This window comes from Bowmanella denitrificans (assembly GCF_002887595.1).
Taxonomy (GTDB): domain Bacteria; phylum Pseudomonadota; class Gammaproteobacteria; order Enterobacterales; family Alteromonadaceae; genus Bowmanella; species Bowmanella denitrificans.
The window spans coordinates 57,672-115,342 of the sequence record NZ_PEBU01000002.1 but is presented as its reverse complement, the minus strand read 5'-3'; the positions used below and the strand labels follow the sequence as shown (position 1 = coordinate 115,342).

Genomic DNA, 57,671 nt, shown 5'->3' with positions numbered 1-57,671 from the left:
CGTCTACCGTCATGCCAATTCGCATTGCATCGGCAATATAGAACAAACGCTCAGCACCGGCTTCACGCAGCTCGCGAACGATCTTGGTTTTGGCTTCGGGGTCCTGAATATCCACCACAGGATCAAAGCCATGGAAACCAATTTCCAAACCGCGAATGGCCTTTTGCAAGGATTCCTGCTGGTTACGACCAATGGCCATCACCTCGCCAACCGACTTCATCTGGGTGGTCAGGCGGTCATTGGCGCCAGGGAATTTTTCGAAGTTAAAACGTGGGATCTTGGTCACAACATAGTCGATAGCCGGTTCAAACGATGCCGGGGTTAAACCACCGGTAATGTCGTTGGCCAGCTCATCCAAGGTATAACCAATCGCCAGCTTGGCCGCCACCTTAGCGATGGGGAAGCCGGTCGCTTTGGAGGCCAGCGCAGATGAACGGGACACCCTGGGGTTCATCTCGATAATCACCATGCGGCCGGTTTGTGGGTCTACACCGAACTGTACGTTAGAACCACCTGTTTCCACACCGATTTCACGCAGAACCGCCATGGCGGCATTACGCATAATCTGGAATTCTTTGTCGGTCAGGGTCTGCGCTGGTGCCACCGTGATAGAGTCACCGGTGTGAATCCCCATAGGATCGAAGTTTTCAATGGTACACACGATAATGCAGTTATCGTTTTTATCCCGCACCACTTCCATTTCGTATTCTTTCCAACCGATCAGCGATTCATCAATCAGCAGTTCGTTGGTGGGTGACAAATCCAGTCCGCGGCGACAAATTTCTTCAAACTCGTCAATGTTGTAAGCAATCCCGCCACCGGTGCCGCCCATGGTGAAAGACGGACGGATAATACAAGGGAAGCCGATACGCGACAGCACATCGTGGGCTTGTTCCATGGTGTGGGCAATTTCCGCGCGAGGACATTCCAGACCGATGCTCTTCATGGCCTGGTCAAAACGCTCACGGTCTTCGGCCTTGTCAATGGCATCGGCAGTGGCACCAATCATCTCCACACCAAACTCGGCCAGTACGCCATGCTTATCCAGCTCCAACGCACAGTTCAGGGCAGTCTGGCCCCCCATGGTTGGCAGAATTGCATCGGGGCGTTCTTTTTCGATGATTTTTTTCACCACTTCCCAGTGAATCGGCTCGATATAGGTGGCATCGGCCATTTCCGGGTCAGTCATGATGGTAGCCGGGTTGGAATTCACCAGAATCACCCGGAAACCTTCCTCACGCAGGGCCTTACAGGCCTGGGCGCCGGAATAGTCAAATTCACAGGCCTGACCAATAACAATAGGGCCGGCACCGAGAATCAAAATACTTTGTAGGTCGTTACGTTTTGGCATGCTTCCCCCTATTACTTCTTGCTGGCCGCAATCAATTCGATGAAATGGTCAAACAGCGGTGCGGCATCGTGCGGCCCTGGACTCGCTTCCGGGTGCCCCTGGAAACTGAAGGCCGGTTTATCGGTACGATGAATGCCCTGGATGGTCTTGTCGAACAGGGAAATATGCGTCACTTGCAGATTATCTGTCAGGCTGTCTTCGTCCACCGCAAAACCATGATTCTGGCTGGTGATCATCACGCGATTGTTGGGAATGTCTTTCACCGGGTGGTTAGCACCGTGATGGCCATGTTTCATCTTCATGGTCTTGGCACCACTGGCCAGCGCCAACAACTGGTGGCCAAGGCAGATACCGAATACCGGAATATTTTTCGCCAGAATGGTTTGAATCGCCTCAATAGCATAAGTACAAGGCTCTGGGTCACCAGGGCCGTTAGACAGGAACACGCCATCAGGATTCATGGCCAGTACCTCTTCGGCACTGGTTTGAGCTGGCACCACAGTCAATTTGCAACCGCGGTCGACCAACATACGCAGAATGTTGAGCTTGGCACCAAAATCATAGGCCACCACGTGAAAAGGCAGATCTTCACGATTTTCATCGTGGCCCTTGCCTAAGCGCCATGAACCGTGATTCCACACAAAGGCCTCATCAGTGGACACCACTTTGGCCAGATCCATGCCTTTCAACCCAGGAAATGCCTTGGCGGCCGCTAATGCTTTGGCTTCATCCAGGTTGTCACCAGCGACGATACAACCGTTCTGTGCACCGGTTGAACGTAGCACGCGGGTCAGACGACGGGTGTCGATGTCTGCGATACCAAGAATGTTATGTTGTTTGAGATAATCAGAAAGGCTTTGCTGGTTGCGGAAATTACTGGCGATCAGGGGGAGGTCTCGGATAATCAGGCCTTTTGCCCAAATTCGGTTGGACTCCTGGTCCTCATCATTGGTGCCGGTATTACCAATGTGGGGGTATGTGAGGGTCACTATCTGTTCGGCATAGGACGGGTCGGTGAGGATCTCCTGATATCCTGTCATGGCGGTATTAAACACCACCTCTCCTACAGCAATACCTTCGGCTCCGATGGCGGTCCCTTTGAAAACTGTGCCGTCTTCAAGGACCAAAAGGGCGGATTTAGTCAAGTCAACCTCCTATTCGCTATCCATACCCATTTACTGAGCGATATGGATCTTTTGGCAACCTAAAAAAAACGGGCGTAAATTGTTAATTTACATCCCGTTTACTTGTTTTGCTGGCTCTGCAAGCCGGTTTCTCCCGGTAAATAGCAAAATTTTGGCAAATTCGTAGTAGTCTACATTAACTTGACAAATCCGTCCATTCTGAATTGGAAATTTTATATAAATAGACCTTTAACCTCAAAAATAAGGCAAAACACACAAAAGCATAAGTATCCTTCATACAGTCCTTGTTCTAAGCGCGCATGCAGCCTTGTATGGCGCTCCTAATCCAGGTCGACGCCGCTCATCAGCGCCCCAACTGTATAATTCTCTGACAGCCCAAGCCTGTCCGTTGGCATGCTGACAGGGCCGCTTTCCTACCCGCCTGGAAATCGGCAGCAGTGTTCTTGCCATACACCAGCCCATCAAGGCAAAAAAACTACTAGCCGTCTATTCTCACCAAGCCATTTGTTAAAAAATCCGACAGCCTGACAACTGCATACGTATTCAGCGGATTTACCAGCCTGAAGCCCTTGCCTGACGAGTTTTCATTCATCTAATGTCAGGCAGTTGTAAATATTCCGTTAACACTTCTGGAGAAACCAGTGAAACCTTATTTATCTCTGCTGTTGCCTTTCTACCTGTTCTGCGCCGGGTCAGCCCAGGCGGCCATGATTTCTAACGGCGATTTCCAAAGCTGCACCCTCAGCGGTTGGAGTCTGGATACGGATGGCAGCGGCGACCCCGGTCCGACCGGTGACTTTGCCATAGACAATAACGCCGGCGACTGCCGCGCGGTGTTAAGCGTAGATGACGGTCAAAGTGCCAGCGCGTTTTTTGCCAACACCTTGTATCAGGAATTGGATCTGAGCATGGCCGCCGGTCAGTCTCTGTGGCTAAGTTTCGACTGGGCGTTTTTCGGCACCGATGGCGATCCGCAAATAGGCGATTTCTTCAATATTGCTCTAAATGACGGGTTGGGCAATCTGTATGGGGCTGATGGACAACTTGGTGCTCTGTTGCAGTCTGCTATGAACGGGCTGAGCAGCTATGGCTCGGGCACATTCTCTGTGCAACTCGACAGCAGCTTTTATAATCAATCGGGCTGGTTCCTGGACTTTAGTCTGCAGGAAGGGCTGGCCATAGGGGATGGTTTATTTTCCAGTTTAGCCATTGATAATGTCCGCCTGGATGCTGTTTCTACCCAAGTGCCAGAGCCGCCCCTGCCCGCTTTATTATTGCTGGGCCTGCTGTTGATGCGCAGGAGAACCATCTGATGACACGTTATCTGTTAGGCCTACTGCTATGCGTCTTGTGCCTGCCAGCGTCCGCCGACTGGCAGGATCAGCAGGAAGTGACTTTTGACTATGCCTCACGACCGGTATTTGACCGTGTCAATCAACAATATCGCAGCCTGGTCACTCTGACCCACCATGGCAGTACCCCCCTGTCGGGTACGATGCGCGTGATGGTGGATGCCAGCAGCCACAGCATCCTGAATGCCGATGGCGAACTGGACGGTAAACCTTATCTCCTGCTGGATACCAACACGCTGACCCAGGGACAATCGCTGCAATTTAATTTGATGCTGAGTCTGGAGCGCATCCCCCTGTCTTTATCACTGCGTTTGCAATCGCAAAGCAGCACATCTGACACCGGCCTGGTGCTGGCTGAAAACCAAATTGCCTTGTTCTACCAGCGCGAGGATCAGGACTACAGCGGTTGGGGTCTGCATTTGTGGCAAGGCGAAGGCTGTGGCAACTATGCTTCGCCAACCAGCGACAGCCCGCATTTTGCCAACTGGGCCAATCCCTATCCGGCAGATGGCGTGCATGCCCAATACGGTGCCTACTACATTCTGAGCATTGAACCTGGTGCCGCTTGCTACAACTTTATTATTCACAAGGGCGATGCTAAAGCACTGGGACCGGACAACAGCCGTTTTGTGCCCGGGCAGGGACAACAAGGTTTCACTTTTGATGGTTACCCGGAAATCTGGTACCAACCTATTACCACGCGTCCTTTATTTCTGGACGGTGCGCGAGCGCATTGGCTGGCTACCGACACACTCCTTTGGCAAACCGGCCAGGCCGATGAGTACCGCCTTTATCATAGCGCGTCAGCGGGCCTGTCTCCCCTTGATTTAAATACCCTGCAAAACACCAGTTTTGTGGCATTGCTGCCACAGCAAGCTGACGACGGTTTTTATCAGCGCGATCCTCAACTGCAAGGTTTCAGCGGCTTTAATTTGAGCTTAACCGACGACGATGCCAAGCAACTGGCCCGCGCTCAACTTATTGCCGTGGCACTGGACAGTGACGGCAATCTGTTAGACGCCACCCGGGTGCAGTCAGCAAGGCTGTTGGACTATCTTTACACCAGAGCAAATGACGATGCCGATGAGACGGTACTGGGGGTCCAATATCTGGGTGAACAGATCCGCGTCTCGGTCTGGGCGCCCACCGCCACAAGCTTGTCTATCGCACTGTATGACAAGCAAAAGAACCCCATCGCCAGCCACCCAATGCAGCGTGACAATGACACTGGCATCTGGACGTTTACAGGCCCAAAAGCTGAATTAGACAGGCAATTCTACCGGTTCCAGCTGGATGTTTATCACCCACTCACCGAACAGTTTGAAACTCTGAGTACCACAGACCCTTATTCGCTGAGTTTGTCTACCAATGGGCGTTTCAGCCAGTTGGTTAATCTGGATGATGCTGACCTTAAACCTGCCGGTTGGGACAACCATCCGGTACCTACTGTTGCTGCGCCGGAAGACAGTATTATCTATGAAACCCATATTCGTGATTTCAGTATCTGGGATGAAACGGTCAGCAGCGCCAACCGCGGTAAGTACCTGGCCTTTACCGAAGCCGGTAGTCAGTCGGTACAGCATATTCGGGCACTGCAACAGGCGGGTCTTACCCATATTCACCTGTTACCGGCCAATGATATTGCTTCTGTCGAAGAAGATACCAGCAAACGGGTCGAGCTGACCGATACCGTAGCGCGCCTGTGTCAGTTCAACGCCGCGGCGCCGGTGTGTGGCGTGGAAAATCCCAGCACCACCATACAACAAGTGCTGGAAGGCTATACCCCAGGTACAGCAGACGCCCAGGCATTGGTTGAATCTATGCGCAGTCTGGACGGATTTAACTGGGGTTACGACCCACAGCATTTCGCCGCGCCAGAGGGCAGCTATGCCACCGATCCGGATGGTGAAGCGCGAATTGTGGAAATGCGTGCCATGAATCTGGCCTTGCATGAGATGGGGCTGCGCATAGTACTGGATGTGGTGTACAACCATACGGCTTCTTCAGGCCTGTACGACAATTCGGTGCTGGACAAGCTGGTCCCTGGCTATTACCAGCGTCTTAATGAGGTCAGTGGCCGTATCGAGAACTCCACCTGTTGCGAAAACACCGCAACGGAAATGCGTATGATGAGCAAGCTGATGGACGACTCTTTGGTAATATTCGCCCAGCAGTTTGGCTTTGACGGCTTTCGCTTTGATCTGATGGGCCATATTCCCCGTGAAGCAGTATTGGCGGCCAGAGAAGCCGTCAGGGCAGTAGATCCAGACACCTATTTCTATGGCGAAGGCTGGAACTTCGGCGAGGTGGTGAATAACCGGCGCTTTGAACAGGCTTCTCAGTTAGCCATGGCGGGCACCGAGGTCGGCACCTTCTCTGACAGACAGCGTGAAGCGCTGCGCAGCGGTGCCCTGTTCAGCGCCGGTGGCAGTTTGCACGAGCAGGATACCACCCGCATCGGTCTGGCAGGGAATATCGGCAGCTTTGAATTTGTGGCTGCCAGCGGTAACTACCTGTCTGCCTATGACTATCAGTGGAACGGCCAACCCGCGGGCTATGCACAAGACCCGGCTGACACGGTCAACTATGTATCCAAGCACGACAATGAAACATTGTGGGACAAGCTGCAACTAGTTCTGCCTTCGGATCTTGATGCTGCCGAGCGAGTACGTATTCAGAATCAGGCCCTGAGTTATCCATTGCTGAGTCAGGGAATTCCATTCCTGCATCTGGGCTCAGATTTGCTGCGCTCAAAATCCATGGATCGCAATACCTATGATTCAGGCGACTGGTTTAACCGTGTCGATTTCAGTATGAGCACAAATAACTGGAATGTGGGTCTGCCCCGCGCAGCCGACAATCAGAATAACTGGCAGGCCATCGGTGCCGCCAGCGCTAACCCCAACAGTCAGGTTGGCCCATCTGACATCGCCTTCAGCGCAGTCATATTCAGAGAATTTGTGCAGATTCGCGCCGGCAGTCCACTGCTGAGACTGCGCCAGGTAGAGCAAGTCCGTCAGCGTCTTAAATTCCATAACACCGGTGCTGAACAGGTGCAGGGACTTATTGCAATGAGTCTGGATGACGGTCTGGGTTTAACAGACCTGGATCCGACCCTGGATGCCTTGTTGGTTGTTTTTAACAGCAGCGCTGTCACGCAAAGCATCCGGATTAACAATGCCAGTGGCTTTGTACTGCATCCGGTGCAGCAACATTCGCTGGATAGTCGCTTACAGCAGGTCAGTATCAGTGACAACCTGTTCACTGTGCCGCCTCGTACCTCTGCGGTATTTGTTAAACCGCAAAACGGCGAGCAGGGCTACGGCTTAAGTGCCCTACCCCCTTATGGTGAGAAGGTTATCTTTCTGCGCGGCGGTCTGAACGGCTGGGATACCTCCATGCCTTTTCACTATCAGGGTAACGACAGATATACCCTGGATGTGCAACTGCAGCCAGGCACCTTTGAGTTTAAAATTGCCGATGCAGATTTTGCCAGCGCCAATCTGGGCGGCGGTTTCCAAGTCGCGATTGGACAGGCACAAACGATTTACCAGCAAGGAAATAATCTGAGTCTCGACATTATTCAGGCCGGTGAGTATCGCTTTGCACTGGATGCCAGTAATAGTGCCAGCCCGAGCCTGACCGTTATCCCTGACGATCCTTCTGCCATTCCCCCTCCCTATGGCAGTCATACGCTTTATCTGCGTGGCAGTCTGAATGGTTGGGGCACCACTATGCCGTTGCCATTTGCTGGTAACGGACGCTATCGGGCGATACTGACTCTGCCAGCCGGCAATCATGCTTTTAAGATTGCCGATGCTGACTGGGGCGGTACGGGAGGTGCCAACCTGGGTGGCAACAGCACTGTGACACCGGGTGATACAGTGAATCTGGTACCAGGCAGCAACGACAACCTGACCTTATCTCTGTCTGAAGGTGGTGAGTATCAGGTGACAGTGGATGCCAGCAATCTGGCCAGTCCTGTCCTGACAGTTGAGCTTCCGTAAACTGTTAATTCGCCATAAAAAACGGGGCTTACCAGCCCCGTTTTTGTTAGCTCTGCAGGCCTAGCACCTGCTGCATATCGTATAATCCTTCGGGCTTGTCTTTAAGCCAGATTGCCGCTCTGACCGCGCCGTTAGCGAAGGTCAGACGACTGCTGGCCTTATGCGTCAGCTCAAGCCGTTCACCAATATCGGCAAACAAGGCGGTATGCTCGCCTACCACGTCGCCGGCGCGAATGGTGGCAAAACCGATCTGCTGCTGTGGCCTGGCGCCGGTATGCCCTTGCCTGCCGTACACCGCACATTGGTCAAGATCACGACCTAATGCATCGGCAATTGCCTCACCCATGGCAACGGCCGTGCCGGATGGCGCATCCACTTTATGCCGGTGGTGGGCTTCCCAGATCTCAATATCGCAACTCTCGCCCATTACCCTGGCGGTTTGCCTCAGTAAATTAAGCAGCAGGTTCACCCCAACGCTGTAATTGGCGGCAAAAACCACCGGAATCTTGGTGGCGGCCTGTTGCAGCAAAGCTTTTTGTGCCGCATTCAGCCCCGTTGTCCCCACGACCACGGGCTTACCGTGCGCAATACACCAATTTAAATTGCTTTCCAGCGCTTCTGGCAAGGTGAAATCAATCATCACCTCGACGCTATCGGCTTGCTCATCGGGACGGTCACTGACCGTCAGACCTTGCCGACCAATGCCGGCCAGTTCCCCCACATCCATACCCAGCCAATCTGAACCGCTACGCACTAACGCCGCCGTTAACTGTGCTTGGTCATTGTGCTGCAGCGCCTCAATCAGTACTCTGCCCATCCGTCCATTGGCACCAAAGATCCCGACATTTATCATCTTGTTATCCAATTCACCTGTTTGGCTGGCATTGTGCCTGAATTCCCAGCCATCGTCAGCCATCTAAACGGCTAGTTAAACAGAAACAATATATCAACCCTTGCTATGGTCTGGGTTTTGCCATAATGCGGTTCCATGCTTCACTGCCCTTTAGGGTCTGCAGCCCTTGATTAAACACACTGACCAGTTGCGGATCCCAGGCTGCTGCAGGATAGGCTTGCTTGTCGAACAGCGAATGGATGCGTATCTTGCCTTTGCCCAGGCGTTTTTGGGCAAAATACTTCAACACCAGCTTGTCGCCGATAACCAAATCCACTTTATGGTTGGTCAGCAGTTCAAACTGCCGCTGTCTGTCAACTATTTCCAGATAGGCATCCGGGTTCAAGGCATCCACAAAGCCCTTTCCCAATACGTCAGCCGCTTTTTGATAAGCGACGATACGCATATCGGCCAGGTCCTCAAGCACCAGATTATTTAAACCTGCGGTGTCCAGACTGACGGCCACATCTTCAATTTCCATATAGGCTAAAGTTCGATGCGCGCCGGGAATATCAAAGGCCACCGGGCTGACAAAATCCAGCTCTTTGTGTCTGAACTTCTGCAGCATGCGTTCATGGGAAAACAGCTCGACCCGCAGTTCATAGCCGGCCTGGGAAAAAATCTGCTTAACCACGTCATAGTCAATCCCTACAACTTGCCCGCTTGCATCCGCGTAGGCCCAAGGCGCGGCATAATGCAGACCCACATCAATGATGTTATCCTCTGCCAGCCCCTTGCCTGCGATACAACAAAAACACAGCATCAAGCCTAGCCGCATAGAACTGCTCCTTATCAGTGAAAATGGCGTGTTTCTCACCACCTGCTTTGTGTTACGGCAATTGATGGGAAAACAACCAGGGCAGCAGCGTTGGCTCGGCAAAAGTCGCCGTCCAACTGTCATGTCCCACGCCGGGATACAGGGTTAATTTGGCCTGACCATCCGCAGCGACTATGGCACTGTGCATCTGACGTGATAACTCAGGGTCCACGACCTGATCTTCCTCACCATGGAACAGCCACACTGGCATGCCCTTGCGATAATGTGTCGCCATTTGTTCTTTCCCCCCACCACAGATAGCAATCGCAGCAGCAAACATATCAGGACGATGATAAAGCATCTCCAGTGTGCCCATGCCCCCCATGGATAAACCACCGATGTACACACGCCTGTCATCCACATAAGGTTTGGCAACCAGTTCATCCATCAATGCCAGGGTTAATGCCATCACCTGTGTGGGGACAGGTGCCGCAGAGAACTGCAGTTGAACAGGTTGAGTGTCGCGGTTAACTGACACATTTGCCCAATATTGGTCTTTGGGTACCTGAGGGAATACCACAATGGCGGGATAGTCGTCCCGGACTGCGTTGTCGGCAAAGAGTGCCCCCCCATGTGTCAGTTGCAGGGTATTGTCACTGCCACGCTCACCGGCGCCATGTAAAAACAGGACCAGCGGGTAACGTTTGTGCTTGTCAAAGCCTTGCGGGTAAAGAATGCGGTATTGCAGCGTCTGTTCGCCTTGTTTGTAGATCATGCTTTGGTACAGGCTATTGTTATCGGCATATGCAAAAACGCTGATCAATAACAGGATCCACCCGCTTAGTGCTTTCATGTCATTCTCTTTGTGGTGTTGTTATGCCATTCAAGCATGTTGCTATGGATAAAAAAAGTCCGGCATATCAGAGCGTGTTGACCTTTTGAGTATAGAATTTGTCCAAATCCAGTCTCTTCTTGTCACGAGGTCGGGCTGCAGGACTAGTGAACCAAAGTCAGAGCCCGGCAACACCGAACAGGAGAGGCTGGGTTGAACCCTTCGGGCAGCGCTTGTGGGCCCTTTCTACGGCGTTATTACTCACTCATGTAGAATCACTACACCACGTTCGCGCTGCCTTGTATAAAGGGCCCACAAACTGCTGCAAAATCATACTCAAAAGGTCAACACGCTCTACCGGACCTGTACTTTATAGGATTGATTGAGCGCCTATCGGATGATCTTGATATCTTCTATCAGATCAATCCGCTGTTCATTGGTAAGATCCCAGACTTTGAGCAACTTGGTGGTACCAGCCGGGTTCGTGCACTCCACTGACTGCAGTAGCACTGGCTGGTTATTGGCGACCACCTTATGGGTAACAAACACATCAGCGTGGAAGTGACTTTTACCCGACTGGCCATTGAATAAACCTAGCGCCACACCACGGTCTTGTGTGACCTGGCAATGGCCCTGCCGGGTGCGGTTATCCACCGATAAGCTGCCGTCGTATTCAATGGCACTGTGGTAACTGTAACCTTGATTAACCTGAACAAACTCTCCGGCTGGTACGACCTCGGCCAGCCAGTCTATCTTTGGCACAGAAGCGATTTTGTGCTGAACCAGGTAGGCCTGCCCGGCTTCATCCGTGCAACTGACCTGCAATACCTTATCCACTTCCAGCGCGGTGTCAGGAAAGCGCCCCTGCGCTATATCCACAGCAGGCGCAATAGTCACCAATCGCGCTGATGCCAGGTAAGTACCGTCATCGGCAGCATAGAAAGCAGCACTGCTGCAGGAAGACCGGGCATGCCGGCGATACAGATAAACCTGTGCATCTCTGGCATTGTCATTGTGGGTGGCCGCCGCTTCCAGCGGCCCATCTGCGTAATCTGTATGGCGGGCTAAACCGTCTATGTCATAGACCATTTGCGCAGCTAAAGCGGTGCCGGACAAAGTTGCACAGGCAACGCCTATCGTCATTGCGAAAGTTTTCATATAAACATCCTTTTAGTTGATCACATTAATAAATGAATCGGTGAGCCCACCTTGGCTTAAGCACTATTCAAGCTAGAACTGCGCATCAAATAAGTCAAACAAAATGACAAATAAATCCTTAAATAACAAAAGGTTAATCAATCTTTTCAGAATTGATCCTGTCGATCAGTTTATTTACATTACAGACACAAAAAAAAGCCCTGCTTTGGCAGGGCTTTACATTCAGATATTATCAGTTGGTCAAGTCGTCAAAGAACTTCTTGACGCCATCAAAGAAGCCTTTTTCTTTAGGACGATACTTTGCCGCTTCATCACCTATACCCATCGACTTATCCAGCTCTTCAAGTAACTCTTTCTGTCTGGAGGTCAGGTTTACCGGTGTTTCCACTACCACTTTGCACATCAGGTCCCCAACGGAGCCGCTGCGTACCGACTTCACACCTTTGCCGCGTAAGCGGAACATCCGGCCGGTTTGGGTTTCAGGTGCCACTTTAAGTTTCACCTTGCCATCCAATGTTGGCACTTCGATTTCACCGCCCAAAGCCGCCCGGGTAAAGCTGATGGGCACTTCGCAATACAAGTTGTTGCCATCCCGCACAAAGATAGGATGGTCCTTGATATGTACCTGTACGTATAGATCACCAGCCGGGCCACCCATTTCTCCGGCTTCACCTTCGCCACTTAAGCGAATCCGATCCCCGGTGTCGACGCCAGCCGGCACTTTAACCGACAGAGTCTTGGTTTTTTCCATACGGCCATGGCCATGGCATTTACGACATGGGTCGGCAATTATCTTGCCCCGTCCTGAACAGGTAGGACAGGTTTGCTGCACGGCAAAAAAACCCTGACGCATCTGCACCTGGCCTTGCCCGTGACAGGTAGGACAAGTGGTAGGACTGGTGCCCTTCTTGGCACCAGAGCCGTCACATTCGTCGCAGCCAACCAAAGTCGGCACTTTAATCTCGACATTTTTGCCACGAACAGCATCTTCCAGGCTCATTTCCAGGTTGTAGCGCAGGTCTGAGCCCTGACGTGCTCTTGACTGGCGACGCCCGCCGCCAAAAATATCGCCAAACACATCGCCGAAAATATCACCAAAATCAGCGTGACCACCATGCCCGCCACCACGGTTCGGATCCACGCCAGCGTGACCAAACCTGTCGTAGGCAGCACGTTTTTGCTCGTCGGTCAGGATTTCATAGGCTTCCTGGATTTCCTTGAACTTCTCTTCCAGTGCTTTATCGCCCTGTGTCCGGTCAGGGTGATATTTCATGGCCAGGCGCTTGTAGGCTTTCTTAATATCGCGCTCGGCGGCGTCTTTGGCCACCCCCAGCACTTCGTAATAGTCTCGTTTGGACATATGACTTATCTGCTCCCGAATACAGCTAAATGGGGTCAGAGTAAAATTAACTGGTTGCCAGTGTCTGACAAGTAATTCTACTCTGACCCCACTTAAGCGTGACCGCCAAAGCGGTCACGTTAATGGTGACGCAAGATTATTTCTTGTCGTCTTTTACTTCCTCAAACTCGGCATCAACCACATCGTCGTCACCGGATTTTGCTGAGCCCTGCTGGCTCTGCGCACCTTCGCCGCCCTGAGCTTGCTGTGCTTTGGCTTGCGCCACTTCCATCAGCTTGCCGGAGGCTTCGATCAGTGCCTGAGTTTTAGCTTCGATTTCAGCCTTGTCGCTGCCTTTAATGGCGCTTTCCAGTGCTGACAATGCTTCTTCGATCTTGGCCTTGTCATCCGCGCCCAGCGCATCGCCAGCTTCTTCTACCTGTTTACGGGTAGCGTGAACCATGCCGTCGGCCTGGTTGCGGGCCTGCACCAACTCTTCAAACTTCTTATCCGCTTCGGCGTTGGCTTCAGCATCCTGCACCATGCTGTTGATTTCATCTTCCGACAAACCACTGGACGCCTGAATCGTGATCTTCTGCTCTTTACCTGTATCTTTGTCCTTGGCAGAAACATGCAGAATACCGTCGGCATCGATATCAAAGGTCACTTCGATTTGTGGCTGACCACGCATGGCGGCGCGGATACCCTCCAGGTTGAACTGACCCAGAGATTTGTTACCGGAAGCCTGCTTACGCTCACCTTGCAGTACATGCACTGTTACCGCAGACTGATTGTCTTCAGCGGTAGAAAACACCTGTGACTTCTTCGTCGGAATTGTGGTGTTTTTCTCAATCAGCTTGGTCATCACACCGCCCATGGTTTCAATCCCCAGAGACAATGGTGTCACGTCAAGCAGCAGTACGTCTTTCACATCACCGGCCAGTACACCACCCTGAATAGCAGCGCCCACGGCAACGGCTTCGTCAGGGTTAACGTCTTTACGTGGCTCTTTACCAAAGAACTCGGTGACATATTTCTGCACCAGTGGCATACGGGTCTGACCGCCAACCAGAATGATATCGTGGATATCATTGACCGACAGATCGGCATCGGCCAGCGCCTGTTTCACCGGCTCCAGTGAGTTCTTCACCATATCTTCAACCAAAGACTCCAGCTTGGCGCGGGTGACTTTGATGGTCAGGTGCTTAGGACCGGAGCTGTCGGCCGTGATATAAGGCAGATTCACTTCGGTCTGCTGGGCAGACGACAGTTCAATCTTGGCTTTTTCACCAGCTTCTTTCAGACGCTGCATGGCCAAAGGATCTTTACGCAGGTCGATACCCTGGTCTTTCTTGAATTCATCCACCAGATAAGTGATCAGACGGTTATCAAAGTCTTCACCACCCAAGTGAGTGTCACCATTGGTGGCCAGTACTTCAAAGGTATGCTCGCCTTCCACTTCGTCGATTTCGATGATGGAAATATCGAAGGTACCACCACCTAAATCGTAAACCGCAACCACGTTGTCGCCTTTCTTACGATCCATACCATAGGCCAGTGCTGCGGCCGTTGGTTCGTTGATAATACGCTTCACTTCCAAACCAGCGATACGACCAGCATCTTTAGTTGCCTGGCGCTGAGAATCGTTGAAGTAAGCCGGTACGGTAATCACCGCTGCGGTCACTTCTTCGCCCAGGTAGTCCTCGGCGGTCTTTTTCATTTTCTTCAGCACTTCGGCAGAAATCTGCGGTGGAGCCATCTTTTTGTCATTCACATCAACCCAGGCATCACCATTATCGGCCTTGATAATGGAATACGGCATGATGTCAATGTCACGCTGCACTTCTTTATCTTCCCAGCGACGACCAATCAAACGCTTAATCGCGAACAGGGTGTTCTTGGGGTTGGTAACCGCCTGACGCTTGGCTGGTTGACCTACCAGGGTTTCACCGTCTTTAGTAAAGGCGATGATGGAGGGGGTGGTGCGATCCCCTTCGGCGTTTTCGATAACACGAGGCTTATCACCGTCTAAAACGGCTACACATGAGTTGGTTGTACCCAAGTCAATACCAATGATTCTACCCATTAGCTTACTCCAGAAATTCGTTTAAAAACTGATGCTTTCTTTGTGGGGACCCACTTTGTTATTTTCAACAAGGCGGTAAAAAAATTTCCCCAAAAAAGTTGTGTTTATTTGCCTGAGATCAGGCTTCAACATCCACGCCGCCTTCAGGGGCACGGGATACCATTACCATAGCCGGACGCAATAGCCGGCCATTAAGTTCATAACCTTTCTGCATAACGGCCATCACCGAATTGGGTTCCAACTCGGCACTTTCCTGCATACCCATAGCCTGGTGTAATTCGGGGTTAAAAGGTTGTCCTTGTGGATCGATGATCTTCAGACCAAATTTTTCCACGGTGTTAATAAAGGACTTGTAGGTCAGCTCTACACCTTCCACCAGCGATTTAACCGCATCGTTGGACGCATCTGCCACTTGCAGGGCGCGTTCCAGATTGTCAATAACGGTCAGCAGTTCACCGGCAAAGCGCTCCAGGGCAAACTTACGAGCCTTGTCCACTTCTGCATCTGCACGTCTGCGGGTATTTTCCATATCCGCACGGGCCCGCAATACGGAATCCTTCTGCTCGGCCAGATTGGATTCTGCCTCGGCCAGGGCCTTTTCCAGCTCACTGATACGCTGCTGCTCAGGACTCACCTCGGTCTGTTCAACCTGATCCTGTGGCTGATTCACGTCGTTTTGTGGCTGCTGTTCTTGCTGTGGCTGCTGCTCGGTGCTCATTCGCCTCTCCGTAAAACCTATTAGAATGCCAAAATCGTTTGGGTAAATGGGGATAGTGACGGGCGATTCAAGGGGTAAAAGCAGATTTCCATGTAATTTATCTGGTCAATTCCGATTATCAGCGACTTTTTGTTAGCTAACCCTTATTATTTTCAAATAGATAGACAAGTTCAGCGATAGTTACCGTTATGCAAACCCCTTTTGACAATATTGGCTTGATTGGAAAACCTCAGCATCAGGGTGCCAATGAAAGCCTCAAAGCGCTTTACCGTTTCCTCAAAGCAAAAGGTAAGCGCATTCTGGTTGAAGAGCGGGTCGCTAAAGAGCTGGATCTGGACGATCTGGAGGTTATGGATCTGGTGGCCATCGGTCAGCATGCCGACCTGGCTATTGTGGTGGGCGGCGACGGCAATATGCTGGGCGCGGCTCGGGTGTTGTCACGTTTTAATGTCGGCGTGGTCGGTGTCAACAGGGGCAATCTGGGGTTTTTGACCGATATCCACCCGGATGACGTGGAACGTCAGTTGGAGGGAATCTTCAGCGGTGATTATGCCACCGAGCAGCGTTTTTTGCTGGAAGTGGAGGTCTATCGTCACAATCAACTGAAAAGCAGTAACGCCGCGGTGAATGAAGCCGTACTTCACCACGGTAAAGTGGCACATATGATGGAGTTTGAAGTCCATATCGATGACCAGTTTGTTTTCAGTCAGCGCTCCGATGGCCTGATTGTGGCAACGCCCACCGGCTCAACCGCCTACTCGCTTTCCGGTGGCGGCCCCATTTTAACCCCGAACCTGGATGCCCTGACCCTGGTGCCCATGTTCCCGCACACCCTCAGCAGCCGCCCCATCGTAGTGGATGCTAATAGCGTGGTACGTTTAGTGGTATCTCATGATAATACTGAAGCCCTGCAGGTCAGCTGTGATGGCCATGTGGTGCTCAGCGTTCTGCCCGGTGATGAAATACAGATCCGCAAAAATCCATACACACTGCGTCTGATCCATCCGCGCAGTTACAATTACTTTAATGTATTGCGCACCAAGCTGGGTTGGGGAAGTAAACTTTACTAAGCTATAAAAAAAGCGCCTACTGGCGCTTTTCTGGTTTAAGGTCGCATATATTGATGCGGGGTATCGCTGTTCAGATTCAGATACCTGTCTCTGAGTTTCGTCTGACGCGATTCCATTTTTATTGGTTCTCCATCAATTAATACCTGTTCAGGAGCCTGCATGGCTTCCAGCGGATCACCGGACCAAATCACCACATCAGCCACTTTGCCCTTTTCCAGGCTGCCAAAATCTTTATCAATGCCGAATAACTTAGCGGTATTAATGGTCAGGGCAGCCAGTCCGTCCTGCCAGGGTAAACCATTAGCCACTGCATTGCCTGCGTGTTGTGTGGCCAGACGCAGATTATGGGTTTCCACCCCGATAGAAAGCGCTACGCCAGCCTCTGCCAGGCGTCCGGCATTGGCCATAGTCGAGCCCAGCATATCAAAGGCATAAGGCAGGTTTGGTTCAGGGTCGAGGATCACAGGCACACCAGCCGCCGCAATCTCGTCGGCCAGCCGCCAGCCTTCGGTGGCTCGCAACAGCGCCAGTTTGATTTTCGCGTGACGTGCCTTAAAGGCCAATACCTGGCGAATATCAGATGCCCTTCTGGCATCCACCACCAACAGCATCTGACCATTTACTACGGGTATCAACGCGTTGACATCGGCCTTGCTCAATTGCCCATGCCACTCGTCTTTGGGTCCAAGCACCTTGCCATTTAAGGACTGAGCTTCGGCAAAGGCATTTTCAATCTGCGGCCACAATGCAGCCCGGCTGCCGCCGACATCATCGGCACCGTGATTGTCCACCGCCAGGCTCATAAAGGCGCGGGGTTTCACCAGGTTGTCCCGGTCACCTAAACTGATGATAGCGCCCTGGCCACCAAACAAACTATGCGTGTTGGACATCCCGGTGGCAGCCAGGGTAAAACCTTCAATACGGCTGACATCCACCACCGAGTTATCCGGGTTAATGGCATAAGACACATCCAGCGCCGCACCGGCTTTGGAAAAATCCTGCGGCGCATAACTGGCATCAACGGTTCCGGCTGAAGAGCTCACTTCAACCAGGCCCACAGAAGTGTAGGCGCCTATCAATCCGGGGGTGACAATCTTGCCCTTGGCGTCGATGACCCGAAAGTGGGCCGGAATGTCGATGGCCTGCCCCACCGCTTCAATCCGCCCATCACGAATCAGTACCGTACCATTGTCCAAGCTGCCTTGCGCAGACAAGGTGTGCACATAGCCTCCCACGATGGCAATATTCTCTGCCTGAGCCGTCAGACTCAGCAAACCGGTAAGCAGCGCTATGGTTGTTTTTTTCATTTTACGTCCCCTTCACCTGGTTGCCCCAATTCAAAGTCAGAGACCGGCCAACTGGCTGGATTCTGGCGGTCAAAGGCCAGCCCTCCGTCAATATAGACACGCTCAGCCTGGGCGTAAGTGGAAAATGGATCCGCACTCCAAAGCACCAGATCAGCGTTTTTACCCGCTTCCAGCGACCCGGTTTTATCAAAGATACCCAGGGATTTTGCCGGGTTGGCCGACAGCCATTGCCAGGCCTCAGCTTTGCTGATGTCGATACCGGCACGCTGACCATCTCCCAGGGCTTTAGCCGCTTCCTGGTTTAAGCGCTGAATGCCCAAATCACTGTCGGAGTGCACAATGGCACAGGCACCGGCTTTATGTACCATGGGAATGTTCTCACGAATACCGTCATAGGCTTCCATCTTAAAGCCCCACCAATCTGCCCACATGGCCGAACATACCTTGTCCGTCGCCAGCCGATCCGCAATTTTGTATGACTCTACCGCATGCTGGAAGGACGTGATCTGATAATTAAATTCTTTCATCAGGTCCAGCATGGTGCCCATATCGTCGGCACGGTAGCAGTGCATATGCACCAGAATATCGCCGTTTAATACGCCCGCCAGGGTATCCAGGGTTAGATCGCGCTTAGGTGGGGTCGGGTTTTTACCGGCTTTATGTTCTTCGACATATTTATCCCACTTACGCTGATAATCCTGAGCATCGGCCCAGGCCTGACGATAGCCAGCCACATTGCCCATCCGGGTAGCAGGACCGCCCTTGTCGCCGTACACACGCTTGGGATTTTCACCACAGGCCATTTTCAGCCCATAAGGTGCATCAGGGAATTTCATATCCTGAATCGTCCGCCCCGGCAGATTTTTTACCGTCACTGAGCGGCCGCCGACCAGGTTGGCAGACCCTGGCAAGATTTGCAGACTGGTCACGCCCCCTGCCAGCGCCCGGCGAAAGCCTGGATCCTGCGGCCAGATGGAATGTTCTGCCCAAACCTGCGCAGTTACGGGTTTGGTGGCCTCGTTACCATCGGAATGGGACGGGCCATCAGGGGTGGCATACACACCCAGGTGACTATGTACATCAATAATACCGGGCGTCACCCATTTGCCTTTACCATCGATAACTTTGGCTCCTTCGGAGGGCGGGATATTTTGCCCAACCTGAACAATTTTACCGTCTTTGAACAGCACGGCGCCGTTGTCAATCTGGCCGCCCAAACCATCCAGAATACTGACGTTGGTGATAAGGGTTGTTTCAGAAGCAAGGGCTTGGTAAGTGCTGGGGTAAGGATCCCGGTTTATTTCCACCAGTGGCGCTTGTTCTGGCTCATTTTTTTTACCGCAGCCTGCCACTACCGCCAAGGCCAGCGTGGCCATTAGCAACCTGCCGGTATATTGTTGTTTTTTCATGTATTCCCTATTAGTCCGCGAGGGTTCTTGTGATTATAGGAAAAATCACTAGAGCAAAATTGCCGAGCGGAATCAAGATCCTTGCGACAAGGTGCGGCGTTGCAGAGCTAACCAGGAGCGGGTTATCTTTCGGCTATCATTCTTTTGTGCGCTAACGCAGTGCGTCCACAATCTGCTCCGAGCTTTGCATGGCACGAATTTGATTGAACAGGCTGTCGGCCTGATGATACTGGCGTTTTAAGTAGCCCAACCACTGCTTAATCCGATTTGGATAGTACTTGCCTTTATCACCGTATATCTCATAGCCAGAGTAACGTGTCAGCAAGGCTCTGACCTCGTCCCAGCGCATCGGCTGATGCTGATGTTTAATCACACTGGCAAGATTAGGCAAAGACAGGGCTCCGCGCCCTAGCATGATGGCCTGGCAATCTGATTGCAGTTGACATTGCCTGGCGTCTTCTGCCGACCAGATTTCGCCATTGGCAACCAGTGGCACCTTGACCTGCTGCTTAATTCTGGCGATCCAATCCCAGTAAGCCGGTGGGTTATACCCCTCCACCTTAGTGCGAGCATGAATGGTAATCAGGCTGGCTCCCCCGGCTTCTAATGCCAGGGCATTGTCAATAGCCAGGCTCTTATCTTCAAACCCCAGGCGCATCTTTGCCGTCACGGGTTGGCCAGCAGGTACACTTTGCCGTACAGCGTGCACAATCTGGTATAAGGTGTCGGTTTCTTTTAGCAATACCGCGCCACCTTTACTTTTATTCACCGTTTTCGCCGGGCAGCCAAAATTCAGGTCCACCCCGTGAGAGCCTAATTCCACCGCGCGGGCTGCATTTTCCGCCAGACATTGCGGATCCTGTCCCAGCAGTTGTACTCTTACCGGCACCCCGGCAGGCGTGCGCCCCTGGTGATAAAGTTCAGGACAAAGCCGGTAAAACACCCTGGGTGGCAACAGCATATCCACAACCCGGACAAACTCAGTAACGCACAAGTCAAAGCCACCCAAACTGGTCAACATATCACGCATCAGATGGTCTACCACGCCTTCCATCGGCGCTAATGCAATTTGCGTTTCATTTGTCGTCATTTAGGGGTAATCTCTGAGTACAAGGGCCTGTCTGCAGGGGCCGCGCAGTGTAACAGATTCCCGCAAAGTGAGCAGTAAATCCCTATGACCCTTATTGATACCCTTGCCCTGTTATGGTTTTTGAGCATCTGGGTTGGCTATACCCTGTTTGCCAAACGCAAGGCCAGACACACCTCTTGTCTTGCCAGCGAAATGCGCGCCAAACGCACCCGCTGGATGACGGAAATGCTTATTCGCGATAACCGGGTCGCAGATGTGTCCATTATCTCGACCTTGGAACGCAATATCACCTTCTTCGCTTCCAGCTCGCTGCTGATCCTGGCCGGTTTGCTAACGGCTACGGCTTCGGTGGAAGAGTTGAATGCCATGATCCATCAGTTGAGTATGGCAACGGTGCAATCTAACCAGCAAATTCAGATTAAACTTTTGTTATTAATGGGAATTTTCATTTTCGCCTTTTTCCAGTTTACCTGGGCATTGCGCCAGTACGGCTTTGGCGGGGTTTTGATAGGTGCTGCGCCAAACGGCAATAAAATGAGTGAAGAGGAATTAAACCTGTATGCCAATCGCACCGCCAAGGTTATCGATCAGGCCGCGCACTCCTTTAATTACGGCTTGCGAGCCATTTATTTCTCCTTATCCACCCTGCCCTGGTTTATTGACGCCAGACTGTTTATGCTCGCCTCGGTCATCACCCTGATGATCATGTACCACCGGGAATTTCATTCCAAGGTATTGAAAGCACTTAAAGACTGTCACTGATCTTTACAGCCGATATCCGCTCACCAATGGCGGATCCGGCTGGTAAAGTAGGCCAGTAATGCTACCAAAGCGCCGACAGAAAAGGCTTGCAAGGGTGCCAGCACAAACACATCAGACATCAAGTGGCTTGCGGAACGGTTTACAGCCCCAGACAGATACCAATCGATATGAATGTACAGCAGGGTCAGACTGGCACCGAATAAAAATCCATGCGCGGCCGCCCCAGCACCGGGATGTCCATGGGCACGCAAATACTTCAACCACAAAAATACCACGAGCAGTGGTGAAATTACCCAAGGAAACAATAAGTTAATAATCACACCCTGAATCAGGTAACAACTGACGGCAACCAGTAACATCCAAATATTGGCCGCCTTATGACTCCATTTAAGCATACTTTCGGCCCCGACAGCGAGTTGACCCACCTGTAATATCCAGCCCATATGTGTATCGTGAGCAAAAATAAGGCAAGAAGCGCGCCAAAACTGTATGTATTTCAAACTAAAATGCACAACCAAGGTGGTGGGCATTGGCTGAAATGCCAGCCAGTGAATCAGTTACGCCACGCTGATTCACTTAGATCATTGCTTATCTGAGTAGGGAATCCGACGATTCGGGATGACCGTCGTATGAGAGATCCCGATGATCGGGCCGTGAATAATCGGGCAACAGGCGCTAGGGGCTGTTTATCTTTCAAGTACAGATTTTGTTCAAGTTCAGCCCCTAATGCCCCAGCACTTTAGCCGGTTCAATGCGGGCCGCTTTAAAGGCCGGATACAGGGTGGCCAGAACGCTTAACCCCAATGCAATGGCCGCGGTTAACAGCACTTCAACAGGATTCAACTGAGAGGGCAGAAAATCAATAAAGTAAATATCGCCTGACAACAGGGTTATGCCGGTCAGGGTTTCCCAGCCTTTGGCCAGCGCAGATAACTTCCAGGCCACTAACGCCCCCAATATCACCCCAAATGCTGTGCCAATTAAGCCGTTGAAGAGTCCTTGCAGCATAAATGCACGTACAATCAGGTTATCTCTGGCCCCCATGGTTTTCAGCATGGCAATTTCCCGGCGCTTTTCGTTCACCGCCATCACCAGCGTCGACACTATATTAAAGCAGGCCACCGCGATCAGCAGGGTCAGGGCCAGATACACCACGGCCCTGACAAGCTGTATGTCCTGGTACAGATGGCCGTGTGTACGGGTCCAGTCAGAAATATACACATACTGCTCAAAGGCCATACCCAGTTCACGCATCAAATAGGGGGCGCGGTAAGGATCGGAGAAACCAAACTCCAGCCCCTGAGCCCCAGAGGCCACACCGAGGATGTCAGATGCCTTGTCCAGATGCACCAGCGCCAGATGATTATCCACCAATTCCCCGCCTATACCGGCCGCGCCCGCCACGTCAAACCATACCGATTTTGGTGGTTTAAAACTGCTGACATCCCCTTGCTGTGGCATCAGAAGCTGTACTTTCTGCCCCACATCGACACCGAGCTTGCGCATAATGCCCTTGCCCAGCAATATACTGTTTGGATTGTCGGCAAAACGCTGCCAATGCTGGGAATCTGTCATCAGGCTGATACGCGACGCCCTGGCAAAATCAGGGGAAATACCGGTTACCTCAACAGCGCTCATTTTGCCGGCATTTCGCACCATCGCCGCCATTTTGGTAATAGGTGCCACATATTGAACCCGGCTGTCGGCGCTAAGTTGCGCAACCTGGGTACGCCAGTCTTGGATACCCTCCGGCGATACAGCAATCAACTCGCCGTGGGGCAATACCGCCAGTAATCTGTCTTTCAATTCCCGCTCAAAGCCATTCATCACCGACAACAGCAGGATCATGACAAAACACCCCAGAGCGATACCAACTGTTGAGGATGCAGAGATAAACGAGGTATAACCACTTTGCCCGCGACTGCGACGAAAGCGCCAGGCTAATTGACAGCTTAAGCGCCAGTTTGCGCTCATATCAGCGACTCCAACCGACCATGGTGCAGGCTTACCGTTCTGTCCAACCGTTCAGCCAGATGCAGATCATGCGTTACCACCACAAAGCTGGTGCGCAAATCCCGGGTCAGTTCACGTAGCAGCAAATAAATGGATTCTGCGGTCTTGTTGTCCAGATTACCGGTCGGCTCATCCGCCAGCACCAGTTTGGGCTGATTCACCAGAGCCCTGGCAATCGCAACCCGTTGACGCTCGCCGCCGGACAGCTGTGCAGGCTTGTGCTCGGCACGCTCTGCCAGACCGACCCGGTCGAGCATCGCCATCGCCTGGGACCGAATTTCATGCTTAGGCGTGCCGCCAATCAGCAGTGGCATGGCCACGTTTTCCAGCGCTGAGAATTCAGGTAACAGATGATGGAACTGATAAACAAAGCCCAGACTTTGATTACGAAATGTGGCCTGACGCGCCTGGCTGAAGGAAAAAATGTCCTGATCTTCAAACCACACCTTGCCCGATGTAGGGCTATCCAGCGCCCCCAATAAATGCAATAAGGTACTTTTGCCAGACCCGGAGCTGCCAACAATTGCCAATTGCTCGGCCACCCCTACGTCAAAGCTGACGTCTTCCAACACCCTGACCGGTTTTGGCCCTTCATCATATTCTTTGGTCAGATGCTGACAGCGTAACAACGACATCTTTCACTTCCTTTTTGCTTATTCATCGCGCAAGGCCTGGGCCGGTTGTACCCTGGCTGCACGCATGGCCGGGTAAAGGGTGGCCAGTAAACTGAGCAGTAATGACAAAAACAACATCAGAGCGACCTGATGACTTTGGATCTCTACCGGTAAACCTTCCCCATCGGGGGTGGCAATTAAATGAATGCCCAATAACCCCAGCAGCGGATTTAACTGATTGCTGAGCAGCAATCCACCCAGTAAACCAAGCAAGGTCCCTTTCAGCCCGTTATACAGGCCGTTAATCATAAACACCCTGATCAATGAAGCACCTGACAGTCCCTGAGTACGCAGAATGGCTATGTCACCGCGTTTCTCGCTGACCACCATGACCATGGCAGACACAATATTAAAGGCCGCGACCGCGATGATCAGCACCAACATCAGGGCCATCATATTTTTTTCCATATTCACCGCGTCAAACAGTGGACCTTGCCGCTCACGCCAGTTGCTGGACGTCAGCCCCAATTCATCCACCTGCCCCTTTACACTTTGCCAGCTAAAGGCATCATCCAGAAACAGGCGAGTGGCGGCCAGTTCTTCGGTTTTACCACGCAGCAGCCTGGCGGCATCATCCAGATGAATCAAGACCACCTTGTCATCCAGTTCAGAGCCGACGTCAAACACCCCAGTTATCACAAACTGGCGCTGACTGGGCACCTGTCCAAGCGGCGTATAGACACTGGCTTCGGCACTTAACAAACGCACCTTGTCACCCAGCCCAAGGCCCAGTAGAGACGCCAGCGGACGGCCCAGCACCAGGCCATACTCGCCGCTTTTTAGTTCGCCAAGCTCCCCCAGCATCATATGACTGGCAATAATGGCATTATCCGGCATGGTTTGCGGATCAATGCCCTGAATCATCACACCATGCAAGGTTCTGGGGGATTGCAGCAATCCCTGGGTTTCAATCATGGCGCTGCTCGCCACAACATGGGGAAGCAGGTTAAGTTGTTCAACCTTATCGGCAGCCGTGGTGTGCACCAACATATGTGGGTTGATGCCAAGAATGCGCTTTTTCAGTTCCCCTTCAAAGCCGTTCATCACAGACGAAACGGTGATCAGCGCGGTCAGGCCCAGGGCAATACCCGCTACTGAAAACGCGTTGATAAAGGCAATAAAGGGATTGCCTTTACTGGCTCTGGCATAGCGCAACCCGATAAAGGCAGAAATGGGGTAAAACATGAGTTGTGATTTGTTCCCTGCTACGAAGGCCAGGCTACACACAAGACATTGTGCCGCTCTGGGATTGTGTCAGTGAGCGGTTGTCACTGTCGCTTGCTTATCGTTGGCCGATAATAGGTGTAAGCTAAGGCACAATCAAGGGCCGCGCCAGTTAAGGCCGCAGGCAACAGGAGTAAGGATGGAGTTACTGAGCCTCGAACAAAAGCGCCAGCAGTTCGATGAATTTTTCCGTATCAAGCATGCGATCAAAGTCAATATGCGGCCGCTGGAGCCAGCATTTGAGCTACCTGATACTCACCAGTTGACAGAGCATATGCCTTACGCTTTTCGAATCGCCAGCGAAATGTCAGCACTGGAAGTGGCGGCGCTGCGCCCACTTAGAAATTTAAGTGAGCATGCGGCTGACTTGGTGGCTTTTTTGAATCATCAGTCTCGCAAGATTGACTTAATGATGTCCTATATCCTGCATGAACAGATGACCCAGGACGAACAATTTGTCAGCCACGCTTTTGGCGGCGGCGGCCTGATACTTTGCAGTAATGAGCCGATGGAACTTGAAGTACGCTGTGAGCTGCGACTGTTTCTGGAAGAAGAGGCCGCCGCCGTTTTCTGTTTCGGTGAAGTTATCGCTTGCGAGAACGTTGGCGATCAGTACCATATCTCCCTGTTTTTCAATCGGCTGCGTGAAGAAGATCAGGAACTCCTGGTCAGGGCCAGCCTGCACCTGCAAACCCAGCAGTTGCGTAAACGCGCACAAAAGCGCAGCGAAGAATAAGGGCCTGCGCCCAGTGCAGACAACAGACTTAGGATAGGCCGTCTCAATCAGCATGAGCATCAGTATTTTTGCGCCGCCCCTGCCCAAAAAACCAGGGGACCATCTTCAATGGGGTAATCTGCACGGCAGCAGTTTAGCCCTGGCCATTGCCAATCTTGCATCCAGTCGCAAGGCATCTGTGTTGCTGGTCACCGCCGACACGCCTTCTGCACTGAAACTGTCGCGGGAAATAGAAGGCTTTACCGGTGATATCGAAGTAAAAGTGTTTCCCGACTGGGAAACATTGCCTTACGATACCTTCTCACCGCACCAGGATATTATTTCCCAGCGTCTGGAAACCCTCTTTCATCTGACCCAACCACAGCCCTGTATTTATGTGGTGCCGGTGAATACCCTGCTGCAGCGCATGGCACCAAGAGATTATCTGGCCAGATATCTGCTGATTCTGAAGCAAGGGCAGAAACTGGAATTGGATAGTTTCAGACAGGGGCTGGAAAGGGCTGGCTATACGGCGGTCAATCAAGTGCTGAGTCACGGCGAATTTTCCATTCGTGGCAGCATTATCGACCTCTACCCCATGGGTAGCCGTGAACCTTATCGCATCGACTTATTCGACGACGAAATAGACAGCATCCGTTTATTTGATACCGACAGCCAGCGCTCCGGTGACAAGGTCACAGAGATTCGCCTGTTGCCAGCCCGGGAGTTCCCTACCGATAAGCCCGGCATCGATTTATTCCGCCAGCAGTTTCTTGACCGTTTCGACGCCAGCAATGCCAAAGAGTCGGTTTATCATCAGGTCAGCAAGGGCATTATGCCGGCCGGTGTAGAGTATTATCTGCCGCTGTTTTTCAGCCACACCGAGACCTTATTTGACTATCTGCACCCAGACAGTCTGGTACTGATGCAGGGAGACTTAGTCAACGCCGCCGAATTTTACTGGGCAGATCTGATGGAGCGCTTTGAGCAGCACCGCTATGATCCGCTCAGGCCGTTGCTGGCACCGGCCGAGATTTACCTGAAGGTGGAAGAACTGTTCGGCCGTTTCAAGGACTGGCCGCGTATCAGTGTGCAGCACCAGGCGCTGGAAGAAAAATCCGGCAGAGTGAACTTTGCCACCGCACCGCTGACCGATATCGCGGTTAAGCCACAAAGCAAAACCCCCCTGCTAAACCTCAGTCAGCAGCTTGATAACTGGCAGCAAAGTGGCACTAAGGTGCTGTTTTGTGTGGAATCCCAGGGCCGTCGTGAAAGTCTGCTGGACCTGCTGAAAAAGATTGCCTGCAAGCCCAAGGTTTTTGACCGCCTGGAAGATTTCCTGGCCAGCCATGAGTGGCTGGGGATCACCCTGAATATTGCCGAGCACAGCTTTGCCTTAAGCGAAGCCGATGCTCGCCTGGTGCTGATTACCGAAACCGAGTTATTGGGGCATAAAATTAGTCAGCGCCGTCTGCGCGATAAGCGACAGGCCACTGACGAAGCCGCCGTTATCCGCAATCTGGCCGAATTGTCAATCGGACAGCCAGTGGTGCATCTTGAGCATGGTGTGGGGCGCTATCTGGGCCTGCAGACTCTGGATGCAGGGGGGATCACCACCGAATACCTGACCATTGAGTATGCCAATGGTGCCAAGCTGTATGTACCGGTATCCGCGCTGCATTTAATCAGCCGCTATAGCGGTGGCGATCTTGACCATGCCCCCCTGCATCATCTGGGTACTGATGCCTGGGCCAGAGCGCGGAAAAAGGCCGCAGAAAAGGTGCGGGATGTAGCCGCACAGCTTCTGGATGTGTATGCCCGCCGCGCTGCCAAACCAGGCTTTGCCATCCCCATTGACTGGAATGAATACCAAAGCTTTGCCGACAGTTTCCCCTTCGAGGAAACCGCGGATCAGGAACAAGCTATTGCGGCAGTGATCCAGGATATGGGTAGCCCTAATGCCATGGATCGTCTGGTGTGTGGCGATGTCGGCTTTGGTAAAACCGAAGTGGCGATGCGTGCCGCCTTTTTGGCCGCCAATGCCGGCAAGCAGGTAGCGATATTAGTGCCCACCACCCTGCTTGCCCAACAACATTTTGAAAACTTCCGTGACCGTTTTGCCAATTGGCCGTTTCGTATTGAAGTGATGTCACGCTTTTCCAGTGGCAAAGCGCAAAAACAGATCCTGCAGGATTTATCCGACGGTAAAGTGGATATCGTGGTCGGCACCCATAAACTGCTGCAGGACGACGTCAAATTTGCCGATCTGGGCTTGGTCATCATTGACGAAGAGCACCGCTTTGGCGTGCGTCAGAAAGAAAAATTCAAAGCCCTGCGCGCCGATGTGGATATTCTGACCCTGACCGCCACACCGATTCCGCGCACCCTGAATATGGCCCTGTCCGGCATGCGTGATTTGTCGATTATTGCCACGGCACCAGCCAAGCGACTGGCGATTAAAACCTTTGTACGCCAACGCGACAAGCAGCTGATTCGCGAAGCAATCATGCGGGAGATCCTGCGTGGTGGACAGGTGTATTTTCTGCATAATGAAGTGGACAGCATTGAGCAAACCGCAGCAGAGATTGCCGAGATTGTTCCGGAAGCCCGGGTGGCCGTAGGCCATGGCCAGATGCGCGAGCGGGAATTGGAACGGGTCATGTCAGACTTCTACCACCAGCGTTTTAACGTGCTGGTCTGTACCACTATTATCGAAACCGGTATCGACGTCCCCTCGGCCAATACCATTATTATGGACAGGGCCGATCATCTGGGACTGGCACAGTTGCACCAATTGCGGGGCCGGGTCGGCCGCTCACATCATCAGGCCTATGCTTATCTGTTAACTCCTCATCCCAAAAGGATGACCAAAGATGCACAAAAGCGTCTTGAAGCCATTGCCTCACTGGAAGATTTGGGTGCCGGCTTTGCCCTGGCTACCCATGATCTGGAGATTCGCGGGGCCGGTGAGCTGCTGGGAGAGGATCAGTCCGGGCAAATTGCTACGGTAGGTTTCTCCCTGTATATGGAGATGTTGGAACAAGCGGTGGAAGCCTTGAAAAACGGCAAGGAGCCGTCGCTGGATGAAGCCTTGTCACAACACACCGAAATTGAGCTGCGTATTCCTGCCCTGCTGCCGGAAGATTATATCAATGACGTGAATACCAGGCTGTCGTTGTATAAGAAAATCGCCAACTGTAAATCCGATGATGATCTGGATGATGTTCAGGTGGAATTGATTGACCGCTTTGGCTTGTTACCGGAAGCGGCGAAAAACCTGTTGAAAGTCACACAGATGAAGCTTAATGCCCGCACCATCGGCATCAGTAAAATTGAAGCCAGCGCGGCAGGTGGCTTTGTCGAATTCGCCCAGGATACCCGCATTGATCCGGGCTTTATTATCAAGCTTATCCAGTCACAACCTGCGATTTATCGTCTGGACGGACCGCAAAAACTTAAATTTGCGATTAAGACCGACGCACATCAGGAGCGTGTTAAACTCATTGCGACCATGCTGGATGAATTCAAACAACGATTGCAGGCGGCCTGACTATGCTAAAAAGAAGTGCTCCACTGCTCGGTCTGACATTCGCGCTGTTAAGCCACACTTGTCAGGCACAAAGCACGGATTGGTGGTTCGAGGTTGAAGTACTGTTATATAAACAGGGGCAGGCACTGGAAGCGCTGGACGAACGCTTTCCACAACCGGTAAAAACCCCTGGTAGTGCCAGGGCCGTGGATTTGCTAAGCCCGCTGCTGCAACCGGACATCAGCAGCTTGCGTGCCGCTTTAGCGCTATGCTCACCGTCACAAACACAGCCACAGGACAATGTTGTTGTTACTGACAGCACATTGCTGAGTGAAGTACAGCAATTACTCGATAGCCTATCTGATCAGTTGCAAAGTGAAGAACAGGCGTTTTTGCCTCAAACCGGCACCGAACTGCAGGCACAGATCGTCGGCGCCCTGAACACAGCGCAACCATCACCCTGGCGGGCTGAAGACTTTATTGATTTATATCCGCTGCTACGCAGTGGCTGTCAATACAGTTTCGAACAGGCCTGGCTGCAAGACTTAGTCGTCAGTCACCCGAAAGCCGAGCCATTTGTTGCGCAAATGCCGATTCTGCCACAGGGCCGGGAAAAGCCTTACAGTGACAGTCCGTATTTGCTGCCCCCTGACATGCTTGAATTACGGCAGCTCGCCCGGGATCTTTATCGCCAGCGTGGCATTGAACCACTAATGCACCTGGCCTGGCGCCAGAACGTTCAGTTTGGCCGCAGCAAAGCCAGACCTTATCGCCTGTTTGCCGGACGCAACTTTGCGAAGAGCTACGATATCAATGGCTACCCACTGCCCGAGGAAAAGCCGCTACTGGCACAGCAAGACAGCGACACCCTGGCTACCCCGCTGGATTTAATGGCACAAGTGGAACAAGCCCTGGCCGAACCCCTGGTACTGGACAATCAAGCCGAGGTTGTTATTCAACCAGGACAGCGCACCGATGCGCTTTGGGAGCTTGACGGACTGTTTACGCTCTATCTGCAATATATCAACCGTATTCCGTATTTGCATATCGATGCCGATATGGTCTATCGCCAGGAAGGTCGTCCAGGATTGATGGGCACCGAGCCATTAACCCTGGCGCTAAATGGTGGGCAAGATATACAGCCAGATGATTCAGCGCCTCAATACCAACTCTACGGGCTGAAGTTTGATCAGCTAAGGCGCATTATCAGCAAGCAGATCCATTATTTTGACCACCCCTTGTTTGGCATGGTGGTGGAAGTACGCAGATACCACAAACCTGCGCCACCCAAGGAAGAGCCAGCATCATGAAAATCTACACAAAAGGGGGCGACCAAGGCACCACGCAAATTTATGTGGACAAGCCTGAACGTCTGGGTAAACAGGACATAGTACTGGAGTGTTATGGCACCCTGGATGAGCTTAACGCCCATTTAGGTATGCTAGCTTGTGAACTGAAGGAAATTGCCCAGTTACAAGCGGTACAGCAGATACAACAGCAACTGTTTCAGATCGGCTTTGCCCTGTCTGCATCCAGCAAACTGACCGATGACAATGTGCAGCAACTGGAGCAGCAGATTGACTTGTGGCAAAGCGACATCCCACCACAGACCAGTTTTATTTTGCCCGGCGGCTGCCATAGCGCTGCCCAGGCACACATTTGCCGTACCATCGCGCGACGCGCAGAACGACGCATGGTGGAGCTGAATCAGCAACGCGAGGTGCCAGGGGTCTGTCTACGCTACTTAAACCGCCTGTCTGACTGGTTGTTTGTGCTGGCCAGAGTATTGAATTTTCAGGCCGGCATGGACGAACCTCGGGTTTAAATCATCCTGTACTTACCACAGCGACACGAAAAATACCTCGCGCAGAGCCGCTGAGTTCACAAAGAGAATATCTGATATCTCAGCACTTCTTTATTAACTCAGCGTCACGGCTAGAAGCGCTCAGGATACCATGCCTTTTCTGTAAGCCACTGTGCCTATCAGTACAAATGAAAACACAAACGACAGACTGATAACTGCCGTGGAAACCTGAAGTTGAAGGGGAGTCAACTGGTCTGCCACCCAGAACACAGTAGCAAACATCGACAATTGGGCCAGTAACAACACCTTTAATGCTGTACTAATCTGGGCATCTGTTATCCTGCCTTTTTCAAGCACTTTTGCAGAACAGAGCAATTGCTGACTGGGTATTTCAAACACGGCGCTCAATGCATCCAGAGTATCCATTGATACGTCACCGGTGCTCTCAGCACGCTGAATGGTCCTCAAGCTGACATTGCACATTTGCGCAACTACCTGCTGAGTCCAGTTTCTTGTCTCTCTGCTCGATTTCAGCAATACCTTATCGATCTTCATTGTTTTATCCTTAAAATTATCGGTCTAGGCACAAGTTAACAGCATAGAACAACATGGGTGACGACATTAGTATGACATCATATGACAATCATACTGATTTACTGGATTTATCGTTCAACTGTTGTATCAGGTTTTAGTGAAAGGAAATGTAGTGCTGAATAATCTGCAATCTACCGCCAGAAAACTTCGTTGGCTACGGCCCCTATTGCTGCTTACGGGTCTGACGGCACTGGCGGTTTTCACTTATGTTTTGCTGCTGGCGGGCTCAGCAGCGGAAGATAAATATATCCTGCCCAGCCTGATGACTCTGTTCTGGTCCGGCACTCTCTACTGGTTTATCAGTGCCTTTACCCGTTTACCCGCGCGTGCGAATAGCAAAGACGGGTTTTTCAAGCGATGTAAAGCCCACATAGTTCGTGGGTTTTACAGCTTGCTGATGATGCTGGCCTTTGCCTTAACCCTGGTGATGGTGTTTATCAGTATCCGGAGTATCAATATCTGGTTGCAAAGCTATAGCTAGCATCGACGGCACCCTGTTTAACCCAGAGGTGCGCCGGTTCAAATACGTCTCTAATGCATTCAAGTCACCATTTCGAATGTATTATGATTCTACACAACAAAACCCTATTGATAACCGGCGGCACCTCTGGCGTTGGCTATGAACTGGTGCGCCAGTTGGCGCCGCATAATCAAATTCTCGTTATCGCCCGGGCTGGCCCCAGGCTGGATATGTTGGAACGCGATTTTCCCGGGCTGCAGACTTATGCGGCGGATCTAAGTGAACCGGCCATCTTGCCAGGGCTGTGCCAAACCATAGTCGGTGAGCATCCACAGATAGATGCCTTAATTAATAATGCAGCTATGCAGTTCGAGCCCTGCTTTTTGGATAAAAATTTTCTGTATGCGTCAATCAAGCAGGAAATCACGCTGAATTTCACCGCTGTGTGCGCTTTATGTTACTTACTGCTTCCGGCACTTTTACAGGCTAATTCACCGGGGCGTATTATCAATGTTAACTCCGGCCTGGCACTGGCACCTAAAACCCAGTCTGCGGTGTATTGTGCGACCAAGGCGGCCTTAAATAGCTTTTCTCAAAGCTTGAATTATCAGCTTGAACATACTCCTGTCCGCGTTCTGCAGGCCTTTCTGCCACTGGTAGACACCCCCATGACCGAAGGGCGTGGCAAGGCCAAGCTGTCGGTAAAACAAGCCGCACAAGCCATTATCCGAGGCATAGAACGGGATAAAACAGTAAACGACATTGGCAAGGTCAGGTTGCTGCGTTTGTTGCACAACCTGTGGCCACAATTGGCAAAAAAAATCATGAAAGGGCATTAACAATATGAAATTTAAAACAATTCACCCAAATACTATAGGACTGATGATGGCACTGATTTTTACCCCAGTTATGGCAAAAGCACTGACGGTGCAAGTCCGTCAGATTGAAACAGCCCGTCAGGGGCAAATTATAGTGATGCTGTTCGCCAACGATGGCTTTCCCAAAGATCATGCTAAGGCTCTCAGCATTCAGACCCGACCAGTAACCAGTGACGTCAGCAGCTTGGCGTTTGAGTTTGCGGTCAACACCAGAGAGTTTGCTGTCAAGGTGCTGCACGACGAAGACATGAACAACAAAGTCACCAAGAACTGGACTGGTATCTGGCCGGCCGAAGGGCTTGGCTTTTCCAATGGTGCGCGTGTCCGTCTTAGCGGGGCACCCTCGTTTAAGGACGCCAGGCTGACCTTATCTGCCAACCAGGACGTTATCGATATTCCCCTTATTTACCCCTGAAAGCAGGACCCAAAAATGAAAGCCTTATTCCCCCTTGTACTGTGCTTGGTACTGGTGTTTGCCTGTACTTTTGTGCTGATTAAATCCACTGGTTTGCTGACCATTGAGCAAATTCGCTTATGGCTGGATGCCGCTCAATATGCCAACCCGCTTCACGTGGTAGCCATGGTAGTAACGTTGCTGTTTGCAGATTTATTTATTGCCATCCCCACTTTGACCATAACTCTGCTAAGCGGTTATTTTCTGGGCCCGCTGTTTGGTGCACTGTCGGCTATTCTGGGGTTATCGCTGGCAGGCATCGGGGGGTACGCCATCAGCTACCGATTCGGTGACAAACTGCTTAAGTTGCTGCTTAAGGACGCTGCCAAACGTAAGGAAGCCACAGATACCTTTGTCCGCCATGGTGCCATCGTTATCCTGCTTGCTCGCGCCATGCCAATCCTGCCGGAAGTATCCGCCTGCCTGGCCGGGATCAGCAAAATGCATTTCGGCAAGTTTTTGCTGCTTTGGCTATGCAGTGCTGTGCCCTATGCCGTTATTGGCGCATATGCCGGCGCCCTTAGCAGCCTGGATAATCCCAAACCTGCCATCTTGGCCGCCGCAGGTATCACCACTGCACTTTGGCTGGGTTGGTTGGGTGCGAACCACTACCTTATCGGTCGCGACAAAGTGAAGGGTTAAAAGCCTGTCGCCAACGACGCTTATTGTTGTTATGCTGAACGCCGTAAAATAACAGTTAGATTGAGGAGAGTTTGATGATTGTAGCGATTACCCACCCGGCAAAGGTTGCTGAGTAACGTCAATTCTGTCGCTTTTCTCGGCCCTTTCAGCCTTTGCCCGGTGTTCTATGACCGGGACCACTGACTTTCAATAGAGCGGGTTTATTACAAACCGGCGTCACTTGGTTCCTATGTATTTATCTGTGTGTGCAGAGCTTATTGCTGTGCGCATTAGGAAAGCATATGAATTTATCGCTATCACAACTGGGCTGGCAGGCATTTTTTCAACAACAACTTAGCCTGCAAGAATTTGAACATCATCAGATAAGCCGCGTGGTCGCCCACCACCGTAATGAATATGTGCTAAGAAATGAGCATGGCTTGTATCATTTGCCCCTTACCCCTTCCCTGCCCGCTATGACTATTGGTGATTGGCTGCTGGTGGATAATGACGGGCAATTTGTGCGCTTGCTGGAACGTAAGTCGGTATTTAAGCGTAAAGCTGCTGGTAGCCAGTTAGCTGAGCAGTTAATCAGCGCCAATGTCGACACTCTGCTGATAGTCTGCTCGCTGAACCAGGATTTTAAACTGAGTCGGATTGAGCGCTATCTGACCCTTGCTCATGAAGCCAGGGTAGATCCTGTGGTGATACTGACCAAACAGGATCTGTGCAGCGACGCCGATGAAAAACGCGCTTTGGTACAACAGTTAGACCCATTGTTAGTGGTGGAATCCGTTAACGCCCTGGATAGTGAAAGTTGCGCATCGCTTTTGCTCTGGTGTAAGTCTGGCAATACCCTGGCGGTAATGGGTTCATCCGGTGTGGGTAAATCCACCCTGGTCAACACATTAAGTGCCGGGAATGAACAGAAAACCGCCGCCATTCGAGAGGATGACAGCAAAGGCCGACATACCACCACTGCCCGCTCCATGCACTTTCTGCCATCTGGGGCCGTGCTGATTGACACGCCCGGAATGCGTGAGTTGCAACTCAGTGATGGTGAAGATGGTATACGCCGCACCTTTGCCGATATTGATGCCTTAGCCGAACAATGCCGCTTCTCTGACTGTCAACACAAGGGGGAACCGGGCTGTGCGGTGCAACAGGCATTGGATAACGGTGATATAGAGGCACGCCGTCTGAGCAACTATCACAAGCTGCAGGCCGAACTCAGCCGTAACAGCGCGTCATTGCAGGAGCTGCGCGCCAAAGACAAGCAGTTTGGCAAGATGATTAAAAGGCTGATGCCGGTTATCCGCCACAACAAAAAGGGCTACTAACTCGCTAGAAAGGTCACATTTCTGTGACCTTTCTTTTCATCAAACAACCTTAAAAGCGCTGGCGAATTTTCTTTAAAAAGGCTTCTACCCGCTTTTGATCGGCTTTTTCACTTTGGTAAAAAGACAACATGGTAAAGCGACATTTCATCGTGCAAGCCCCAAGTAATGCCGTTTTCAAAATGCGTCTCACCGGCCTGAACATTACCAGGCGGTCCACCCACCAGGGGGAGCCTAATGTGGTTATTACCTTCATTTCTTTGAGGTTTTCTAGTCGAGGCTGAATAGCGCCAAGATCAGATGCATGCTCATAAGCATGTCCCGGTGCCCACACCCGGTCAAACCAGCCTTTCAGAATGGCAGGAAAACCGAACCACCAGGTAGGAAACACCAAAATCAGGGTTTCAGCACGCTTAAGCTGAGCAATATCCGCCTCAAGTGCGGCGCTGTTAAACGACGATTGATAGTAACTTTGCCGCTCACAGGATGTCAGCGCCGGGGCAAAATTATCCTGATACAGGTCCCTGACCTCTATCTGATGGCCCTGGCCTTCAAGATGCTGGATAGTGTGTGCTGCCAAATAGGCACACAGGCTATTATTTAGCGGATGAGCAATGACCACCAGAGTTGTCACTTGAGCTTCCTCATTAATTGGATAAGGGGGTTAAGCCAATGCCAGATGCAGTAAAGGAAAGGGCGCGCCCTGCCCGTCCAGCTCCGAGCGACCAATCTGCACAAAGCCCATATGCAGGTAGAACCCTAACGCCTGTGGGTTTTGTTCGTTGACATCCACTTTACTCACGCCCTGCTGGTCAATGGCATGACGACAAAGCGCTGTGCCTACGCCCAATCCGCGCTGCTCAGGGGCAATAAACAGCATTTCCAGATTGCCTTCGGCGACACCGCTAAAGCCCAGCAGCTCACCGCCCTCATTACGTGCCGCGGTTAAGGCAACCGCATCAAAATACTGCTCCAGAATCAGGGGTTTTAACTTGAGGATATCGGCGTCACTAAGAAAATCGTGGGTAGCTCGCACCGATGCTTCCCAAATCTGAATAAGCTGCGGGTAATCATCCCGGCTGACCGAACCTAAATACATTGATACTTCCTTATGCTAAACAAATAGGGAGGCCGAATAAGCAGGTGAAATCCTACCCATTACATCTCTAATCTCTCAATCTGCTACTGAATGAGCGCGAACCGGCAAAGTAAAAGAAACACATAAGCCACCATGATCGCGGTTATATAAACGCAATTTGCCCTGGTGTGCACTGATAATTTCGTTACATAAGGTTAAGCCGATACCGCTGCCACTGGATTTAGTGGTGTAAAAAGGCAGAAGTGCCTGACTAAGCTGAGATGCTGTCATACCCGGCCCCCGGTCATATACCGAGAAACTGATTTGCTGACCATGCTGTCGCAGCTCAAATCCCAGCTCTTTCACATCAGAACCGGATTCCCGCGCGTTTTTCACCAGATTTAACATCACCTGCTCAATCTGCGCCGGGTCAAACCAACCGTGTTGACTGATGCATTCAAGTTCGCCTTGAATACCCAGCAGAGTCAGCAAATGCTGGTAAAAATCCGTTATCACCACCTCACGTCGGCTCGGTGGCGGCAGGCGTGCATAATTGCTGTAACGCTCAATAAACTGATGCAAATGGGCACTGCGTCTACCAATCGTATCCAGAATGTCCTCAAGCATAGTCAGATGCTCGGGCTGCTGTAAGATGGTACGGGCAGATTTCGTCAGGGACTGTATCGGTGCCAGGGAATTATTCAGCTCGTGACTGATCAGGCGGATCAGTCGCTTCCACATTTCGTTTTCCTTGCGCGACATTTCCCGGCTTAAGTTCTGATAAAGATACAGATGATGGGCCTTGCCGTGCAGGTGAAAAGGCTGGCAGTGCAATTGATAGACTTGCGCCAGGTCATCCTCGACGTAGCTAACCAGCCCGGCCTGGCGCTCCAATGACGCTGTGGCTAATGCTGCAGGTAGATTGTCGACCAAATCCGCAAAACGCATACCCTCCAGTTTGCTGTTCAGCCTGAACAGCTCGCGACTGGCGGTATTGGAAAACACCACATATTGCTGATCGGTCAGCACCATGGCCAGTGGCGCATGCTGAATCACCTTGTCCAGTAACAACTCCCTTTGATTCAAGGTCATTCGCTCGGCGCGTAACACCTTGGTGAGTTGGTTATAGGCATCCACCAGTTCGCTCATTTCAAGGTAACGCTGGTTATGAATACTGATACTGAAATCGGCGTCTTTGAGCGCCAGTATGCCATGCTTAATGGCAAGCGCACTGCGACTAAAAGGCAATAGCAACCACCTTAACCACACCGCCAACAACGCCAGTGCAGCAACGCCACTTAATACCCATTGCCATGCGGCATGGTCGGCCTTTAACTGCCAGACCAACAACCATACCAGCCCAGCCAAATAAGGTAGCAAGCCCAGCAGCAGGCGCCGGTACAGCGACTTTTCAGTTATCCAGTTCAAACTTCTTCATCCTGCGATACAGCGCACTGCGGCTAATGCCCAAACTTCTGGCCGCATCAGCCATCACGCCCCCCGCCTCTTCAATGGCCTGACTGATATCCTCAGCACTGGGTTCGGGTTGCGGTGTTTCGCTGCCTCCAGATGTGACCGCCGCTTTTACCACCTCCACCGGTAAACCCAAATCGGCGACTTTTACCAGGTTGTCCTGACACAATAGCGATGCTCTTTGCATGACATTTTTTAACTGGCGGATATTGCCCGGCCAATCATACTGACTAAGTACCTGTGCAGCACAGGCTGCCAATTGCAGCTTGTCCCCCAGAAAATGCCTGGCCAAAGGCAGAATATCGGCACGGCGCTGGTTTAAGGGGGGTAATGCCAGCTCAATCACGTTTAATCGGTAGTACAAATCTTCGCGAAAGCTGCCTGCAGCAATGGCCGCTTTCAGGTCGGTATTGGTGGCACTGATAATACGGACTTTAACCCTGATAGTGTCGCTGCCGCCGATACGCTCAAACTCGCCGGTTTCCAGTACTCTGAGGAGCTTGGCCTGTCCGTCCAGCGACAAATTGCCTATCTCATCTAAAAACAATGTCCCACCATCGGCCAGCTCGAAGCGCCCCGTGCGCCTTTTACTGATACCGGTATAAGCGCCCGCTTCAGCGCCAAACAGCTCAGCTTCAACTAAGTCCTTGGGTAAAGCGCCGACATTGACTTTGACAAATGGCCCTTGGCTGCAACTGGAGTTGGCCTGCACTATTTCAGCAATTTTCTCTTTTCCTGCGCCATTGGGACCGGTGATCAGAACGGATACCTCAGCATGGGCAATTTGGGTGGTAATACGTAGCAAGTCATACATGGACTGGCTTTGATACTTAAGACCACAAAGGTTGAACTCGCTTTCCAGTTGGCGTTTTTTCGCCTGCACATGGCCACGTTGCTCGTTTTGTGCCCGTTGCAGCGCGCCAAGTTTCAGCAAATTACGCACCGTAACCATTAACTTATCATCGTCCCAGGGTTTGCCCAGGTAGTCTGCAGCACCGGCTTTAACCAGTTCTATTGCGGTTTCAAGCGCGGTCCAGGCGGTAATTAGAATAATAGGCAAGTCAGGATGCATGTCGCGAATACGGTGGAAAAGCGCAACGCCTTCCTGCCCGGATGTGGTGTCGGCACTGAAATTCATATCCTGAATAACCAGGTCAATATCGCCGTCAGCCAGTTTTTGCAGTCCCAGTTCCGGGGTTAAGGCCTGCTCCGTGGCCATACCATTAATAGTGAACAACACCTTCAGCGCCTGGGCGATATCCGGGTTGTCGTCAATAATCAGTATTTTTGCTGTTGTCATGGTCGTTCCAGGCCCCGTCTTGGCAGAGCTACTTCGAATAAGAACAGGGGGCAGAACAATACACCGTCCTTCCACGTCCTTGCTATTCCCGCCTTGGTGTCATTTAAAGATAAAGAAACACCCAGTGCGTTTCTCTATCTTTACCTCTGCCACTCAATTTCCCCGGGTCACAATGGCGGGCGATATCTTTGCCGCTTTTCGGGCCGGTAGCCAGGTGGCGATGGCATTGATTACCCACATACTCAGTATTATCAAGCCGATAGCCCCCATATTCAGATAATTCTCTTCATCACGTTTAGACAAATCGAATATCAAGAACAAGGTTACCAGCGCGCCCAGCAGGCAGCCAAACCAGGTGATCAGGGTATTTTCGGTCAGAAAGTAGCGGATAATATCAGATTTGCGTGCGCCAAGAGCCCGGCGGGTGCCGATTTGTTTACGTCGCTGATTAACCTGAAAAGATGTCAGTCCGGCAATCCCCACCGCAGTAATCAGCATCAAAACCGCACTAATGACCAGATTGATCAAAGCCCGACTGCCGCGCCCGTCATACATTCTTTTTTGTACCCGGGTCAACAGTTCACTGGCGCCCACATAGCGTCCCTGCTCCTGATAAAACAGGCTGACAAGTTCTTCGATCATTGCCGCCCCGCGACCCTCTTCCACACGAATCAGGTACTCAGGTTCGTTTTCCTGACTCCACAGCAGCTGTGGCCGAATCAGGCTATGGTAGGACATGCCGCGTCCATTGAGTCTTTCACCGGTCATCACATTGGAGTAGACCCCCACCACTTGCACAGGGTCGCCGCCCTTGCTTAGCCACAGGGTTTTACCAACCGCGCTTTGCTCGTTAAACAATGCCTTGGCCAACGCTTCGCTGACCATTACAGACGCAGCCCCCTGGCTTGCTCCTGTGCCGTCAATGACCTCATCGGCGGAGGATAACCGACGACCATCCAACAACTTAAGCTGCAACACATCCAACAAACTGGTTTCTGCTTCAAACACTGCTGTCTGCATAGGCTGTGCATTTTCCTCATTAGTTTGATAAAGCTCTACAACGTCCTCAGCAGTAAAAGGCACGGCGTAAGTACGGGCAACATCCTGCACACCAGGTAATGCCTTAATCCGCTGTAAGTCCCGTTGCATGGCGGCGCCCAGATCCTGAGTATCGTCGTAAAACTCGGCGTTGATACGGATAATATTGTTATGGTGAATACCTGAGGGCATATTCCAGGCTCTTAAAGTAACCAATGTGGTTAATATGGCACTGGATAACACCGCCATGGTCAGTGATACCTGCAGCACCGTTACAATCGTCATAAATTTGTTCTGTTTCAGACTGAGCAATATAGGTCGGATTTCCATTATCAGGCTCCTAATAATGGGAGCAGCCAAACAGCCAGCTCCTTAATGGGGGTCGCAGCAAGGGACAAGGAGTCCAGCACGGCAAGATTCAGTTGAACGATCAGATTGCTTTGCCAGCACCATTCAATCACCGTCAGCAAGATGAATAGGCCGAGTGTTATCATGCACAAATCTCGCTGCCAGTCAGAAAATGCCTTGTCCATTGCCATTTGTCCTTACTGTGATTTCAAATAACCAGCCACCGGCTGACTGCACAAACGCCAGATGGGGTAGATACTGATCAGCAAGGCACACAGTACGCTGATGGCAAAGGCTTGAAGGGCCAGGCCCCAGTCAAGTTGGAAATACGGCATAACATCTTCCAAGCGAGCATTGTAGTCTGATGCCCACAGGCGAATCTGCACCATGGCCTTTAAGCCCAATACTGCAATCAATAACCCGAAAACCGCACTAACCAGGCCGAGCATCATCACTTCCAGGGTATGCTGAAGGATAATGGCGCTTTTTCTGGCACCCAGCGCGCGGCGTACACTGACTTCTTTACTGCGACGTATAAACTTGGCGAGCAGAATGCCAATGGCATTGAGTAAACAAACGGTATAAAACAGCAGCGCCATTATCACCGAGCTTTGTTCACCGTAGTTAGCGTTGAGAAAATCCATCTGCTCAACAATGTTCAGCACATAAGTTTGAAGCTCACGTGGAAAACGGCCATAGGCTTTCTGTTCATTAATATAGGAATGCAGCTTTTCCTGGTACTGAGCCGGGTCAGCTTCAGGTAACTCTGCCCAGAATGCCAGCCAGCCACATTCCGATGCCCGCAGAATGTCCAGATCCTGGTTGGTGAAGCGCGAGCTTTGCGGCTGGTCTGCCTCCCAGCAATCAAAGCGGGTATCGCGGGTAAGATTGTGGTTCAATGCATACTGTACCGGCACAAAAAAATCGTGGGGATAGCCCTGATAATAGCCGCGGTCATACAGTCGCCAGCTTAGATGCCAGGTATCCAGCACCCCCACCACCGTCACCGGCTTATTATTCAGTAACAGGCGTTTGCCAACACTGTTAATACCACCGAACAATTTGTCATTCATGGTTTTACCCAGTACCACCTGGCTGTCGCCGCTATCCGCGGCCAGTTGCCAGCCACTGCCGTACAAAAATGGCGGCTCAAACATGGTAAAGAAGTCAGCCGTGGTCGCCGCACCGCGGGTCTGCATCGGGCGCACTTCATTGTCTGCAAAACTCAACGTCGCCCAGGTGCGCATCACATAGGTCTGATGTATAGCGGGCATATCCAGGTTATACAGATTCACCGCATCTCGGTACGTGGTATCGGGCATGTCTATTGCCCGGTCGATTTTATCAGCACTGAGTTCACGATTATCCATCTGCACCAGGTATAAAGTACTGGCCTTATCGCCATGGGGAATATCTGAGCCATTCTTGGCAAAGGTATAGAAGGTCACAAACAGGCCAAGCCCCACTGACATGGCCAATAACATCAGCAAGGTCAAGGCAGGGCGTTCTTTCAGGCTTCTTAACGCCAGGGAAAAGTTATAGGCAAACATGCAGGGCTCCTAGGCGCGTTTAACCAGCGCATCGCTGGGATTCTGGTCAACATCACTGACCTGACCATCGAAGATTTGAATATTGCGCCCGGCACGGCGGGCCAGTTCATCGTCGTGCGTCACCATCACGATGGTGGTACCTTGCTGGTTAATCTGCTCCAACAATTCCATCACCTGACGGGCCATTTGCGAGTCCAGATTGCCGGTGGGCTCGTCGGCCAGTAAAAAACGCGGCTTACCCGCTATGGCCCGGGCAATTGCCACGCGTTGCTGTTGGCCGCCAGACAGTTGGGTAGGCAAATGCTTCATACGGGAACCCAAGCCCACCAGCTCCAGCGCTTCCTCGATGCGTTGCTTGCGATCTTTGGCACTCAGGCCCCGATAACGCAGGGGAACATCCACATTGTCGAATAGCGGTAAGTCAGGCAAGAGGTTGAAGCTCTGAAAAATAAAACCTATCTTCTGGTTGCGTAAATCCGATAAGGCATTGTCAGACAGCCCCCTGACGTTCTCGCCGTCCAGAAAATAGTCCCCTTCTTCAAAGCTCTCCAGCAAGCCCGCCAGATTTAAAAACGTGGTTTTACCTGAGCCAGAGGGACCGGTAATAGAGACAAACTCACCGGCTTTGATGTGCAGATCAACATTGCGCAAGGCATGGGTTTCCACCAGATCGGTACGAAAAATCTTGCTGACACCTTTCATTATTAACATATTGTTATTCCTTATGATTCTTTATTAGTTAGCCAGATAAATCTGTTGCTGCTGGTTAAATTCTTCGAGACTGGAAATGATAATTTCGTCGCCAGGTTTTAAACCTGACAGCACTTCTACTTCCGCCAGGCTGCGTGCCCCAATCTCAATGCCATGACGCACCGCCACATCACCATTGACCAAATAGGTCACCCTGCCACCACCAGACTCCACAAACGCACCGCGGCGCACTTTCACCACATTTTGCCGGGATTCTATTAAGATCCGCGCGCTGACCCGCTGGTTCTGACGCAGATTGGCAATACTATCGCCGACAAAACGAATACGCCCTACTACCTGTCCGTTATTCACCTCCGGGGAAATTGCCACTACTTCGCCGGCAAATTGCTGGCCGTTCAGGCTGATTTCACTGCTAAGCCCAACCCCTAAGTCGTCGGCATAGTTTTCAGGAATCGACACTTCCACTTCAAAAGCACTTAAATCAATCAGGGTGATCAAGGGGCTATTGGCCGCCACACTGTCTTTTTCCCGGACATTGACGCTGCCAATAATGCCGGACGCCGGTGCCAGCAGTTGCAGCTCATCCACCTGGCGTTTGAGGTTGTCCACCACAAACTGCTGACGAGCCAGTTGTGACTCCTTACCTTTTAGCTCAAACTCCATGCTTTCTTTGTCCAGTTCAAACTGCTGCTGGGCATGTTTATGGGCAAGTTCGGCTTTCTTGAACTCCGATACTTTTTCCTCAAATTCCCGCTGGCTTATCAACGCATCGCGGATACTGATTTCGGCTCTGTGTTTATTCACCTGTGCAGCTTCCAGATTCACTGCAGATACCTCAATGGCCTGACGGTTGTTGAGAATATCGGTCTTCATCTGGATCTGATAACGGCCCACTTCAATCTTCAGTTGTTCCAGTACTGCCAATTCCTGAGCGTAGTTGTTATCCAGCTCCGGGCTGTCAACACTGGCCAGCAACTGGCCTTGCTCTACACTGTCGCCAGCCTTGATATACAGTGACACTATGCCGCCGGAGCGGGCATACAACGTCGGACTGTTGGACGCCACAATCCGCCCTTGCACGGATATATCACGTTGCATATCGCCCTGCTCCACCACCGCAAAGCGCACTCGCTCACGAGCCACCGTCATATCGGCGCCAAACAGGCTGCTCAAAGCCGGACCAGTGACGACCAGTGCCGCAGCACAAGCCACTGTCACCACACCGACAATTAACCATTTTCGCTTCACACCCTTGGGCTGAATCACTCTGTCTTGTCCTGAGGTATCTCTTAACATTTTATCCTTCACTCCTTGCCGCTATCGCTTTGCGGACCCGTTACCGGTTTTGTTCAGCACGTAGCATGCCAAAATATAACCAATTGTATTTATTTGATTTTTTAACTCTTCACGGGTGTGCGAACAGTTTGACAGCCTGTGCGAACACTGACCGAACAGATAAGATAAGGAAGGGGTTTCACGGAAGTTTCAGGGCATTATCTTGGCGAACTCAGCGCCTGTGCGAGAGACATTATTGAGTTTTTCTATTTTTAAACACTGAGTGTTAGCGCACCAGGGGCTGTTTATCTTGCTAGTATAGACTTAGTTCAAGCACAGCCCCTGAGTTGCCCGCTAACCAGAAGCATTGTTAACAATGCTGTCGGCATTGGCCAAAGCCCATCAATCAGCGCGTCTTTCAAGCACCTCGGCAAAGGCAAACATGGCATTGAGCGAGGCCGGGAAGCCGGCATACACGGCCATCTGAATAATCACTTCCTTAATCTCTTCTTCACTGCAACCCACATTCAACGCCGCGTTTAAGTGGACTTTAAGTTGAGGTGCACAGTGCCCCAATGCCGTTAACGCGGCTACCGTAGCAATTTCCCGCGCTCTGAGGTCCAGGCCCGGGCGGGAATATACATCAGCAAAGGGGAATTCGATGGTCAGCCGGGCCAGATCCGGGCTGATGTGTTGCAGACTATTGATAACCGCCTGCCCGGCTTCACCGTCAATTTCATGCAGTTTTTGCAGACCCTGTTCTAAGCGGTTTGAGTTCATACTTGGCTCCTTGATGGGATTATAGAAGCCACAGGCTACAACTTAGAGTTAACGCTAAGTCAACTCACTTTTTGATTCTTATACAGCCAGATTTTATGTTCCAACACCGCCATATGTTGCTGTTGACGAGCAATATAGGCTTTTAGATTTGCCTGATGCTCTTCCAGCATGGCCTGACGCAGGGGGGCGGTACTGGCGCCCTGTTCACGCAGTTGGGCATATTGCAAAATGGCCTCCAGCGCCATTCCGGTTTCTTTTAAACGCAGGATGAAACCAATCCACTCCGCATCCTTACCAGTATAAAAACGATGGCCACTGCTGCTGCGTTGCACGTTCTTAAGCAGACCTATTTTTTCATAATACCTGAGTGTATGGGCCGACAGTCCCGTTACCTCTGCAAACTCTTTGATATTCATGGCTTGCCTATGCAACTAGTTGGAAAACAACAGCATACAGAACTTTCTTTACAATAACGGTGGGTCATTGTTAAAAACAGTTAGCGCATCCTGCCATGAATTGGTGAGATAAGCAGCCTTTCGTTGGGTGATGTATACAGACAGTAGAGAAAAATCAAAAAGGAAGCACCATGCAAGCAAAACAGGAAATTCAGGCGCTGCTGACAGAGCTGTATCAGCTTATTTCCGGCCCGGCAGGATATCAGCGCAACTGGCAACGCCAACAACAGTTGTTTATGCCCTATGCCAAGATGATTCGTACAACGGCAGATGAACAGGGGCATCCTCAGGCTATGGTCATGGCCATTGAAGATTATCCAGCCAATGTCACCCAACTGTTGGCGGGTCGGGCTTTTTTTGAAGTAGAAATTCACAATATTGTCGAAACCTTTGGCAATATTGCCCATGCATTCAGCAGCTATGAAGCCTGGGAAGATAAGGAAAAAACAGTGTTTATCAAGCGCGGTATAAACAGTATTCAGCTATTTAATACCGGCAGTGGCTGGAAGATAGTCAATATGTTGTGGGATGACGAGCGCCCGGGATTGAGCATGCCAGACAAATACAAAGCAGCACTTTAAAGCCAACAAAGCTGACCTTTGATTGATCAACGAAGCTAGACTGCTCCGGACCAAACTGGTTGAAAGATAATATAGCGGTAATTATCACCGATTTTATGCAGCGCCAACGCTGGCGCTCTAAATAATCACAGGCCCAAATCGGCAGGAATCACACTATAGCAATGCGCTACTTGTGGTTGCCCCAGATGATACAACTTGTTGCGCAGCAGCCCTTCGTATTTACCGCCCAGGGATTCTGCTACTTTGCGGCTGGCATGATTGTCGCGCAATAGATGTACTTCAATGCGCATCAGTCCCAACTGCCTAAAACCGTATTCCAGTGCCAGACGAGCAGCGCGTCTGGCCACGCCTTGGCCGGTTGTATCGCTGCGTACCCAGTAGCCCAGATTGCCTATTTTGTGTTGCTCAACCAGTTGGTTGATACCGACCCCACCCAGTAATCTGCCATCAGTCAAATCAAAGACGCCAAAACGGTAATCCGTGCCCTGCTGCAAGGCCTTAGGCGCGGTTTCCACCCAAAAACGCGCATCATCCAGGCTATAGGCCTCACTGCACCAGGGTAACCAAGGCGACAAGTGGCCGACAGACGCACGCACCGCTTCAAACAGTTTGCCAGCATCTTCGGCCCGGTAAGGTCTTACTTCAATCTCAATCATGCCGCTTTACCCGGTACGCGAAAGTCGGCTCTTGCCCTGGCAACTTGCTGACGGGTTACACAGTGTTCGGCATGATCGTTGACCAGCCCCATGGCCTGCATAAAGGCATACACAGTAGTGGGGCCAACAAATTTCCAGCCCTGCTTTTTCAAGGCCTTAGACAGGGCTTCGGAATGTGTACTGGTGGCGCGCATTTGTAATTGCTCGGTATCAGGCTGCGTTTCTTCAAAGCGCCAGAAGTAAGCGGCCAAGGAGCCTTCGCGTTCCACTAATTCTATGGCCCGTTTGGCATTATTGATCACCGCTTCAATTTTTCCCCGGTGGCGGATAATACCGGCGTCCTGCAACAGACGTTGAATGTCCTGCTCGTTAAACTGTGCAACTTTGTGAAAGTCAAAGCCCTGGAAAGCCGCGCGAAAATTCTCGCGCTTGTTTAAAATGGTGCGCCAGCTTAAGCCTGATTGAAACGACTCCAGACAGAGTTTTTCAAACAGGCGAATATCATCATCCACCGGAAAGCCCCACTCCTTATCATGGTAAGGCAAAAACTCCGGCGCACCGCCACACCAGTTGCATCGCGGTTGCTGATCACTGGGGTCAATATAGGTACTCATATAACATCCTTAGTGAAGTAAAAACGTCAGGCGCTCATCGGCCTGGTGTGGGGAGACTTCAATGATCTCGCTGCTGACCACCTGGTGAATAACAAAGGGATCGGCTGCAACCCTTTCCTGCAATGCCTCCAGCTCCACATTATGGGCCAGCAACACGCCCCCCATGGCTGGTTTCAGGCTACCCACCAGCATAAATACGCCATCTTCACGGCCAGCCTGGATCCAGTCTTTATGCGCCTGCATATACAAGCCAGCATCGGCGCATTTTTCGGCAAATTTTAATAACACAATAAACATCAACTCTCCTTGCTATTGTCGGATTCGGCCTGGCCAGCAAGCTGCTGCTCCAGCCATTGGTTTAGTTGTTGTACTTCCTGCTCAATAAAGGCCATATCGTCAAAGGCATTGGCCAGGGTGGCGATACCCTGACTGCGGGCAAGCAGATGCATGGCCAGTGAATCCGCCTGATGTTGGGAAAATCCCAGTTCAGTAAACTGCTCGCACAGCCATTGACGGAACAGACCAAACAACTTATTGGCGTTGGGCAACGCCTGATGGTTTAACTTCGCCAGTTCACTGGTCAAGCTGCCCACCGGGCAGCCGTATTTCACAATCTTGTTGCCGTTAGCGATCAGGATCTGAATAAAGCAAGCAATTCTGGCTTTGGGGTCTTCACCACTTTGCTGCCAGTCATCCAGCATTTGCCGGGTCCTGTCCAGGCGCAGAGCTATCACGGCATCCAGAATCTCGTCCTTGGTTTTAAAGTGATAGTAAAAATTACCCCGCGAGATCTGCACCGCATCGGCAATATTGGCAAAAGAGGTAAACTCAAAGCCTTGCTCATAGAACAATCTGTCGGCCTCGGCCACTATCTGCTGGCGTTTGGAAACTGGCATTAGCGCCCCTCTAGGACATTTGACCTACAGATTAGGACGATTGCCCTAGATATACAAGAGCAGTTTGATGATTTAGAATTTCTATAATGAAATCATATACTAAGTCGACACACTTACTTGCAAGCTGGCTTGTGACGAGGTTATATCCGTGAGGCAAGATAGATTCAAAGCAATCCAGGGGAACATGGGTATCAATGATATAAGGCAATCCAACTGACCGAACAAAAGCTGGATAACCCGGCTGAAATTCTGGACAAGGCTGGAATTTCACCTGACCGCCCCCATAACCCTGGGAGGTCATTATAAGGTGTATGTTATGTCTGCGAATTCAGAACTGTCCAATCAACAACTGCAATCGGTCAATCAAAAAATAGTCGCCAGCGGTGAAACCCTGCCGTCGGTGAGACTCAAAGATGGCAGCCAGGTACAAACCGGTACGGTGGCCACTATGCTGCACAATGTTGCCCTGTACAACAGCGGGGAACGCGGGCAGGTGGAAGAAGAACTGCGTCTGGCCGTGGCCACCCTGATTAAAGTAGGATTGTTTGACCTGTTTAGCCCGCAGGAGTGGATGGCCGGCGACAACCCGGGGCGCCGCTTTGTTGGCGAACAGGCCCTGTTGCACTTAAAGCAACAGAGCTGAGTCGTTACAGGGTCTGTGGGATGGCTACCCGCCGATTGGCTGATAGTTGCCTATATCCCCTTCAATCCCCAATCTTTGCATGGTTTCCTGGGCATTGAAACCTATGGCCTTATGGGCTTCCATTACCACGGCTTTGGCAGCATCGATAGCCGCCTGACTTTGCCACTGGGCAATAGTCACTATGTTGTAACGGCCCGGACCGGCCACTTGTTCCAATAGCTGATCCTGGATAAAGCCGGGCTGCTTGCGTAGAATTTCGTGGGTGGCCATCACCCGCTGTAAGAATTCGTCCCTGGCCCCCTGGGGCACCACAAATTTATCAACCCGAAACACAATGCTATCTGACATCGGATACTCTCCTTTTTTATATTTTGCTAATCCTGATTGACCGTCGCAACGGCGGCTTTATGTTTGGCGATAACCGACCAGGCTTCCAACATCACCAATACACTGACCACCAATACAACCAGATCCAATACCACCAGCAGCCAGTTACCCTGCTGGTAATATTCCCCCAACTTAATCACGCCTGCAAAAAACGCCATCACTAATACAAAGCTCATGGGCACCAAGGTATAAACAGCCGGACGATTAGCCTTAATCAGCATTACCGAAATCACCAGTAACGTCAGGCTGGCCAGGATCTGGTTAGTGGAGCCAAACAATGGCCAGATAATCATGCCGCCGCTGCCGGACGCACCACCGGCACCAAAGGCCAGCAACAAACAGCAAGCCACCGCCAGAAGTGTGGCCAGAATGCCATTTTTCAGGGCACTGACCTGATAGATCTCGCCCCATTCCTGAATAATGTAGCGCTGCAATCTGACCCCGGAGTCCATGGTAGTGCCGGCAAACAACACCACCATCACCGCCAGCAGGGTAGAGGAAATTTCAACGGACAGCCCCCAGCCACTTTGAATCAGGTTGGCCCCACCAGTGATAAAGGCACTGACACTGCCCGCACCAAGATGGCTGTATACCTCATGCCACTCTTCGGGTGACGCAGCCAGCATCACGCCGCTTACTGCCACTAGGGTAATCAGGGCCAGACACCCCTCGCCCACCGCACCGAGATAACCAACAAAGCGACCATCGGTTTCTTTGTCCAGCTGTTTAGAACTGGTCCCTGAAGACACAATGCCATGGAAACCCGATACTGCCCCACAGGCAATGGTGACAAACAACAACGGAATAATACTGGGCGTGTCCACCGCCAGTTGGGTATTGAATGCCGGCGCGGTGATATCTGGCATTGAGATAAATACCGCGCCATACAACAGCACCAAACCTACTAACAATTGCATGCCGTTGATAAAATCACGGGGTTGCAGCAGCATCCACACAGGTAATAGTGAGGCAATGGCGGCATAAATAAACAAGATAATAATCCAGTTGGCTTTGTCACTGAGGCCGAACATTTCAGTGGGTAAGGCCAGCGGTAACTCACTGCCAATGGCGATACTGTAATACAGCACTCCCACCCCAACCAGACACAAGGGGATAAGCGGCACCTTGCGCTTTAACAACTGGCCAATCACCAGTGCCACCAAAATGGCCGCCCAGGCTGGAAAAACCGAGTTAGGCTGCGACACAAAGGCATTGGCGATCACCACCCCAAACACCGCATTGACCATCAGCAGTACCAGAAATACCACCACCATAAACAGCGAGCGGGTGCGTTTACCAATCACCGACTCTGACAGTGCCCCCATGGATTTGCCCTTGTTACGGGCGCTGGCCCACAGTGCGCCCATATCGTGCACGCCGGCAAAAAAGATGGTGCCAAACACCACCCACAACACCGCAGGTACCCAGCCCCAATAGACTGCAATAGCCGGACCGACAATAGGTGCAGCGCCTGCCACCGAGGTGAAATGATGCCCCCACAGCACCACTTTATTGGTGGGCACGTAATCTACGCCGTCCTGTAGTTCATGGGCCGGCGTGACAAATCTGTCGTCCATGGCAAAGATTTTCTCGGCAATAAACCTGGAATACACCAACCAGCCGAACAACATACCAGCCAGGCCAAGTAAAACGATAGTAATGGATTGCATAGGGTCGCTTCCTTGATAATCTGTGCTTAAACATACCAGCTTGCAGAAAAAAAGCTCTGCACCTTTGGTCCAACCTCCGCCTGCGTGATATTTGCCCCTGATTCGGGGTGACTGCTAACAAGAGGATTTGCTAACATAACCTCATTATTTTCTAAATGGCCATCCCATGAAATTTATTTCCTTTAATATCAATGGACTACGCGCACGACTTCACCAGCTTCAGGCCCTGATTGACAAGCACCAGCCGGATGTCATCGGTTTGCAGGAAACCAAGGTGCATGACGATATGTTCCCGCTGGCCGAAGTGCAGGCCATGGGCTACCACGTGTATTTTCACGGTCAAAAGGGTCACTACGGCGTGGCCTTGCTCAGCAAGCAGGAGCCGGTCGATGTGTTACGCGGCTTCCCGACCGATGAGGAAGATGCGCAACGAAGGATGATCATGGGCACCTTTGTGATGCCGGATGGCAGCAAGGTAAGGGTACTGAACGGCTACTTTCCCCAGGGCGAAAGCCAGGATCATGAAATTAAATACCCAGCCAAGCGCAAATTTTACGCCGACTTACAGACATATCTGACCACACATCACAGTCCCGAAGAAAAATTAATCGTGATGGGGGATTTGAATATTTCTCATCAGGATCAGGATATTGGCATTGGTGAACCCAATCGTTTACGCTGGCTGAAAACCGGTAAATGCAGCTTTCTGCCAGAAGAGCGTGAATGGCTGAATCATTTGCTGAGTTGGGGATTAGCCGACAGCTTCCGCAGCTTACATCCCGAAGTTGTGGACCAGTACAGCTGGTTTGATTATCGCTCCAAGGGTTTTGATGACAACCGTGGGCTGCGTATTGATTTGATTCTGGCCACCCCGGCCCTGCATGAAAGTTTAGTAGAAGCAGGCATTGATTATGAACTGCGTGGCATCGACAAGCCGTCCGATCATGCCCCGATTTGGGCGGTTTACCGTTAAGTCCGCATGTTTGAAAATCTGACCTTGCTGCAAGGCCTGGCCTGGGTGGGTTACCTGGGCCTGATGTTGGGCTTGTTTAAGAACATGTCCCCCACCCAGCTTTTGCATGACAGGCGCAGCCAGCATCTGATCTTCGGCTCGGCGGCTTGTTTGTTTGTGCTGTGGTTATTCCGCGCTGGCATCTACGATGGTCTGAATGTACATTTTTTGTGGTTGTCGGCGCTAACCCTGGTACTGGGCTTACGGCGCGCCTTGCTTAGCAGCTTTCTGGCCTTGTTGGGTATTAGCCTGGTGGGTAAGGAAAGCTGGGCCATGTTTGGTGTCAACGGCCTGCTGGGCATCAGTGTGCCGCTGGCCATGAGCTACCTGATTTACAACCTGTCGTTTCACAAGCTGCCACGCCATTTCTTTATCTATATTTTTTTGTGTGCCTTTATTCCGGGTGCCTTATTAATCAGCCTGAAAATGTTGCTACTGGGCGGCTACTATTTTATTGACGGCATACATAGCTGGGAGGTGGTCGTCGACAACTACCTGATTCTGATCCCGCTGATGTTATTCCCGGAAGCCATGCTCAATGGTATGACCATCACCTTGTTGATTATCTATTGTCCCACCTGGGTGTATACCTTCTACGACAAATACTATCTGAAGGATAAATAAAATGCGTACGCTGCTGCTCACTCCCCTTCTACTGCTGTTAGGCGCTTGCCAGCCACAGCAGCAATCAGCGGCAGCACCGCCCAAACTTGAGGATCAGGGGTTTTATCAGCAGCACTTGGCCGTTTCCCCGTATCTTCCGGCGAATCTGGACGATGCCTATATCGCCTGCCCACTGACTGAACGACATACATCAGCGCATTACAAAACCGCCGCGCAAGTGAATTATGCCCAAACCGGTTGGGAATCAAGGCTGGCCGCAGACTGGCAGTTTTTCGGTGAAAGCACTGAAAACGGCCGCTTACTGGTGATTGATTTTAATCAGAGCCAGGATGGTCTGAGTTATCGTTATCTGGCCAACGGCCATAGCCAGGATCAACTGTATGAACCCTGGAGCTCGTCCAAAGTGATGGCCATTACCGCCGCCATCAGTCGGGCTCGCCTCGGTGGCGTGGGTGCAGACAGTCTGGCCGGTGCCTATCCTGTTGCCGACCTGATTACCAGTATCCATACCTATGAACCTTTCGGTAAGGCCGATGGAAACTCCAATGCCATTGCGTCCTATCTGGTCAATGTCAGCAGCCGCGACTATATAACCTCGTTGTTTCAGGATAAATGGCTGAAGCTGGCAAATCCGAACGTCAGTTTACGTGGCGCGTATGCCAGCGAGATATTTGATCCTGAAGTTGACTACTGGCAAGCCAGAGACAGCCAGCGTCAGGCAGTGATGCCCAGAATCAGCGACAACCAGCAGGACCCGGGTTATTTGGCCTACCGCTGCGAAAACTGCGGTCTGACGGGAAATAAGCCCATGACCACCCTGGCCCAGGCCGAATGGCTGAAACGTCTGGCCAGCCACCAACAGGAGCCGCTAACCCGACACCCAGGCTTACTCGAAGAGGATATTCAAACCCTGTTTTACGGCCTTGGACATTCCGATGCCCGTTTTCAATACGGCGGCATGCTGATGGGGATGTCCACGCTGGTGGGCGATGCCATTGCCAAGCAGCTTTCAACCGGTGCAGATGCCAAAAACGCATTGGATAAAGCCACCGATGGACAGTGGCGCATATTTCAGAAAATTGGCTGGGGCCCAAGCGGCACCCGTGGGCAATCCGAAGTGGTGATGCTGGCCCATGTCTGCCTGCCTTCTTATCAGGGTGGCAGAGCCTTTACCCTGGCAGCCCAGGCCGGTGTGCCAGGCGATCATGATTGGCAGGTCAATGACGCCGCACTTAAACTACAGCGTTTGCTCGACATGAGCATGGTCAAACTGCTGTCCAGATAAACACTGCATCTCAAAGCCACTCTCGGTTCAGAGTCTGAAATGACTCTGGCTTCCTTTCATTCCCGAACCTATGTCAATAAAACAAACTGACATGTCAGTGACATGTCATACCTCTTCCCGCACCCAAAGAAAAACCCTATCCAATTGAATTAAAAGAAATTAATTCTTGGCACGTTTCCTTCAATAACCTATCGCCACGGCGTTTTCAGTTTGTGCCATGGACAACACAAAACCCGAAATTTCATTAATCCGAAGAAAGGAGATCTAAATGACTTCTTCAACAGACGACAACCAAGAGTTTGCCGAACAAGTCAGTAAAGTGATGGCAATTCAGGAAGAGAACGAAGGACAACTGCTACAACTGGCCAATGTCAATGGTGTGGGGGTTGGCTTTAAGGACAGTAAAAACAAGCCTACCGACGAACTGAGCCTGAAAGTTTTTGTACAAAAAAAGCTCAAACCCGCCGAGCTGGATAAACAGGATATGGTACCGGCTAAAATCGCCGGCATTAAAACCGACGTAGTAGAAATAGGCGAAGTGGTTGCCCAGGCCTATACAGCCCGTCTGCGTCCTGCCCAGCCAGGCTACAGCATTGGTCATTATAAAGTCACCGCCGGTACCTTTGGTGCCATGGTTCGCGATGCCTGCTATCCCTGCCGTTACTACATTCTGAGCAACAATCACGTACTGGCCAACAGCAATGCCGCCAGAATTGGCGATGCGATTCTGCAACCTGGCCGGGTAGATGGCGGTACGAACCCTGCCGACCGTATTGCGACACTGGCTCGTTTTGTTCCCATCCGTTTTGGCAGCCTTAGCAAGCACAACCTGGTAGACGCCGCCCTGGCTCAACCTGTGGACATGCGCGACGTGTTCGCCTCAATCAAGAACCTGGGGATCCCCAAAGGTGTAGAAGAAGCGGCTCTGGGTATGCCAGTCATCAAGACCGGTCGTACCACTCAGACTACAGCAGGAACGGTAACCAGTGTTAACGCCACTATTGCGGTCAGTTATGGCAGCGCCGGTGTTGCCTACTTTAAGAACCAGTTTCTGACCGGCGATATGTCCGACGGTGGCGACTCAGGTTCGGTGCTACTCAATCGTAACAACAAAAAAGTGGTGGGCCTGCTGTTTGCCGGTTCCAGCACTGTCACTGTCTACAACAACATTCACAACGTCATGATGGCTCTCAATATCAGCCCGGTTACGGCCTGATTTGATTCAAGCAAGGAGAAATTACCATGAAATCCCAAACCGAACTTCACGAACTTAACCAACAACTTATCCGCCAAATTGAGGCTGCCGAGCAGGAAGAAATTGCCATCAGCCATAGTGAGATGCATGCCCAGGGACTGGAAGCACAGAATCACTGCGGCTGCGACAATGACACCCTGACCCTGGCAGGACTCAATACTAAAGGTTTGTTAGAGCTGGAACAGAAACAGGCAGAAAAGAGCCAGGCCGAATTTGACGCCATGGATGCACAAATGGCAGAAGATTCCGCCATGCCAAATATTGTTGCTCCCCTGCAGGTGGAAACCGGCTTTTTACCTGATGGCGCACAACTGCTGACACCCAGCTGGTCGCAGACATTCAGTGACAAGCTGGAAAATAACGACATGGCCCTTAGCAATGATATTGGCACACAGGCCATCGTCGGTGGCGGCAATTGTAAGAATGTCTGGAACTGGGCCAAAGGCGGCGGCTGGGGTTGCACCGGCGGTGTAGGTCAGAACACGCAGACGCTGTATTGGACGTTCTGGTTCAGACCCAAAGTGAGTCGCTTCTACTCCATTAAACCCAGGTTCCAGTTCAACGGCTATTATATAACCAAGGCCGATGACAAGTGGTACAACTGCAAAAACACCAGATTGCGGATTTCTGCCCGCACTCAGGCTTATCAGTATAACTGGAAGGGTTTGAGTTCAGTGGATATGGTCAATATTAATAGCGGCAATATCAACCTTAACCGGCGTCTAGACGATGCCCGCTTTACTAATTATTCGGCCTTACTGGGCAAGGATGACTGGGCTGCGATTGTTTGCTCAGTGCAACTGTATGTGCGGGCTCAGGGTAGCGGTTCCTATGCCAAAAATGACTTTTCCACCGGCGCCAACAAAGTGTGCGTGCCTTATGTAATTGTTAACTGACCTATCACCAACAAGGATGCAAAGGGCAGCTTATCTCTTCCAACAAGGGACAAGCTGCCCAGGACAGCAACACAGCCGGAAACAACAAAATGAATAGCGGTCATCACCTAAGTCGGGAACAACTTGAACAACTGGCCTTATCCCAGCCCCATGTGGTGGGTATAGCAGAAAGTTGCTCAGCAGCAGGAAAGCCCGTCATCAAGCTGCTCGTAGATTGTCCCGTCGAGCAAATCACGTTGCCTGACGCTCTCCAGGCAGATGGCATAGAGCTGCAATATGTCGGAGATGTCAAAGCGCAGTGAACAACCAATAATTTATGGAGAATCAACAATGAAAGCTTTTATATCCAGTCAGTCCAACCAGTATCTGAATCTGGACGCCAGAAATATCGCCACCAGGGTGGAGCTGGCCCTGAATATCGTGGATAAATCCGCGCCGGACAGCTGGCGGGTCACCTATGAAAATCACCAGGTTGATCACTTTATCACCCATTTGCGTAGAAAAGCGCTAAAGCAAACCGCTGACCTGTATTTTAAGATCAGTTGCGCGAATGAAGATTTGAGATTCGCCAAATCTTGCAGTGCCCACTCCAGGCAGGCATTCGATGGGATTCTGTTCGTGGCGGGTAATCATACCATGCGGGAAATGCGTGCCGCCGAAACGGAACTGGTTAAACCAGACTTGCTGCGCCTGAGTATTATCCCATCTGACTACTGGACGCTGGATCCACGCGTGAAGGCCGATAAAGGCAGTAAAATTGGCTTTCGCTTTGTAATTCAGGATAAACGCGACAATGTCTTTTTCTCCCACGATCCTATCATCAGTGTACCCGACTGGGACTAGCAGCAGCTTGTGGCAAGGCAGAAAACCAGACCAGCGAAAACCAGCCGTCGGCAATGCCGGCGGCTATGGCTTTTTGCTTGTAGACCAGTGCAGTGTCCAGTTCGTTCAATAAGCAGTACACCAACGACAAACTATAAAGCAGAAACGGATCCTGACTGTTTAGCTGTTCGATTTGCATCAGCATGGCCATGGCCTCTTCCTGCAACCCCAATTGCGCGTATATCTGCGCCAACGCGAGTTTCTCATTGATGCTCGGCGATGGTATCGCTTCCAGCAGTTGCTTACCTTGCACATAGGCCTCACGACTCTGGTGAGTTAAACCATTCAGAGACAGCGCATCAGCCAGGTTTAACAGCGCAATGGGATTACTCGGTGCCAATTGGTAAGCCTGCTGCAGATAGCGCATAGCCTGGTCATATTGCGCCTGCATCAAATACGCCAAGCCCAAATTGCTGAGCACCCCTGCATCCTGCTTTTTGTCCTTGTCGGGTAATCTGGCATAACTGCTTATCACCTCGGGCCAGCGCCCCTGGTAAAACTGCATAACGGCCATGAGCTGCACAGCTTTGGCGTGCGCGGGATCTTTGTTCAGTAAAACGGTCAAAGCCTGCTCAGCGGGTTTGTACTGCTCAGCTCGATACAGCATCAGAGCGTAATTATACAGGTGACGGCTGGCGGGTCGCCGGGCAATGATCTGCTCCATTAGCAGCCTGGCTTTAACCT

General features: G+C 51.4%; 56 protein-coding genes (2 of these 56 cut by a window edge). 21 read left to right on the top strand and 35 right to left on the bottom strand.

Features of this window, described 5'->3' with window-relative positions:
- On the bottom strand, nt 1–1,351 hold the beginning of the coding sequence (carB, locus tag CSR04_RS04050) for a carbamoyl-phosphate synthase large subunit (protein WP_102794978.1). The gene continues 1,871 nt to the left of window position 1, outside the view; only the first 1,351 of its 3,222 coding nucleotides appear in the window; the start codon lies at nt 1,349–1,351; its stop codon lies off the left edge, out of view.
- An 11-nt stretch (nt 1,352–1,362) separates the two neighbouring features.
- The gene (carA, locus tag CSR04_RS04045) at nt 1,363–2,496 is read right to left on the bottom strand and encodes a glutamine-hydrolyzing carbamoyl-phosphate synthase small subunit (protein ID WP_102794977.1); all 1,134 of its coding nucleotides are present in this window, start codon (nt 2,494–2,496) and stop codon (nt 1,363–1,365) included.
- Nucleotides 2,497–3,137: 641 nt separating this feature from the next.
- On the opposite strand from carA, the gene CSR04_RS04040 reads away from it, so the two are divergent.
- Both CSR04_RS04040 and pulA read left to right on the top strand, forming a co-directional pair.
- Nucleotides 3,138–3,809: a hypothetical protein gene (locus tag CSR04_RS04040; protein ID WP_102794976.1), complete on the top strand. Its 672-nt coding sequence runs from the start codon at nt 3,138–3,140 to the stop codon at nt 3,807–3,809.
- Entirely contained in the window at nt 3,809–7,855 is a 4,047-nt protein-coding gene (pulA, locus tag CSR04_RS04035; protein WP_102794975.1) for a pullulanase-type alpha-1,6-glucosidase, read from the top strand. The genes CSR04_RS04040 and pulA overlap by 1 nt, the downstream gene beginning before the upstream one ends.
- A gap of 46 nt (nt 7,856–7,901) precedes the next feature.
- Here the strand turns inward: pulA and dapB are convergent, their stop codons facing one another.
- The 7 genes from dapB to grpE form a co-directional block, all read right to left on the bottom strand.
- A complete protein-coding gene (gene dapB, locus CSR04_RS04030; RefSeq protein WP_102795480.1) occupies nt 7,902–8,708 on the bottom strand; it encodes a 4-hydroxy-tetrahydrodipicolinate reductase in 807 nt (268 codons plus the stop codon).
- A 103-nt stretch (nt 8,709–8,811) separates the two neighbouring features.
- Nucleotides 8,812–9,525, bottom strand: a complete 714-nt coding sequence (locus tag CSR04_RS04025) for a substrate-binding periplasmic protein (protein ID WP_172449227.1) — start codon at nt 9,523–9,525, stop codon at nt 8,812–8,814.
- A gap of 52 nt (nt 9,526–9,577) precedes the next feature.
- The gene (locus CSR04_RS04020) at nt 9,578–10,357 is read right to left on the bottom strand and encodes a carboxylesterase family protein (protein ID WP_102794973.1); all 780 of its coding nucleotides are present in this window, start codon (nt 10,355–10,357) and stop codon (nt 9,578–9,580) included.
- A gap of 369 nt (nt 10,358–10,726) precedes the next feature.
- Nucleotides 10,727–11,494, bottom strand: a complete 768-nt coding sequence (locus CSR04_RS04010) for a hypothetical protein (protein WP_102794971.1) — start codon at nt 11,492–11,494, stop codon at nt 10,727–10,729.
- Between the two features lie 232 nt (nt 11,495–11,726).
- Nucleotides 11,727–12,854 carry a molecular chaperone DnaJ gene (gene dnaJ / locus CSR04_RS04005; protein WP_102794970.1) on the bottom strand — a complete coding sequence of 376 codons (1,128 nt, stop codon included), beginning with the start codon at nt 12,852–12,854 and terminating at the stop codon, nt 11,727–11,729.
- 136 nt (nt 12,855–12,990) lie between these two features.
- On the bottom strand, nt 12,991–14,919 hold the full coding sequence (gene dnaK / locus CSR04_RS04000; RefSeq protein WP_102794969.1) for a molecular chaperone DnaK: 1,929 nt from the start codon (nt 14,917–14,919) through the stop codon (nt 12,991–12,993).
- A 118-nt stretch (nt 14,920–15,037) separates the two neighbouring features.
- Complete coding sequence (gene grpE, locus CSR04_RS03995) at nt 15,038–15,637, bottom strand: nucleotide exchange factor GrpE (RefSeq protein WP_102794968.1); 600 nt, start codon at nt 15,635–15,637, stop codon at nt 15,038–15,040.
- Nucleotides 15,638–15,825: 188 nt separating this feature from the next.
- On the opposite strand from grpE, the gene nadK reads away from it, so the two are divergent.
- Nucleotides 15,826–16,707 carry an NAD(+) kinase gene (nadK, locus tag CSR04_RS03990; RefSeq protein WP_102794967.1) on the top strand — a complete coding sequence of 294 codons (882 nt, stop codon included), beginning with the start codon at nt 15,826–15,828 and terminating at the stop codon, nt 16,705–16,707.
- A 35-nt stretch (nt 16,708–16,742) separates the two neighbouring features.
- Here the strand turns inward: nadK and CSR04_RS03985 are convergent, their stop codons facing one another.
- The 3 genes from CSR04_RS03985 to CSR04_RS03975 form a co-directional block, all read right to left on the bottom strand.
- Nucleotides 16,743–18,014, bottom strand: a complete 1,272-nt coding sequence (locus tag CSR04_RS03985; RefSeq protein ID WP_102794966.1) for an amidohydrolase family protein — start codon at nt 18,012–18,014, stop codon at nt 16,743–16,745.
- Entirely contained in the window at nt 18,011–19,423 is a 1,413-nt protein-coding gene (locus tag CSR04_RS03980) for an amidohydrolase (RefSeq protein WP_102794965.1), read from the bottom strand. Before CSR04_RS03980 ends, CSR04_RS03985 begins: the two co-directional genes overlap by 4 nt.
- A gap of 151 nt (nt 19,424–19,574) precedes the next feature.
- Nucleotides 19,575–20,513 (bottom strand): tRNA-dihydrouridine synthase, encoded by a 939-nt coding sequence (locus tag CSR04_RS03975; RefSeq protein WP_216362506.1) that lies wholly within the window; start codon nt 20,511–20,513, stop codon nt 19,575–19,577.
- Between the two features lie 84 nt (nt 20,514–20,597).
- Here CSR04_RS03975 and CSR04_RS03970 point away from each other — a divergent pair, with 84 nt between their 5' ends.
- Nucleotides 20,598–21,275 (top strand): DUF599 domain-containing protein, encoded by a 678-nt coding sequence (locus CSR04_RS03970; RefSeq protein WP_102794964.1) that lies wholly within the window; start codon nt 20,598–20,600, stop codon nt 21,273–21,275.
- A gap of 20 nt (nt 21,276–21,295) precedes the next feature.
- Here the strand turns inward: CSR04_RS03970 and CSR04_RS03965 are convergent, their stop codons facing one another.
- The 4 genes from CSR04_RS03965 to CSR04_RS03950 all read right to left on the bottom strand — a co-directional run bounded on the left by CSR04_RS03965 (nt 21,296) and on the right by CSR04_RS03950 (nt 25,147).
- The gene (locus CSR04_RS03965) at nt 21,296–21,700 is read right to left on the bottom strand and encodes a hypothetical protein (protein ID WP_172449226.1); all 405 of its coding nucleotides are present in this window, start codon (nt 21,698–21,700) and stop codon (nt 21,296–21,298) included.
- A 298-nt stretch (nt 21,701–21,998) separates the two neighbouring features.
- Nucleotides 21,999–23,249: a lipoprotein-releasing ABC transporter permease subunit gene (locus tag CSR04_RS03960; protein WP_102794962.1), complete on the bottom strand. Its 1,251-nt coding sequence runs from the start codon at nt 23,247–23,249 to the stop codon at nt 21,999–22,001.
- Complete coding sequence (lolD, locus tag CSR04_RS03955; RefSeq protein WP_102794961.1) at nt 23,246–23,923, bottom strand: lipoprotein-releasing ABC transporter ATP-binding protein LolD; 678 nt, start codon at nt 23,921–23,923, stop codon at nt 23,246–23,248. The genes CSR04_RS03960 and lolD overlap by 4 nt, the downstream gene beginning before the upstream one ends.
- Before the next feature lie 18 nt (nt 23,924–23,941).
- Nucleotides 23,942–25,147 (bottom strand): lipoprotein-releasing ABC transporter permease subunit, encoded by a 1,206-nt coding sequence (locus tag CSR04_RS03950; RefSeq protein WP_102794960.1) that lies wholly within the window; start codon nt 25,145–25,147, stop codon nt 23,942–23,944.
- Between the two features lie 178 nt (nt 25,148–25,325).
- Between CSR04_RS03950 and CSR04_RS03945 the strand changes: the two genes are divergently transcribed.
- From CSR04_RS03945 to CSR04_RS03930, 4 genes are read left to right on the top strand one after another with little or no spacing between them, the layout of a single operon-like run.
- Complete coding sequence (locus tag CSR04_RS03945; RefSeq protein WP_102794959.1) at nt 25,326–25,922, top strand: PilZ domain-containing protein; 597 nt, start codon at nt 25,326–25,328, stop codon at nt 25,920–25,922.
- Between the two features lie 52 nt (nt 25,923–25,974).
- Complete coding sequence (gene mfd / locus CSR04_RS03940) at nt 25,975–29,451, top strand: transcription-repair coupling factor (protein ID WP_102794958.1); 3,477 nt, start codon at nt 25,975–25,977, stop codon at nt 29,449–29,451.
- A gap of 2 nt (nt 29,452–29,453) precedes the next feature.
- Nucleotides 29,454–30,740 (top strand): CsiV family protein, encoded by a 1,287-nt coding sequence (locus CSR04_RS03935; protein ID WP_102794957.1) that lies wholly within the window; start codon nt 29,454–29,456, stop codon nt 30,738–30,740.
- Nucleotides 30,737–31,255 (top strand): cob(I)yrinic acid a,c-diamide adenosyltransferase, encoded by a 519-nt coding sequence (locus tag CSR04_RS03930; protein WP_102794956.1) that lies wholly within the window; start codon nt 30,737–30,739, stop codon nt 31,253–31,255. Before CSR04_RS03935 ends, CSR04_RS03930 begins: the two co-directional genes overlap by 4 nt.
- Nucleotides 31,256–31,375: 120 nt before the next feature.
- On the opposite strand, the gene CSR04_RS03925 is transcribed toward CSR04_RS03930, so the two are convergent.
- Nucleotides 31,376–31,789 carry a helix-turn-helix domain-containing protein gene (locus CSR04_RS03925; RefSeq protein ID WP_102794955.1) on the bottom strand — a complete coding sequence of 138 codons (414 nt, stop codon included), beginning with the start codon at nt 31,787–31,789 and terminating at the stop codon, nt 31,376–31,378.
- A 151-nt stretch (nt 31,790–31,940) separates the two neighbouring features.
- Here CSR04_RS03925 and CSR04_RS03920 point away from each other — a divergent pair, with 151 nt between their 5' ends.
- The 5 genes from CSR04_RS03920 (at nt 31,941) to rsgA (ending at nt 35,581) form a co-directional block, all read left to right on the top strand.
- Nucleotides 31,941–32,309 carry a hypothetical protein gene (locus CSR04_RS03920; protein ID WP_102794954.1) on the top strand — a complete coding sequence of 123 codons (369 nt, stop codon included), beginning with the start codon at nt 31,941–31,943 and terminating at the stop codon, nt 32,307–32,309.
- An 83-nt stretch (nt 32,310–32,392) separates the two neighbouring features.
- Complete coding sequence (locus CSR04_RS03915) at nt 32,393–33,127, top strand: SDR family oxidoreductase (protein WP_102794953.1); 735 nt, start codon at nt 32,393–32,395, stop codon at nt 33,125–33,127.
- A 4-nt stretch (nt 33,128–33,131) separates the two neighbouring features.
- Nucleotides 33,132–33,581 carry a DUF2141 domain-containing protein gene (locus tag CSR04_RS03910; protein WP_245921346.1) on the top strand — a complete coding sequence of 150 codons (450 nt, stop codon included), beginning with the start codon at nt 33,132–33,134 and terminating at the stop codon, nt 33,579–33,581.
- 15 nt (nt 33,582–33,596) lie between these two features.
- Complete coding sequence (locus CSR04_RS03905; protein WP_102794951.1) at nt 33,597–34,262, top strand: TVP38/TMEM64 family protein; 666 nt, start codon at nt 33,597–33,599, stop codon at nt 34,260–34,262.
- Between the two features lie 281 nt (nt 34,263–34,543).
- On the top strand, nt 34,544–35,581 hold the full coding sequence (gene rsgA, locus CSR04_RS03900; RefSeq protein WP_102794950.1) for a ribosome small subunit-dependent GTPase A: 1,038 nt from the start codon (nt 34,544–34,546) through the stop codon (nt 35,579–35,581).
- Between the two features lie 49 nt (nt 35,582–35,630).
- Here rsgA and CSR04_RS03895 read toward each other — a convergent pair whose 3' ends face one another.
- From CSR04_RS03895 to CSR04_RS03845, 11 genes are all read right to left on the bottom strand, one after another.
- Entirely contained in the window at nt 35,631–36,212 is a 582-nt protein-coding gene (locus CSR04_RS03895) for an NAD(P)H-dependent oxidoreductase (RefSeq protein WP_102794949.1), read from the bottom strand.
- 30 nt (nt 36,213–36,242) lie between these two features.
- Nucleotides 36,243–36,677, bottom strand: coding sequence for a GNAT family N-acetyltransferase (locus tag CSR04_RS03890; protein WP_102794948.1), 435 nt, complete (start codon nt 36,675–36,677; stop codon nt 36,243–36,245).
- A gap of 75 nt (nt 36,678–36,752) precedes the next feature.
- Nucleotides 36,753–38,084: a sensor histidine kinase gene (locus CSR04_RS03885; RefSeq protein WP_102794947.1), complete on the bottom strand. Its 1,332-nt coding sequence runs from the start codon at nt 38,082–38,084 to the stop codon at nt 36,753–36,755.
- On the bottom strand, nt 38,068–39,429 hold the full coding sequence (locus tag CSR04_RS03880; protein WP_102794946.1) for a sigma-54-dependent transcriptional regulator: 1,362 nt from the start codon (nt 39,427–39,429) through the stop codon (nt 38,068–38,070). Before CSR04_RS03880 ends, CSR04_RS03885 begins: the two co-directional genes overlap by 17 nt.
- Before the next feature lie 153 nt (nt 39,430–39,582).
- Nucleotides 39,583–40,797: an ABC transporter permease gene (locus CSR04_RS03875; RefSeq protein ID WP_102794945.1), complete on the bottom strand. Its 1,215-nt coding sequence runs from the start codon at nt 40,795–40,797 to the stop codon at nt 39,583–39,585.
- Between the two features lie 2 nt (nt 40,798–40,799).
- Complete coding sequence (locus CSR04_RS03870; protein WP_102794944.1) at nt 40,800–41,000, bottom strand: hypothetical protein; 201 nt, start codon at nt 40,998–41,000, stop codon at nt 40,800–40,802.
- 12 nt (nt 41,001–41,012) lie between these two features.
- Complete coding sequence (locus tag CSR04_RS03865; RefSeq protein WP_102794943.1) at nt 41,013–42,365, bottom strand: ABC transporter permease; 1,353 nt, start codon at nt 42,363–42,365, stop codon at nt 41,013–41,015.
- A 9-nt stretch (nt 42,366–42,374) separates the two neighbouring features.
- Complete coding sequence (locus CSR04_RS03860) at nt 42,375–43,076, bottom strand: ABC transporter ATP-binding protein (protein WP_102794942.1); 702 nt, start codon at nt 43,074–43,076, stop codon at nt 42,375–42,377.
- Between the two features lie 24 nt (nt 43,077–43,100).
- Nucleotides 43,101–44,372, bottom strand: coding sequence for an efflux RND transporter periplasmic adaptor subunit (locus CSR04_RS03855; RefSeq protein WP_102794941.1), 1,272 nt, complete (start codon nt 44,370–44,372; stop codon nt 43,101–43,103).
- Between the two features lie 381 nt (nt 44,373–44,753).
- On the bottom strand, nt 44,754–45,131 hold the full coding sequence (locus CSR04_RS03850) for a carboxymuconolactone decarboxylase family protein (RefSeq protein ID WP_102794940.1): 378 nt from the start codon (nt 45,129–45,131) through the stop codon (nt 44,754–44,756).
- Nucleotides 45,132–45,190: 59 nt separating this feature from the next.
- A complete protein-coding gene (locus CSR04_RS03845) occupies nt 45,191–45,547 on the bottom strand; it encodes a MerR family transcriptional regulator (RefSeq protein ID WP_102794939.1) in 357 nt (118 codons plus the stop codon).
- Between the two features lie 170 nt (nt 45,548–45,717).
- Between CSR04_RS03845 and CSR04_RS03840 the strand changes: the two genes are divergently transcribed.
- Nucleotides 45,718–46,167, top strand: a complete 450-nt coding sequence (locus CSR04_RS03840; RefSeq protein ID WP_102794938.1) for a hypothetical protein — start codon at nt 45,718–45,720, stop codon at nt 46,165–46,167.
- Nucleotides 46,168–46,292: 125 nt separating this feature from the next.
- On the opposite strand, the gene CSR04_RS03835 is transcribed toward CSR04_RS03840, so the two are convergent.
- Genes CSR04_RS03835 through CSR04_RS03820 form a run of 4 tightly spaced genes read right to left on the bottom strand, consistent with a single transcriptional unit; the run spans nt 46,293 to nt 48,333 of the window.
- On the bottom strand, nt 46,293–46,823 hold the full coding sequence (locus tag CSR04_RS03835) for a GNAT family N-acetyltransferase (RefSeq protein ID WP_102794937.1): 531 nt from the start codon (nt 46,821–46,823) through the stop codon (nt 46,293–46,295).
- Nucleotides 46,820–47,437, bottom strand: a complete 618-nt coding sequence (locus CSR04_RS03830) for a DNA-3-methyladenine glycosylase I (protein WP_102794936.1) — start codon at nt 47,435–47,437, stop codon at nt 46,820–46,822. Before CSR04_RS03830 ends, CSR04_RS03835 begins: the two co-directional genes overlap by 4 nt.
- A gap of 9 nt (nt 47,438–47,446) precedes the next feature.
- Nucleotides 47,447–47,734 carry a YciI family protein gene (locus CSR04_RS03825; protein WP_102794935.1) on the bottom strand — a complete coding sequence of 96 codons (288 nt, stop codon included), beginning with the start codon at nt 47,732–47,734 and terminating at the stop codon, nt 47,447–47,449.
- On the bottom strand, nt 47,734–48,333 hold the full coding sequence (locus CSR04_RS03820; RefSeq protein ID WP_102794934.1) for a TetR/AcrR family transcriptional regulator: 600 nt from the start codon (nt 48,331–48,333) through the stop codon (nt 47,734–47,736). Before CSR04_RS03820 ends, CSR04_RS03825 begins: the two co-directional genes overlap by 1 nt.
- A gap of 316 nt (nt 48,334–48,649) precedes the next feature.
- Between CSR04_RS03820 and CSR04_RS03815 the strand changes: the two genes are divergently transcribed.
- On the top strand, nt 48,650–48,976 hold the full coding sequence (locus CSR04_RS03815; protein WP_102794933.1) for a DUF7709 family protein: 327 nt from the start codon (nt 48,650–48,652) through the stop codon (nt 48,974–48,976).
- 24 nt (nt 48,977–49,000) lie between these two features.
- On the opposite strand, the gene CSR04_RS03810 is transcribed toward CSR04_RS03815, so the two are convergent.
- Together CSR04_RS03810 and CSR04_RS03805 are read right to left on the bottom strand one after the other, a co-directional pair.
- On the bottom strand, nt 49,001–49,324 hold the full coding sequence (locus CSR04_RS03810; protein ID WP_102794932.1) for an antibiotic biosynthesis monooxygenase family protein: 324 nt from the start codon (nt 49,322–49,324) through the stop codon (nt 49,001–49,003).
- Nucleotides 49,325–49,350: 26 nt separating this feature from the next.
- Nucleotides 49,351–51,033 carry a carbon starvation CstA family protein gene (locus tag CSR04_RS03805; RefSeq protein ID WP_102794931.1) on the bottom strand — a complete coding sequence of 561 codons (1,683 nt, stop codon included), beginning with the start codon at nt 51,031–51,033 and terminating at the stop codon, nt 49,351–49,353.
- A gap of 166 nt (nt 51,034–51,199) precedes the next feature.
- On the opposite strand from CSR04_RS03805, the gene xthA reads away from it, so the two are divergent.
- The 6 genes from xthA to CSR04_RS03770 all read left to right on the top strand — a co-directional run bounded on the left by xthA (nt 51,200) and on the right by CSR04_RS03770 (nt 56,948).
- Nucleotides 51,200–52,006, top strand: coding sequence for an exodeoxyribonuclease III (gene xthA, locus CSR04_RS03800; RefSeq protein WP_102794930.1), 807 nt, complete (start codon nt 51,200–51,202; stop codon nt 52,004–52,006).
- Between the two features lie 6 nt (nt 52,007–52,012).
- Entirely contained in the window at nt 52,013–52,669 is a 657-nt protein-coding gene (locus tag CSR04_RS03795) for an energy-coupling factor ABC transporter permease (RefSeq protein ID WP_102794929.1), read from the top strand.
- 1 nt (nt 52,670) lies between these two features.
- Entirely contained in the window at nt 52,671–53,954 is a 1,284-nt protein-coding gene (locus CSR04_RS03790) for a hypothetical protein (protein WP_102794928.1), read from the top strand.
- Nucleotides 53,955–54,222: 268 nt separating this feature from the next.
- Complete coding sequence (locus CSR04_RS03785) at nt 54,223–55,170, top strand: trypsin-like serine protease (RefSeq protein ID WP_216362505.1); 948 nt, start codon at nt 54,223–54,225, stop codon at nt 55,168–55,170.
- Between the two features lie 26 nt (nt 55,171–55,196).
- Nucleotides 55,197–56,105, top strand: coding sequence for a hypothetical protein (locus tag CSR04_RS03780; protein ID WP_102794927.1), 909 nt, complete (start codon nt 55,197–55,199; stop codon nt 56,103–56,105).
- A gap of 330 nt (nt 56,106–56,435) precedes the next feature.
- The gene (locus CSR04_RS03770; RefSeq protein ID WP_102794925.1) at nt 56,436–56,948 is read left to right on the top strand and encodes a hypothetical protein; all 513 of its coding nucleotides are present in this window, start codon (nt 56,436–56,438) and stop codon (nt 56,946–56,948) included.
- On the opposite strand, the gene CSR04_RS03765 is transcribed toward CSR04_RS03770, so the two are convergent.
- On the bottom strand, nt 56,926–57,671 hold the 3' end of the coding sequence (locus CSR04_RS03765) for a serine/threonine-protein kinase (protein WP_102794924.1). Its footprint extends 1,747 nt past the window's final position; the window shows 746 of its 2,493 coding nt (coding positions 1,748–2,493); its start codon lies beyond the right edge, outside the window; its stop codon occupies nt 56,926–56,928. The genes CSR04_RS03770 and CSR04_RS03765 overlap by 23 nt on opposite strands.

Bases quoted from the DNA above. Each gene is read 5' to 3' on its own strand.
- CSR04_RS03870 (WP_102794944.1), bottom strand. From the start codon at position 41,000: ATGGACAAGGCATTTTCTGACTGGCAGCGAGATTTGTGCATGATAACA.
- dapB (WP_102795480.1), bottom strand. From the start codon at position 8,708: ATGATAAATGTCGGGATCTTTGGTGCCAATGGACGGATGGGCAGAGTA.
- CSR04_RS04025 (WP_172449227.1), bottom strand. From the start codon at position 9,525: ATGCGGCTAGGCTTGATGCTGTGTTTTTGTTGTATCGCAGGCAAGGGG.
- dnaJ (WP_102794970.1), bottom strand. From the start codon at position 12,854: ATGTCCAAACGAGACTATTACGAAGTGCTGGGGGTGGCCAAAGACGCC.
- CSR04_RS03845 (WP_102794939.1), bottom strand. From the start codon at position 45,547: ATGAATATCAAAGAGTTTGCAGAGGTAACGGGACTGTCGGCCCATACA.
- CSR04_RS03935 (WP_102794957.1), top strand. From the start codon at position 29,454: ATGCTAAAAAGAAGTGCTCCACTGCTCGGTCTGACATTCGCGCTGTTA.
- CSR04_RS03975 (WP_216362506.1), bottom strand. From the start codon at position 20,513: ATGACGACAAATGAAACGCAAATTGCATTAGCGCCGATGGAAGGCGTG.
- CSR04_RS03905 (WP_102794951.1), top strand. From the start codon at position 33,597: ATGAAAGCCTTATTCCCCCTTGTACTGTGCTTGGTACTGGTGTTTGCC.
- CSR04_RS03780 (WP_102794927.1), top strand. From the start codon at position 55,197: ATGAAATCCCAAACCGAACTTCACGAACTTAACCAACAACTTATCCGC.
- CSR04_RS03875 (WP_102794945.1), bottom strand. From the start codon at position 40,797: ATGGAAATCCGACCTATATTGCTCAGTCTGAAACAGAACAAATTTATG.
- CSR04_RS03795 (WP_102794929.1), top strand. From the start codon at position 52,013: ATGTTTGAAAATCTGACCTTGCTGCAAGGCCTGGCCTGGGTGGGTTAC.
- CSR04_RS03830 (WP_102794936.1), bottom strand. From the start codon at position 47,437: ATGAGTACCTATATTGACCCCAGTGATCAGCAACCGCGATGCAACTGG.
- CSR04_RS03945 (WP_102794959.1), top strand. From the start codon at position 25,326: ATGGAGTTACTGAGCCTCGAACAAAAGCGCCAGCAGTTCGATGAATTT.
- CSR04_RS03840 (WP_102794938.1), top strand. From the start codon at position 45,718: ATGCAAGCAAAACAGGAAATTCAGGCGCTGCTGACAGAGCTGTATCAG.
- CSR04_RS03835 (WP_102794937.1), bottom strand. From the start codon at position 46,823: ATGATTGAGATTGAAGTAAGACCTTACCGGGCCGAAGATGCTGGCAAA.
- CSR04_RS03880 (WP_102794946.1), bottom strand. From the start codon at position 39,429: ATGACAACAGCAAAAATACTGATTATTGACGACAACCCGGATATCGCC.
- CSR04_RS03890 (WP_102794948.1), bottom strand. From the start codon at position 36,677: ATGTATTTAGGTTCGGTCAGCCGGGATGATTACCCGCAGCTTATTCAG.
- CSR04_RS03925 (WP_102794955.1), bottom strand. From the start codon at position 31,789: ATGAAGATCGATAAGGTATTGCTGAAATCGAGCAGAGAGACAAGAAAC.
- nadK (WP_102794967.1), top strand. From the start codon at position 15,826: ATGCAAACCCCTTTTGACAATATTGGCTTGATTGGAAAACCTCAGCAT.
- pulA (WP_102794975.1), top strand. From the start codon at position 3,809: ATGACACGTTATCTGTTAGGCCTACTGCTATGCGTCTTGTGCCTGCCA.
- CSR04_RS03910 (WP_245921346.1), top strand. From the start codon at position 33,132: ATGAAATTTAAAACAATTCACCCAAATACTATAGGACTGATGATGGCA.
- CSR04_RS03805 (WP_102794931.1), bottom strand. From the start codon at position 51,033: ATGCAATCCATTACTATCGTTTTACTTGGCCTGGCTGGTATGTTGTTC.
- rsgA (WP_102794950.1), top strand. From the start codon at position 34,544: ATGAATTTATCGCTATCACAACTGGGCTGGCAGGCATTTTTTCAACAA.
- CSR04_RS03855 (WP_102794941.1), bottom strand. From the start codon at position 44,372: ATGTTAAGAGATACCTCAGGACAAGACAGAGTGATTCAGCCCAAGGGT.
- CSR04_RS03970 (WP_102794964.1), top strand. From the start codon at position 20,598: ATGACCCTTATTGATACCCTTGCCCTGTTATGGTTTTTGAGCATCTGG.
- grpE (WP_102794968.1), bottom strand. From the start codon at position 15,637: ATGAGCACCGAGCAGCAGCCACAGCAAGAACAGCAGCCACAAAACGAC.
- CSR04_RS04020 (WP_102794973.1), bottom strand. From the start codon at position 10,357: ATGAAAGCACTAAGCGGGTGGATCCTGTTATTGATCAGCGTTTTTGCA.
- CSR04_RS03985 (WP_102794966.1), bottom strand. From the start codon at position 18,014: ATGAAAAAAACAACCATAGCGCTGCTTACCGGTTTGCTGAGTCTGACG.
- dnaK (WP_102794969.1), bottom strand. From the start codon at position 14,919: ATGGGTAGAATCATTGGTATTGACTTGGGTACAACCAACTCATGTGTA.
- CSR04_RS03865 (WP_102794943.1), bottom strand. From the start codon at position 42,365: ATGTTTGCCTATAACTTTTCCCTGGCGTTAAGAAGCCTGAAAGAACGC.
- lolD (WP_102794961.1), bottom strand. From the start codon at position 23,923: ATGTCGTTGTTACGCTGTCAGCATCTGACCAAAGAATATGATGAAGGG.
- CSR04_RS03860 (WP_102794942.1), bottom strand. From the start codon at position 43,076: ATGTTAATAATGAAAGGTGTCAGCAAGATTTTTCGTACCGATCTGGTG.
- CSR04_RS03825 (WP_102794935.1), bottom strand. From the start codon at position 47,734: ATGTTTATTGTGTTATTAAAATTTGCCGAAAAATGCGCCGATGCTGGC.
- xthA (WP_102794930.1), top strand. From the start codon at position 51,200: ATGAAATTTATTTCCTTTAATATCAATGGACTACGCGCACGACTTCAC.
- CSR04_RS03770 (WP_102794925.1), top strand. From the start codon at position 56,436: ATGAAAGCTTTTATATCCAGTCAGTCCAACCAGTATCTGAATCTGGAC.
- CSR04_RS03960 (WP_102794962.1), bottom strand. From the start codon at position 23,249: ATGAGCGCAAACTGGCGCTTAAGCTGTCAATTAGCCTGGCGCTTTCGT.
- CSR04_RS03850 (WP_102794940.1), bottom strand. From the start codon at position 45,131: ATGAACTCAAACCGCTTAGAACAGGGTCTGCAAAAACTGCATGAAATT.
- CSR04_RS03815 (WP_102794933.1), top strand. From the start codon at position 48,650: ATGTCTGCGAATTCAGAACTGTCCAATCAACAACTGCAATCGGTCAAT.
- CSR04_RS03790 (WP_102794928.1), top strand. From the start codon at position 52,671: ATGCGTACGCTGCTGCTCACTCCCCTTCTACTGCTGTTAGGCGCTTGC.
- CSR04_RS03915 (WP_102794953.1), top strand. From the start codon at position 32,393: ATGATTCTACACAACAAAACCCTATTGATAACCGGCGGCACCTCTGGC.
- mfd (WP_102794958.1), top strand. From the start codon at position 25,975: ATGAGCATCAGTATTTTTGCGCCGCCCCTGCCCAAAAAACCAGGGGAC.
- CSR04_RS03950 (WP_102794960.1), bottom strand. From the start codon at position 25,147: ATGTTTTACCCCATTTCTGCCTTTATCGGGTTGCGCTATGCCAGAGCC.
- CSR04_RS03810 (WP_102794932.1), bottom strand. From the start codon at position 49,324: ATGTCAGATAGCATTGTGTTTCGGGTTGATAAATTTGTGGTGCCCCAG.
- CSR04_RS03785 (WP_216362505.1), top strand. From the start codon at position 54,223: ATGACTTCTTCAACAGACGACAACCAAGAGTTTGCCGAACAAGTCAGT.
- CSR04_RS04010 (WP_102794971.1), bottom strand. From the start codon at position 11,494: ATGAAAACTTTCGCAATGACGATAGGCGTTGCCTGTGCAACTTTGTCC.
- CSR04_RS03980 (WP_102794965.1), bottom strand. From the start codon at position 19,423: ATGAAAAAACAACAATATACCGGCAGGTTGCTAATGGCCACGCTGGCC.
- CSR04_RS03820 (WP_102794934.1), bottom strand. From the start codon at position 48,333: ATGCCAGTTTCCAAACGCCAGCAGATAGTGGCCGAGGCCGACAGATTG.
- CSR04_RS03930 (WP_102794956.1), top strand. From the start codon at position 30,737: ATGAAAATCTACACAAAAGGGGGCGACCAAGGCACCACGCAAATTTAT.